At 72.0% G+C, this 57,671-nt stretch carries 49 protein-coding genes (2 of these 49 cut by a window edge); 28 read left to right on the forward strand and 21 right to left on the reverse strand.

Annotation, left to right across the window (positions count from 1 at the left end; all coding sequences use genetic code 11):
- On the reverse strand, window positions 1–98 hold the start of the coding sequence (locus tag J2S42_RS15095) for a chitinase (protein ID WP_370879186.1). Its footprint begins 1,414 nt before the window's first position; the window shows 98 of its 1,512 coding nt (coding positions 1–98); its start codon is at window positions 96–98; its stop codon lies beyond the left edge, outside the window.
- 160 nt (window positions 99–258) lie between these two features.
- On the opposite strand from J2S42_RS15095, the gene J2S42_RS15100 reads away from it, so the two are divergent.
- Both J2S42_RS15100 and J2S42_RS15105 read left to right on the forward strand, forming a co-directional pair.
- Entirely contained in the window at window positions 259–2,259 is a 2,001-nt protein-coding gene (locus J2S42_RS15100; RefSeq protein WP_307239649.1) for a substrate-binding and GGDEF domain-containing protein, read from the forward strand.
- A gap of 70 nt (window positions 2,260–2,329) precedes the next feature.
- Window positions 2,330–4,465 carry a glycosyltransferase gene (locus J2S42_RS15105; RefSeq protein ID WP_307239651.1) on the forward strand — a complete coding sequence of 712 codons (2,136 nt, stop codon included), beginning with the start codon at window positions 2,330–2,332 and terminating at the stop codon, window positions 4,463–4,465.
- A 57-nt stretch (window positions 4,466–4,522) separates the two neighbouring features.
- Here J2S42_RS15105 and J2S42_RS15110 read toward each other — a convergent pair whose 3' ends face one another.
- The 4 genes from J2S42_RS15110 to J2S42_RS15125 all read right to left on the reverse strand — a co-directional run bounded on the left by J2S42_RS15110 (window position 4,523) and on the right by J2S42_RS15125 (window position 7,025).
- Window positions 4,523–4,975 carry a restriction endonuclease gene (locus tag J2S42_RS15110; protein WP_307239652.1) on the reverse strand — a complete coding sequence of 151 codons (453 nt, stop codon included), beginning with the start codon at window positions 4,973–4,975 and terminating at the stop codon, window positions 4,523–4,525.
- A 61-nt stretch (window positions 4,976–5,036) separates the two neighbouring features.
- Window positions 5,037–5,558 carry a restriction endonuclease gene (locus J2S42_RS15115; protein WP_307239654.1) on the reverse strand — a complete coding sequence of 174 codons (522 nt, stop codon included), beginning with the start codon at window positions 5,556–5,558 and terminating at the stop codon, window positions 5,037–5,039.
- Between the two features lie 81 nt (window positions 5,559–5,639).
- Entirely contained in the window at window positions 5,640–6,131 is a 492-nt protein-coding gene (locus J2S42_RS15120) for a restriction endonuclease (RefSeq protein ID WP_307239656.1), read from the reverse strand.
- Window positions 6,132–6,215: 84 nt separating this feature from the next.
- Window positions 6,216–7,025: a PDDEXK family nuclease gene (locus tag J2S42_RS15125; RefSeq protein WP_307239658.1), complete on the reverse strand. Its 810-nt coding sequence runs from the start codon at window positions 7,023–7,025 to the stop codon at window positions 6,216–6,218.
- A 127-nt stretch (window positions 7,026–7,152) separates the two neighbouring features.
- Between J2S42_RS15125 and lon the strand changes: the two genes are divergently transcribed.
- The 3 genes from lon to J2S42_RS15140 all read left to right on the forward strand — a co-directional run bounded on the left by lon (window position 7,153) and on the right by J2S42_RS15140 (window position 11,261).
- A complete protein-coding gene (lon, locus tag J2S42_RS15130; RefSeq protein WP_307239659.1) occupies window positions 7,153–9,444 on the forward strand; it encodes an endopeptidase La in 2,292 nt (763 codons plus the stop codon).
- A gap of 123 nt (window positions 9,445–9,567) precedes the next feature.
- On the forward strand, window positions 9,568–10,383 hold the full coding sequence (locus tag J2S42_RS15135) for a hypothetical protein (protein WP_307239661.1): 816 nt from the start codon (window positions 9,568–9,570) through the stop codon (window positions 10,381–10,383).
- 14 nt (window positions 10,384–10,397) lie between these two features.
- Window positions 10,398–11,261, forward strand: a complete 864-nt coding sequence (locus J2S42_RS15140) for an NAD(+)/NADH kinase (RefSeq protein ID WP_307239663.1) — start codon at window positions 10,398–10,400, stop codon at window positions 11,259–11,261.
- A gap of 456 nt (window positions 11,262–11,717) precedes the next feature.
- On the opposite strand, the gene J2S42_RS15145 is transcribed toward J2S42_RS15140, so the two are convergent.
- On the reverse strand, window positions 11,718–13,091 hold the full coding sequence (locus tag J2S42_RS15145; RefSeq protein ID WP_307239665.1) for a nitrate/nitrite transporter: 1,374 nt from the start codon (window positions 13,089–13,091) through the stop codon (window positions 11,718–11,720).
- A gap of 226 nt (window positions 13,092–13,317) precedes the next feature.
- Here J2S42_RS15145 and J2S42_RS15150 point away from each other — a divergent pair, with 226 nt between their 5' ends.
- Genes J2S42_RS15150 through J2S42_RS15170 form a run of 5 tightly spaced genes read left to right on the forward strand, consistent with a single transcriptional unit; the run spans window position 13,318 to window position 20,204 of the window.
- Complete coding sequence (locus tag J2S42_RS15150) at window positions 13,318–15,393, forward strand: molybdopterin oxidoreductase family protein (RefSeq protein WP_307239667.1); 2,076 nt, start codon at window positions 13,318–13,320, stop codon at window positions 15,391–15,393.
- Window positions 15,390–16,823, forward strand: coding sequence for an FAD-dependent oxidoreductase (locus J2S42_RS15155; protein WP_307239669.1), 1,434 nt, complete (start codon window positions 15,390–15,392; stop codon window positions 16,821–16,823). Before J2S42_RS15150 ends, J2S42_RS15155 begins: the two co-directional genes overlap by 4 nt.
- Complete coding sequence (gene nirB / locus J2S42_RS15160; RefSeq protein ID WP_307239671.1) at window positions 16,820–19,354, forward strand: nitrite reductase large subunit NirB; 2,535 nt, start codon at window positions 16,820–16,822, stop codon at window positions 19,352–19,354. Before J2S42_RS15155 ends, nirB begins: the two co-directional genes overlap by 4 nt.
- Window positions 19,351–19,692, forward strand: coding sequence for a nitrite reductase small subunit NirD (nirD, locus tag J2S42_RS15165; protein ID WP_307239673.1), 342 nt, complete (start codon window positions 19,351–19,353; stop codon window positions 19,690–19,692). The genes nirB and nirD overlap by 4 nt, the downstream gene beginning before the upstream one ends.
- Before the next feature lie 14 nt (window positions 19,693–19,706).
- On the forward strand, window positions 19,707–20,204 hold the full coding sequence (locus J2S42_RS15170; protein WP_307239675.1) for a DsbA family protein: 498 nt from the start codon (window positions 19,707–19,709) through the stop codon (window positions 20,202–20,204).
- Between the two features lie 10 nt (window positions 20,205–20,214).
- Here J2S42_RS15170 and J2S42_RS15175 read toward each other — a convergent pair whose 3' ends face one another.
- Entirely contained in the window at window positions 20,215–21,501 is a 1,287-nt protein-coding gene (locus J2S42_RS15175; RefSeq protein WP_307239677.1) for an APC family permease, read from the reverse strand.
- Between the two features lie 80 nt (window positions 21,502–21,581).
- On the opposite strand from J2S42_RS15175, the gene J2S42_RS15180 reads away from it, so the two are divergent.
- Window positions 21,582–22,043 (forward strand): Lrp/AsnC family transcriptional regulator, encoded by a 462-nt coding sequence (locus tag J2S42_RS15180; RefSeq protein WP_307239679.1) that lies wholly within the window; start codon window positions 21,582–21,584, stop codon window positions 22,041–22,043.
- A 660-nt stretch (window positions 22,044–22,703) separates the two neighbouring features.
- Here J2S42_RS15180 and nhaA read toward each other — a convergent pair.
- Window positions 22,704–24,230 carry a Na+/H+ antiporter NhaA gene (gene nhaA, locus J2S42_RS15185; protein ID WP_307239681.1) on the reverse strand — a complete coding sequence of 509 codons (1,527 nt, stop codon included), beginning with the start codon at window positions 24,228–24,230 and terminating at the stop codon, window positions 22,704–22,706.
- Window positions 24,231–24,625: 395 nt separating this feature from the next.
- Here nhaA and gnd point away from each other — a divergent pair, with 395 nt between their 5' ends.
- Together gnd and J2S42_RS15195 are read left to right on the forward strand one after the other, a co-directional pair.
- Entirely contained in the window at window positions 24,626–26,074 is a 1,449-nt protein-coding gene (gnd, locus tag J2S42_RS15190) for an NADP-dependent phosphogluconate dehydrogenase (protein WP_307239683.1), read from the forward strand.
- 59 nt (window positions 26,075–26,133) lie between these two features.
- Window positions 26,134–27,321 carry a zinc-dependent alcohol dehydrogenase gene (locus J2S42_RS15195; RefSeq protein ID WP_307239685.1) on the forward strand — a complete coding sequence of 396 codons (1,188 nt, stop codon included), beginning with the start codon at window positions 26,134–26,136 and terminating at the stop codon, window positions 27,319–27,321.
- Here J2S42_RS15195 and J2S42_RS15200 read toward each other — a convergent pair.
- A complete protein-coding gene (locus tag J2S42_RS15200) occupies window positions 27,299–27,766 on the reverse strand; it encodes an Lrp/AsnC family transcriptional regulator (RefSeq protein ID WP_307239687.1) in 468 nt (155 codons plus the stop codon). The genes J2S42_RS15195 and J2S42_RS15200 overlap by 23 nt on opposite strands.
- 138 nt (window positions 27,767–27,904) lie before the next feature.
- On the opposite strand from J2S42_RS15200, the gene hppD reads away from it, so the two are divergent.
- Window positions 27,905–29,107: a 4-hydroxyphenylpyruvate dioxygenase gene (gene hppD, locus J2S42_RS15205; protein WP_307239689.1), complete on the forward strand. Its 1,203-nt coding sequence runs from the start codon at window positions 27,905–27,907 to the stop codon at window positions 29,105–29,107.
- A 225-nt stretch (window positions 29,108–29,332) separates the two neighbouring features.
- Window positions 29,333–32,602, forward strand: a complete 3,270-nt coding sequence (locus J2S42_RS15210) for a hypothetical protein (RefSeq protein ID WP_307239691.1) — start codon at window positions 29,333–29,335, stop codon at window positions 32,600–32,602.
- Between the two features lie 43 nt (window positions 32,603–32,645).
- Here the strand turns inward: J2S42_RS15210 and J2S42_RS15215 are convergent, their stop codons facing one another.
- Window positions 32,646–33,215, reverse strand: a complete 570-nt coding sequence (locus tag J2S42_RS15215) for a hypothetical protein (RefSeq protein ID WP_307239693.1) — start codon at window positions 33,213–33,215, stop codon at window positions 32,646–32,648.
- A 92-nt stretch (window positions 33,216–33,307) separates the two neighbouring features.
- Between J2S42_RS15215 and J2S42_RS15220 the strand changes: the two genes are divergently transcribed.
- On the forward strand, window positions 33,308–34,534 hold the full coding sequence (locus tag J2S42_RS15220; protein WP_307239695.1) for a GNAT family N-acetyltransferase: 1,227 nt from the start codon (window positions 33,308–33,310) through the stop codon (window positions 34,532–34,534).
- A 983-nt stretch (window positions 34,535–35,517) separates the two neighbouring features.
- Complete coding sequence (locus J2S42_RS15225) at window positions 35,518–35,811, forward strand: hypothetical protein (protein ID WP_370879187.1); 294 nt, start codon at window positions 35,518–35,520, stop codon at window positions 35,809–35,811.
- A 7-nt stretch (window positions 35,812–35,818) separates the two neighbouring features.
- Here the strand turns inward: J2S42_RS15225 and J2S42_RS15230 are convergent, their stop codons facing one another.
- The 3 genes from J2S42_RS15230 to J2S42_RS15240 form a co-directional block, all read right to left on the reverse strand.
- Window positions 35,819–36,286 carry a ribose-5-phosphate isomerase gene (locus J2S42_RS15230; protein WP_307239697.1) on the reverse strand — a complete coding sequence of 156 codons (468 nt, stop codon included), beginning with the start codon at window positions 36,284–36,286 and terminating at the stop codon, window positions 35,819–35,821.
- 78 nt (window positions 36,287–36,364) lie between these two features.
- Window positions 36,365–37,561, reverse strand: coding sequence for a DUF1015 family protein (locus tag J2S42_RS15235; protein ID WP_307239699.1), 1,197 nt, complete (start codon window positions 37,559–37,561; stop codon window positions 36,365–36,367).
- A gap of 85 nt (window positions 37,562–37,646) precedes the next feature.
- A complete protein-coding gene (locus tag J2S42_RS15240; protein WP_307239701.1) occupies window positions 37,647–37,811 on the reverse strand; it encodes a hypothetical protein in 165 nt (54 codons plus the stop codon).
- Window positions 37,812–38,138: 327 nt separating this feature from the next.
- Between J2S42_RS15240 and pepN the strand changes: the two genes are divergently transcribed.
- Window positions 38,139–40,664: an aminopeptidase N gene (gene pepN / locus J2S42_RS15245; RefSeq protein ID WP_307239703.1), complete on the forward strand. Its 2,526-nt coding sequence runs from the start codon at window positions 38,139–38,141 to the stop codon at window positions 40,662–40,664.
- Window positions 40,665–41,175: 511 nt separating this feature from the next.
- On the opposite strand, the gene J2S42_RS15250 is transcribed toward pepN, so the two are convergent.
- Together J2S42_RS15250 and ctaJ are read right to left on the reverse strand one after the other, a co-directional pair.
- Window positions 41,176–41,565 (reverse strand): DUF5130 family protein, encoded by a 390-nt coding sequence (locus J2S42_RS15250; RefSeq protein WP_307248771.1) that lies wholly within the window; start codon window positions 41,563–41,565, stop codon window positions 41,176–41,178.
- A 40-nt stretch (window positions 41,566–41,605) separates the two neighbouring features.
- Window positions 41,606–41,878 carry an aa3-type cytochrome oxidase subunit CtaJ gene (ctaJ, locus tag J2S42_RS15255; RefSeq protein WP_307239704.1) on the reverse strand — a complete coding sequence of 91 codons (273 nt, stop codon included), beginning with the start codon at window positions 41,876–41,878 and terminating at the stop codon, window positions 41,606–41,608.
- A 197-nt stretch (window positions 41,879–42,075) separates the two neighbouring features.
- Here ctaJ and J2S42_RS15260 point away from each other — a divergent pair, with 197 nt between their 5' ends.
- Both J2S42_RS15260 and J2S42_RS15265 read left to right on the forward strand, forming a co-directional pair.
- Window positions 42,076–42,567: a hypothetical protein gene (locus J2S42_RS15260; protein WP_307239706.1), complete on the forward strand. Its 492-nt coding sequence runs from the start codon at window positions 42,076–42,078 to the stop codon at window positions 42,565–42,567.
- Window positions 42,568–42,936: 369 nt separating this feature from the next.
- The gene (locus J2S42_RS15265; protein ID WP_307239708.1) at window positions 42,937–43,530 is read left to right on the forward strand and encodes a class F sortase; all 594 of its coding nucleotides are present in this window, start codon (window positions 42,937–42,939) and stop codon (window positions 43,528–43,530) included.
- On the opposite strand, the gene J2S42_RS15270 is transcribed toward J2S42_RS15265, so the two are convergent.
- Complete coding sequence (locus tag J2S42_RS15270; RefSeq protein ID WP_307239710.1) at window positions 43,527–44,072, reverse strand: HNH endonuclease; 546 nt, start codon at window positions 44,070–44,072, stop codon at window positions 43,527–43,529. The genes J2S42_RS15265 and J2S42_RS15270 overlap by 4 nt on opposite strands.
- 300 nt (window positions 44,073–44,372) lie before the next feature.
- On the opposite strand from J2S42_RS15270, the gene J2S42_RS15275 reads away from it, so the two are divergent.
- The 4 genes from J2S42_RS15275 (at window position 44,373) to J2S42_RS15290 (ending at window position 48,656) form a co-directional block, all read left to right on the forward strand.
- Window positions 44,373–45,419: a mechanosensitive ion channel family protein gene (locus J2S42_RS15275; protein ID WP_488193137.1), complete on the forward strand. Its 1,047-nt coding sequence runs from the start codon at window positions 44,373–44,375 to the stop codon at window positions 45,417–45,419.
- 188 nt (window positions 45,420–45,607) lie between these two features.
- Window positions 45,608–46,885 (forward strand): MFS transporter, encoded by a 1,278-nt coding sequence (locus J2S42_RS15280; RefSeq protein WP_307239712.1) that lies wholly within the window; start codon window positions 45,608–45,610, stop codon window positions 46,883–46,885.
- Window positions 46,882–47,295, forward strand: coding sequence for a globin (locus J2S42_RS15285; protein ID WP_370879395.1), 414 nt, complete (start codon window positions 46,882–46,884; stop codon window positions 47,293–47,295). Before J2S42_RS15280 ends, J2S42_RS15285 begins: the two co-directional genes overlap by 4 nt.
- Window positions 47,296–47,399: 104 nt before the next feature.
- Window positions 47,400–48,656, forward strand: coding sequence for a PKD domain containing protein (locus J2S42_RS15290; protein WP_307239716.1), 1,257 nt, complete (start codon window positions 47,400–47,402; stop codon window positions 48,654–48,656).
- A 41-nt stretch (window positions 48,657–48,697) separates the two neighbouring features.
- Here the strand turns inward: J2S42_RS15290 and J2S42_RS15295 are convergent, their stop codons facing one another.
- From J2S42_RS15295 to ettA, 4 genes are all read right to left on the reverse strand, one after another.
- Window positions 48,698–49,276, reverse strand: a complete 579-nt coding sequence (locus J2S42_RS15295) for a type III secretion system chaperone family protein (protein ID WP_307239718.1) — start codon at window positions 49,274–49,276, stop codon at window positions 48,698–48,700.
- Between the two features lie 131 nt (window positions 49,277–49,407).
- Window positions 49,408–50,079 (reverse strand): DUF8185 domain-containing protein, encoded by a 672-nt coding sequence (locus J2S42_RS15300; RefSeq protein WP_307248775.1) that lies wholly within the window; start codon window positions 50,077–50,079, stop codon window positions 49,408–49,410.
- Between the two features lie 8 nt (window positions 50,080–50,087).
- Window positions 50,088–50,531, reverse strand: a complete 444-nt coding sequence (locus tag J2S42_RS15305; protein WP_307239720.1) for an acyl-CoA thioesterase — start codon at window positions 50,529–50,531, stop codon at window positions 50,088–50,090.
- A gap of 60 nt (window positions 50,532–50,591) precedes the next feature.
- The gene (gene ettA / locus J2S42_RS15310; protein WP_307239722.1) at window positions 50,592–52,268 is read right to left on the reverse strand and encodes an energy-dependent translational throttle protein EttA; all 1,677 of its coding nucleotides are present in this window, start codon (window positions 52,266–52,268) and stop codon (window positions 50,592–50,594) included.
- Window positions 52,269–52,434: 166 nt separating this feature from the next.
- On the opposite strand from ettA, the gene J2S42_RS15315 reads away from it, so the two are divergent.
- From J2S42_RS15315 to otsB, 4 genes are all read left to right on the forward strand, one after another.
- Window positions 52,435–52,719, forward strand: coding sequence for a hypothetical protein (locus J2S42_RS15315; protein WP_307239723.1), 285 nt, complete (start codon window positions 52,435–52,437; stop codon window positions 52,717–52,719).
- Window positions 52,716–53,105, forward strand: coding sequence for a hypothetical protein (locus J2S42_RS15320; protein WP_307239725.1), 390 nt, complete (start codon window positions 52,716–52,718; stop codon window positions 53,103–53,105). Before J2S42_RS15315 ends, J2S42_RS15320 begins: the two co-directional genes overlap by 4 nt.
- A gap of 160 nt (window positions 53,106–53,265) precedes the next feature.
- Window positions 53,266–54,660, forward strand: coding sequence for an alpha,alpha-trehalose-phosphate synthase (UDP-forming) (locus J2S42_RS15325; RefSeq protein WP_307239727.1), 1,395 nt, complete (start codon window positions 53,266–53,268; stop codon window positions 54,658–54,660).
- Window positions 54,657–57,269 carry a trehalose-phosphatase gene (gene otsB, locus J2S42_RS15330; protein WP_307239729.1) on the forward strand — a complete coding sequence of 871 codons (2,613 nt, stop codon included), beginning with the start codon at window positions 54,657–54,659 and terminating at the stop codon, window positions 57,267–57,269. Before J2S42_RS15325 ends, otsB begins: the two co-directional genes overlap by 4 nt.
- Window positions 57,270–57,434: 165 nt before the next feature.
- Here otsB and cobA read toward each other — a convergent pair whose 3' ends face one another.
- Window positions 57,435–57,671: the 3' end of a uroporphyrinogen-III C-methyltransferase gene (cobA, locus tag J2S42_RS15335; protein WP_307239731.1), read on the reverse strand. It continues 1,023 nt past the right edge of the window; the window shows 237 of its 1,260 coding nt (coding positions 1,024–1,260); its start codon lies beyond the right edge, outside the window; its stop codon occupies window positions 57,435–57,437.

Below are 57,671 nucleotides of genomic sequence, written 5' to 3' on the forward strand. Positions count from 1 at the left end.
ACCGTCGCGGCCGAGGCGGGGAGCGCGAACAGCACGGCCGACGCGACGGCCGCACACAGCGAGAAGAGGGTCAGGGCGATAGATCGAGACCGTTTCACGGCAGCCTCCTCCATCGGCGGCGGTGCAGGTCACCGCGGCCGTTGGAGAATTATTAAGATTCTTAACTGATGATGTCCATGCCCGCGGCCCACATTTAGGACAGCGATAACGTTTCGGAACGCCCGGCCCCGTACCCGCCGGTTCTGAGAGTCTGATCTCGTGAACGGGCTGACGATCGGGGTACTGGCGCCGTTCGTCGGCGGCGACTACTACGGTGGCCTGATCGCCGGCGTGACCGAGGCCGCCGCCGCACGCGGTGGCCGGGTGCTGGCCGTGCAGACGCTCGCGCCCGGTGCGCGACGGGCCGACTCGGAGGGCATCCCGGACTGGGACGCGCCGGTCGGCTGGGCGCACGCGGACGCGTTCGTCGTGGTGATCGGCGCGATCGACGACGGGCACCTGACCCGGCTGCACGCCACCGGCAAGCCGGTCGTGCTGATCAGCCACCGGTCCGCGACGCTGCCGCTGCACGCGGTGCTGCCGGACAACCGCGCAGGTGTACGCGACGCGGTCGCGCACCTGCGCGCGCACGGGCACACCCGGATCGCGTTCGCCGGCGCGCTGGACGTGCCGGACATCCGCGAGCGGTACGCCGGCTACCGGGAGGCGCTCGGCGACCTGCCGGAGCTGCTCTTCCCCGCCTCCGACAACCACGAGGGCGGAGGCCGCGACGCGGCGGCGGCGATGCTGGCGGCCGGGCTGCCGTCCACGGCCGTGGTCTGCGGCACCGACCGGAACGCGCTCGGCGTGCTGGAGGCGCTGACCGCGACCGGGCACCGGGTGCCGGAGGCGCAGGCGGTGGTCGGCTTCGACGATATCCCGGCCGCGCTCTACACCGAGCCCACGCTGGCCAGCGTGGCGCAGCCGCTGCGGCGGATCGGCGCGGCCGCGGTCGCGGCGCTGGACCGCGGCGACGGAGCCACGTTCGTACCGACGGTGTTCGTGCCGCGGGAGAGCTGCGGCTGTGACCGGCCGGCGCCGCGGCCGCTGGACACCGCGCTCGCGGCCCGGCTCGCCGACCCGGCCGTGCCGGAGGCCGCGCTCGCCGGTGAGCTGCGCGGATTCACACTCGCGGAGCTGGATCAGGCGCTGCACGGCCTGGTGACGGAGCGCCGGGCCCGCCGGATCCTGCTGCGGGTGGCGCAGGAGCGGGCGCGCGCGCAGTTCGGCGACATCCGCTACCTGCAGGACACGCTGAACGCGCAGTACCAGCTCGGCACCGAGCTGCTGCGCACCGACGAGCAGGACCCGCGCGCGCTCGGCTGGCTGCGCCGGCTCCCGGTCACGGCCGGCTGCCTCGGGCTCTGGCACGGCAGCCCGCGTCGCGGCCCGCGCCCGGAGCAGCACCGCGAGAAGCGCCAGGGCACGCTGGAGATCTCCGGCGCGCTGCACTGCGAGACCGCCAGCGACCGGGTGGACGTGGCGGACTTCCCGCCGGCCGCGCTGTTCGACGCGGCCCGGCCGGACGCCGGTGAGATCGTCTTCGTGGTCTCGGTGCGCAGCAGCGCGCACGACTGGGGACTGCTGGCCACGGTCGCACGCATCCAGGACAAGACACCGCCGGGCCGCGAGCCGATGAACCAGTCCGGCGCGCTGCTCGCGGTCGCGCTGGACCAGGAGTTCATGCTGCGCTCGCTGCGCGACCAGGAGGAGCGGTTGCGCCGGACCGCGCTCTACGACCACCTCACCGGGCTGCCCAACCGCGGGCTGTTCCTGGACCGGCTGCGGCAGGCGGTGGACCGGGCACAGCGCGAGCCGGCGTACGCGTTCGCGGTGCTCTTCCTGGACCTGGACGGCTTCAAGGCGGTGAACGACACGCTCGGGCACGCGGCCGGCGACCAGCTGCTGGTGCAGACGGCCGGCCGGATCACGGCGCTGCTGCGGGACACGGACACGGCCGCGCGGTTCGGCGGCGACGAGTTCCTGGTGCTGCTGGACGACATCGCCGGGCCGAACAGCGCGGCCGCGGTCGCGGAACGGGCCCGGACCGCGCTGGCCCGGCCGTTCGAGCTGGCCGAGGGGACGGCGCGGGTGTCGGCGAGCATCGGCAGCGCGCTTTCCACGGACGGTCACCCGACCGCGGAGGCGCTGCTGCGCGTGGCGGACGCGGCGATGTACCACGCGAAATCCGTCCGGCGGGCCGGCTCCCGTACCCGCTGATGATTCTCGGGGTGCAGCTCGGTTGCCGAATGGTCTCAAGCCCGGGCGAGAACGGCCGACCGTTGAGGGCATGAGCTTCGAAGCCCTCGACGTGGTGATCACCGGCGGCGGCAGCCCCGCGGAGCTGAAGGCCACGCTGGAGGCGCTGAAGCCCGCGCTCGGCGTACGCGACGAGGTGGTGTGCGCGGTGCCGGCCGGCCGGGCCGACCTGGACCGGGTGGTCGCCGCGCTGCCGTGGGTGCGCGCGGTGCCCGGCGGGCGGGCCGAGGCGGTCTCCGCAACCGAACGTGACCTGCTGCTTTTCGTCGACGGCGACATGCTCCTCCCCCGGCACTGGCTGGACGCGGTCCGCGAGGTGCTGGCCGACGAGGCCGTGGTCGCGGCCGGCCCGCGCTGCATCGGTTCGATCGGCCCGCAGCGTGCCGAGCTTCCCCTGCCCGCCGGCGTACGCGAGCTGCGTGACCTGGCCCGGGAATGGCGCGAGCGGCACCGTGGCCAGCGCTACGACGTGGACCGGCTCGGCCCCGTCTGCGTGGCGCTGCGCCGGTCCGCGCTGGTCGCGGCCGGTGGCCCGACCCCGGATCTGCCCTGGGAGCGGCTGCGCGACCTGGGCCGGATCGTGCTGGTCGACGACGCGCTGGTGGCACACGCCGGCGCGTCCGGCTGCGGGCTGCGGGTGGTCACCGAGTCGCCGCTGCTGGTCTCCGCCAGCATGATCGTCCGGGACGAGGCGGCCTCGATCGGTGCCAGCGTCGACGCGGTCACGCCGTTCGTGGACGAGGTGGTCGTCTACGACACCGGCTCGCTGGACGACACCGTCGCGGTGGCCCGCGCGCACGGCGCCCGGGTGATCGACGGCTTCTGGGACGAGCACTTCGGCGACGCCCGCAACCGGGCGATCGCGCACTGCACCGGGCGCTGGGTGCTCTGGGTCGACGCGGACGAGACCGCGGCCGGCGACCCGGACGCGCTGCGGCGCCGGCTGTCCGCGCCCGGCGGCCCGGCCGCGTACCGGGTGCGGCAGGTCAACGAGTACGCGAACGGCACCCAGGTGGTGGTCTTCCCGCGCCTGTTCCAGCGGGACGCGGTGCGGCTGGCCGGCCGGCTGCACGAGCAGGCCGTGGACCGGATCACCGGTGGACCGGCCGCCGGTCCGGAGATCGGCGAGGTGGAGCTACGGCACGCGGGCTACCAGTTCGCCACGTTCGTCACGAAGGACAAGGCCGAGCGCAACCGCCGACTGGCGCTGCGCGCGGTCGAGGACCGGGTGCTGGCCGCGGATGCGCTGGCGAACCTGGCCCGCGCCGAGTTCTCCTCCGGCAACCTCGAGGAGTCGATCGAGGCGGCCCGGCGTGGCCTGGCGACCGACACCCGCCGCCCGGTCCGGATCAAGCTGCTGACCACGCTGATCCGCGCGTGCACCGCGCTGTCGCGGGTGGACGAGGCGGCCCGTGCGCTGGACGAGCTGCGCACGCTCGCGTCCCGGCAGGTCACCGTGGACCACATGGAGGTGCTGGTCCGGTACGCCGCGGGCGACGACGAACGGGTGGTCGAACTGTGCGCGGCCGTACCGGAACTGGCCGAGGACGACGGCGCGGTGCTGGTCACCCGCAGCCAGCTCACCTCGTACGAGATCCACAGCCTGATGCGGCTGGGCCGCACCGCGGACGCGGCCGAGCGGCTGCGCGTGGAGCTGCGCGCCGGCCGGATCCCGATGCCGATCGTCGGCATGGCCGACACCCTGCGCCAGGCCGGTTCGGACGTCGCGGAGATCGCCGCGCACGTGCCGCGGTCCGCGTTGCGCGCGCTGATCCACGAGGTCGGTCAGGCCCCGGTGTCGCTGGCCGAGCCGCTGGCCGACGGCCTGTGGCAGCGCTTCCCCGGCGAACGCACCGTGCTGGCGCTGGCGGCCTGGCTCGGGCCGCGGATGCCGGTGCTGCGCGCGCTGGAGTGGTCGTCCCGGCTGCGCCGGGCCGGGCACGAGTCGCAGTGCCCGCTGCTCGGCGTGGCACGCGGCGCGGACCGCAGCGCGCGGGACCGGTCGCTGGCCGCGGCCGTGGCGTACGAGACGTTCCGCGACCCGGCCGCGATGCCGCTGCTCTCCGCCGCGCTGGACCAGGTGCCGGCGGACGAGGAGGCCGCGATGCTGGACGAGCTGCGCCTGATCGCGCCGGGCATCGCGGCCGCGGTGGAACCCGCGGTCTAGAGCCTGCATCGCCGTGGGATGCCGGGCTACGGCGAGGCCCCCACTTCGACACAGGCTCTAGCCGGCCGCCGGGTAGCGGAGGAAGTGGGCGTAGTCCGCGCTGGTGCCGCCGCGCCGCTGCCGGGGTATCCGGGGCCGCGCGGCCGGCTCGCCGATCGAGATCGCCAGGACCGCGGGATCGTGCGTGTGTGCCGCCCGGCTGGCGGCCGGCCCGGTGAAGCCGGCGCAGGAGTAGAGGACGCCGCGGTCCGCGCCGACGTCCTCCAGCTTGGCCACGAAGTAGTCCACGCAGGAGATGCCGACCGGCCGGTGCTGCTGGCGACACTCGACCGCGACCGTGACCGGCAGGCCGGCCACCGCGCCGTAGATCATCACCTGCACGTGCCGCCGCGCGCCGCTCAGCCGCCCGTCGTGCCGCCGGTTGTAGATCACCCGGGCGTGGTCGAACGCGGCCAGCAGCCGGGTCAGCGACCGCTCGTACCGCTTCAGCTGGAGGTCGGTGGGAGACATCCGTCGACGTTACGAACGTGCTTCATACCGGTGTCGCCCCGGTTGTCCGTCCTTCGCCCGATCAGGGGGTCCACAGGTCCGCGGTGCCGCCCAGGCGCAGGAAGAGCGCGAAGTCCGCCTGGTCGACGTCGGCGGAGTCGTGCGGCGGCAGGCCGTCGCGCACCATCCGGCCGTCGCCGAGCGTGATCGCCATCACCGGCGGGCTCTGCGCGTGCGCGGCGCGGGCCCGGGCGCGGTCGGTGAAGCCGGTGCAGGAGTAGATCACGCCACGGTCCGCGCCGATGTCGAGCAGCTTGCCGACGAACCGGTCGACCGCGCCGACGTCCACCGGCCGGCGCCGCCGCTGCACGCACTCGATCGCGGCGGTCACCCGTACACCCAGCACGGGGCCCCGCACCAGGACGTCGACGCGGCGTAACGACCGGCTGAGCCGGCCCTCCACGCGACGGTTGTATCCGACCTCGACGGGTGGCTCGAAGCCACCGAGCAGCCGGCTGATCGAGGCGTCGAAGAGCGTCAGGCGACGGAGCGAGTCGGGCTCTTCGTCGGGGTCCGGCGGCAGTTCCGCATCCGCTGGGTACACAACTTTGAGCGTACGGGTGGAGCGGGTGGGCTCATCGCCCAAATTGTGCGTCTTTGTCGATAATTTCGGAGAATGTTGTCATCAGTCGGCGCAGCGCCACAGGAACAGCGCGAAGTCCGCCTCGGTGATCTCGTCCACGCCGTGCGGCGGCAGCGGGTCCACCTCGCGCCGTGGCCGCGGGATCCGCGGCCCGCCGCCCAGCGACACCGCCATCACCGCGGGCCAGCGCGCCGCCGCGGCCCGCGCACGGGCACACCGGGTGAAGCCGGATCGCGAGTAGAGCACGCCCCGGTCCGCGTCCACGTCCAGCAGCTTGCCGACGAACCGCTCGACCACACCCACGTCCGCAGCCCTACGGGCCTGCCGGCACTCCACGGCCACCGTCACGCCCGCGCCGAACACCCGTCCACGCACCAGCAGATCGACCTGTCGCGGCGATCCGCTGAGCACGCCCGGCACCCGTCCGTTCACCGCCACCTCGGCGTGGCCGTCGAAGCTGGAGAGAAGCCGCGTGATGGACAATTCGTACCGCTGGAGCGGTGAAACGCACGAAAAGAGGTCGAAGACGGTCACCCTGCGAAACTATGAGCGGGCTTTGGGTGAGCGTCGCCCAGATTGTGCGACAACGCCCACACGGCGGACCCGTAACCCGGCGGTCTACAGCGGCACGAAGAACGGTGAGTTCAGCGCCGGGTGCCGGGCCTGAAGGCGGTCGTACGCCCGCACCAGGTCGTCGCGGCTGAGCCAGACCGGCGGCGTGGTCTCCAGCCGCTTGAGGCGTTCGCCGACGGCGAGTGCGGCCAGGTCCTCGGCGAGGCGATCGAGCGCGATGCCGCAGTCGAAGCCGTGCGGCACGATCCGGACGCGTTCCAGCAGGTGACGGCCCTCGGGCAACTCGACCCAGGCCCAGCCCTCGGCGACGCCGCCCGGCGCGGTGACGTGCAGGCCGCGGATGATCGGGTCGGCCAGGTCGCGGCCGACGTAAGCGTCCACCGCGGCCGCGCGGGCCAGCGCGCTCAGATCGTTGACGAAGCCGTCCCGGCCGTCGGGGAGCCGGCCGACGATGTCCCGGAAACCGGAGCCGGAGGCGTCCCGGAACGCGCGCGCGTCCAGCAGGTACTCGACGACCCGTCGCGCCTGCGTGGCGCCGAGGATCGGCGAGACCACGCGCAGCCATTCCAGGCCGATCGTGCCGCACACGGTGGCCAGCATGCGGTCCAGCCGCTCGTCCGTACCGGCCGGGTCGGCGAACTCGGCCGCGAACACCGGCAGCCGGGTGCCCGGGTCGAGCGCGACGAAGTCGCACCGGGTGCGCAACGCGGTGTTCCACTGGTTCGGGCTGACGCCCTCGGGCCGGCGCGCGACCAGTTGGCTGAGCCTTCGGTCAGGCTGGACGACCCAGCGGCCGCGCGCGAAGAGCTGCTCCTCCGCGGTGGCGACCGGGCGCAGCGGTGACGGGGTGCTCATGACCCACCACTGTAGGGACCCGGACCGGAAACACGGGGTCCGCCGGACGTCGTGTCGCGGGTCACTCACGGGAAGACGGACACGGTGGGCGAGGTTGAGTCGGACAGGCTCAAGATTGGGGTGTCCGATGGCCACACTTCCCGTACTGCCGTTGACCGACGACGTACTGCTCCCCCGCATGGTTACCCCGGTGGAGCTCGACTCCGCCACCCAGGCCGCCGTGGACGCGGCCCGGACCAGCGGTGACAAGCGGGTGCTGGCCGTTCCCCGGATCGACGGCGTCTACGGCCCGGTCGGCACCGTGGCCGTGATCGAACAGGTCGGCCGGCTGCCGAGCGGCGAGCCGGTGGCCGTGATCCGCGGGCTGCACCGCGCGCGCATCGGCTCCGGCGTGTCCGGCCCGGGCGCGGCGCTCTGGGTGGAGTCCACCGAGATCGAGGATTCGCCCGCGACCGGGAAGACCCGGGAGCTGGCCCGGGAATACAAGGCGCTGGTCCGCGCGCAGCTACAGAAGCGCGGCGCGTGGCAGGTGATCGACGCGGTCGAGCGGATGACCGACCTGCACGAGATCGCCGACTCCTCCGGCTACTCGCCGTGGATGTCGGTGGAGCAGAAGCGCAAGCTGCTCGACGAGACCGACCTGACCGCCAGGCTGGAGCTGCTGGTCACCTGGATCAAGGAGCACCAGGCCGAGGAGGAGGTCAGCGAGAAGATCAATTCCGAGGTACGCGAGGGACTGGAGAAGACTCAGCGCGACTTCCTGCTCCGCCAGCAGCTCGCCGCCATCCGCAAGGAGCTGGGCGAGGACGAGCCGGAGGGCGCGGGCGACTACCGGAACCGGGTGGAAGAGGCCACCCTGCCGGAGAAGGTCCGCGAGGCCGCGATGCGCGAGGTGGGCCGCCTGGAGCGGGCCAGCGACGCGTCGCCGGAGTCCGGCTGGATCCGCACCTGGCTGGACACGGTGCTGGAGATGCCGTGGGACGTCACGACGGAGGACAACACCGACCTGACCGAGGCGCGCGCCGTCCTGGACGCGGACCACGCGGGCCTGGACGACGTCAAGGACCGCATCCTCGAATACCTGGCGGTACGGAACCGGCGCGCGGCCCGCGGCCTGCACGTGGTCGGCGGCCGTGGCTCCGGCGCGGTGCTCGCGCTGGCCGGCCCGCCCGGCGTCGGCAAGACCTCGCTGGGCGAGTCCGTCGCCCGCGCGCTCGGCCGGAAGTTCGTCCGCGTCTCGCTCGGCGGCATCCGGGACGAGGCGGAGATCCGCGGCCATCGGCGCACCTACGTGGGCGCGCTGCCCGGCCGGATCGTCCGCGCGATCCGCGAGGCCGGTTCGATGAACCCGGTGGTGCTGCTCGACGAGATCGACAAGATCTCCGCCGGGTACGCCGGTGACCCGGCCGCCGCGCTGCTGGAGGTGCTGGACCCGGCGCAGAACCACACGTTCCGGGATCACTACCTGGAGGTCGACCTGGACCTCTCGGACGTGCTGTTCCTCGCCACCGCGAACGTGGTGGAGTCCATCCCCGGCCCGCTGCTGGACCGGATGGAGCTGGTCACGCTGGACGGCTACACCGAGAGCGAGAAGGTGTCGATCGCCCGCGACCACCTGTGGCCGCGGCAGCTCGACCGCGCGGGCCTGACCACCGACGACGTCACCATCACGGACGATGCACTGTCGAAGATCGCGGTCGAGTACACCCGGGAGGCCGGCGTCCGGCAGCTGGAGCGCGCGCTGGCCAAGGTGCTGCGCAAGGTGGCGGTCCGGAACGACCGGGTCGCGGTGTCCGGTACCAACCTCACGGAGTTCCTCGGCCGGCCGCGGTTCTTCTTCGAGTCGGCGGAGCGCACGGCGGTGCCGGGCGTGGCCACCGGTCTCGCGGTCACCGGTGCCGGTGGCGACGTGCTGTTCATCGAGGCCACCGCGATGCCGGGCGAGGGCGGGCTGACGCTCACCGGCCAGCTCGGCGACGTGATGAAGGAGTCCGCGCAGATCGCACTCTCCTACCTGCGCTCGCACGACCTGGCCGCGCCGCTCGACGGCAGGCGCCTGCACCTGCACGTACCGGCCGGTGCGGTGCCGAAGGACGGGCCGAGCGCGGGCATCACCATGGTCACCGCGCTCGCGTCGCTGGCGTCCGGCCGTCCGGTACGTCCCGAGGTGGGCATGACCGGTGAGGTCACGCTGGCCGGGCGGGTGCTGCCGATCGGCGGCGTCAAGCAGAAGCTGCTGGCCGCGCACCGGGCCGGGCTCACCGAGGTGATCATCCCGGCGCGCAACGAGCCGGATCTGGACGACCTGCCGGCGGAGATCCGCCAGCAGCTGACCATTCACGCGCTCGCCGACGTGGCCGACGTGCTGGAGATCGCGCTGCGACCGGCGGCCGCGGAGGCCGTGCCGGCCGCGGCTTAGCGGAACGGGCGGCCCGGGTGCTTTCTCACGCACCCGGGCCGCACCGTGTCCGCACCCGTTCCGCAACCGGTCACCCGCCTAATTCTCAGCGACAGACCCGCTGAGAACCCCTGGGAAAACCGCATGCAGAACCTTCGCCGCCGGATGCTCACCCCCGTCCTGGCCGCCACCGTCGCCATCGCCCCCGCGCTCGGCATCGCCGCACCGGCCGCGGCCGCGCCCGCCGGCGTGGTCTTCGCGCAGGAGACCGTCGACGAGCCGTCCTGGGACTGGAACCCGGCGAGCGTCAGCGTGACGTCGGTCAAGTTCAGCAAGACCGCGTTCACGCTGAGGTCCACCGAGAAGTGCGCGAACCGCGCGCACATCACCGCCACGCTCAGTGGTCCGCTGCCGACGGAGAACGTGTTCGCGTCCGCGGTCGGCGTGGACATCCGGCGCAACGGCGCGATCTACGACGCCGTGATCCTGACCAACAGCGGCGGCACCACCTGGGAGGGCGACCTGCCGGTCTGCGGCACGGACCCGGCCGGCACGTACCGCACGGAGCTGTACGGCGCCTACGTCACCGGCACCGGCCTGGACGACCCGGACCTCACGTTCTACCGCACCAACGTGGTGAACGGCGCGTACACGGTCAAGCGCCCGGCGTCCGTGACGCTGAACGCCACGCCGGAGCCGGCCCGGAAGGGTGCGACGCTCACCGCGAAGGGCGTCTTCAGCACGGACGGCAAGGCCGCGGCGAACACGAAGGTGCAGATCTGGTTCAAGGCGGACGGCTCGTCAGCCTGGACCCGGAAGGCGACCGTGACCACGAACGCCAAGGGCGCCTACCGCGCCACGATCAAAGCCACCGCATCGGGTACGTGGAAGGCCGTCGTGCCCGCGACCGGCTCGCGCAACGAGGTCGTGGCCTACGACGCCGTGACGGTCCGGAAGTAAATACCATCGTGGCCATGGGCATGGTTCACACCGTCGGGTTGGTGCTGCACCCGCAACGCGACTCGAAAATCGCGATAGACACGATCGTCGAGTGGGCACGCGCCCGCGGTGTGACCGTGCTGGGGCTGCCGGACGAGATAGCGCGCATCGACTGCAGCGCGGTCCCGGCCGGCGAGGTGGAGCTGCTCGACCGGTCCGACCTGCTGGTCAGTCTCGGCGGCGACGGCACCATGCTGCGCAGCATGCGGCTGTCCGCCGGGCGCAGCACGCCGGTGCTCGGCGTGAACCTGGGCCGGCTCGGCTTCCTCGCCGAGATCGACGTTGACGAGCTGCCCGAGACGCTGTCCCGGATCGACGGGCACGACTTCACGGTCGAGTCCCGGATGGCGATCCGCACGCTGCTGCCGGACGGCTCCGAGGTGACCGCGTTCAACGACATCGCGCTGGCCCGGGTGCCCGGCGAGGGCATGGCCGGCGTGGCGATCTCGGTACAGGGCGCGCCGTTCGTGCGGTACGCCGCGGACGCGGTCATCGTGGCCACGTCGACCGGTTCCACCGCGTACAGCTTCGCGGCCGGCGGCCCGATCGTCTCCCCCACCGTCGAGGGTTTCCTGGTCGTGCCGTCGTCCGCGCACTCCAGCTTCAACCGCGCGCTGGTGCTCTCCGCGGACGAGGAGGTCGTGCTCGACCTGCTGCCGAGCAGCGGCGAGCTGGCGCTCGAGGTGGACGGCATCATCTCCGGCCGTCTCAAGCCCGGCGACCAGATCTGCGTCAGCGCCCGCCGGGCCGCCGCCAACGTGGTCCGCCTCGGCCGCACCACGTTCTACGAACGCGCCCGCCGCAAACTCCGCGTCAACGGCTCCGCCGAGGTCGACTGAGAAGCCAACCCTCCAACAGCGGATCTTCCCTCTTCCGCCGTGGTCTCGAGCCGCGCCTGCCGCACGCCGTTCGCGGCCCGACGCCGTTCGCGGCCCGACGGCGTTCGCGGCCGACGGCGTTCGCGGCCGACGGCGTTCGCGGCCCGACGCGTTGACCTTCACGCAGGCGCTGCGGAGCGGCCGCAAAAGCGGAAAGGCTCATTGACCGATGCGTTGTGGCAGTCAACTGGCGACTTTGACCGCCGACCCGAAGTCAGCCAGCGGACGAGTCAGACCGGCCAGCACGGGGACCCACCACCAATACTTACCGCCAGCGGAGTCTTGCCGCCCGGCGAGGTTTGCCCGCGGGAGCACTCGGAACGTGACCACGCCGGAAGCGGGAAGACCAAGAATGCGCATGTGGTCCGGCCCGGGGCCGCCTTCGCAGGGAGAGAGGCACCCGGGCCGGGTGTGTGGTCAGACGCCGGCGAGGCGGCTCGGGGACGGGCGGAGGTAGACGAACCAGGTGACGGCGAGGCAGAGCGCGTAGTAGGCGATGAACGCGAGGTAGGCCGCCTCGGCCGAGCCGGTGGTCAGGAAGGACTGGCGGAACGCGATGTTGACCAGCACGCCGCCGAACGCGCCGATCGCGCCAGCGATGCCGATCAGCGCGCCGGAGAGGCGGCGCGCGCGGGCCTCGGCGATCTCCGGGGGCGCGTCGCTCAGCGTGCTCTTCGCCTTGAAGATCGCCGGGATCATCTTGTACGTGGAGCCGTTCCCGACGCCGGAGAAGACGAACAGCAGCACGAAGCCGACCAGGTAGAGCGGCAGCGAGCGGGCGGTCGACGCGTACAGCACGACGGCCGCACCGGCGCCCATCGCGGCGAAGTTGAGCATGGTCACGAACGCGCCGCCGAACCGGTCCGCGAGCGCGCCGCCGATCGGCCGGATCAGCGAGCCGAGCAGCGGGCCGAGGAACGTCAGGTACGCGGCCTCGACCGGCGTGCTGAACGAGTCCTTGAACTGCACCTGGAGCACCTGGCCGAACGCGAACCCGAAGCCGATGAACGACCCGAACGTGCCGATGTAGAGCACCGACATGATCCAGGTGTGCGGGTCGCGGCTGACCTCGCGCAGCGCGCCCTTCTCGTTCGATGCCACGGTCAGGTTGTCCATGTAGAGCGCGGACGCGACCGCGGCGACCACGATCAGCGGGATGTAGATGCCGGCGATCAGGCCGGGCCGTCCGGCACCGGCCGTGGCCAGCACTGCGAGGCCGACCAGCTGCACCACGGCCACGCCGAGGTTGCCGCCGCCCGCGTTCAGGCCGAGCGCCCAGCCCTTGAGCCGCTGCGGGTAGAACGCGTTGATGTTCGCCATCGAGGACGCGAAGTTGCCGCCGCCGACACCGGCCACGCACGCGATGATCAACAGCGTGGTGTACGAGACGCCCGGCTGGATCAGGAACGCGGCCAGCCCGGCCGGGATCAGCAGCAGCAGCGCGCTGATGATCGTCCAGTTCCGGCCGCCGAACGTGGCGACCGCGAACGTGTAGGGCAGCCGCACCACCGAGCCGAGCGCGGCCGGTGCGGCGGTGAGCAGGAACTTCTGCGCCGGGTCGATGCCGTAGGCGGGACCGAGGAAGAGGACCAGCACGGACCAGAGCGTCCAGATGGAGAAGCCGATGTGCTCGGAGAAGATCGAGAAGATCAGGTTCCGGCGGGCGATCTTCGCGCCGCCGTTCGCCCAGAAGTCCGGGTCCTCCGGCCGCCAGTCGTCGATCCAGCGTCCGTGCCGCCGCGCCGCTGCGGCGATCGTGTCAGTGGGTGCAATCGTCGTCGCGGTGCTCATGATCGACTCCGGTTTCAGCCGTGAAGGATCAGCAACACACCGAAACGTAGGTAGCCGGGATTTCTCCGGAGTTCGAGTCGTGAGTCAGGCCTGCAACGTCGGTCTAACCGGGCCTGACCTGCGGAAGTGAGTTCACCATCGGGTCGGGGCCGCGGTGAGAGCCAGTTGACACGACCGACACGGGAGAGACCCGGACGGGAAATCCCGGGTGGCGACGCTTCCGTACATGACCGATGGCGACCGCGTTGAAACGCACTGTCCGTACTGCGCACTGCAGTGCGGCATGACGCTGCGCCGCGCCGATGATCTCATCTCGGTCGAGCCTCGCGAGTTCCCCACCAACCGGGGCGGCCTCTGCCAGAAGGGCTGGACCGCCGCCGACCTCCTGGACCACCCCGAGCGTCTGCGCACGCCGCTCGTCCGGCGAGACGGCGAACTCCAGCCGGCCACCTGGGACGAAGCGCTCACGCTGGTCGCTTCCACGATCAAGAGCATCCAGCGGCGGTACGACGAGAACGCCGTGGCCGTGTTCGGCGGAGGCGGGCTGACCAACGAGAAGTCGTATGCGCTCGGCAAGTTCGCCCGCGTCGCGCTGCGCACCCGCAACATCGACTACAACGGCCGGTTCTGCATGTCGTCCGCGGCCGCGGCCGGCATCCGCGCGTTCGGCATCGACCGCGGCCTGCCGTTCCCGCTCGAGGACGTGGGCAGCGCGGACACGCTGCTGCTGGTCGGCGCGAACGTGGCCGAGACGATGCCGCCGTTCGGCCGCTGGCTGGCCGACCAGAAGGCGCGCGGCGGCACGCTGATCGTGGTCGACCCGCGTGCCACGCCGACCGCGAAGCAGGCCACGCTGCACCTGCAGCCGACCCCCGGCACCGACCTGGCGATCGCGAACGCGCTGCTGCACATCGCGCTCACCGAGGGCCTGCTGGACAAGGACTACCTGGCGGAGCGCACCACCGGCTTCGACGACGTGCGCCGGACCGTGGCGAACTACTGGCCGGCCCGGGTCGAGCGGCTGACCGGCGTACCCGTGGCTGATCTGGAACGGACCGCGCGGGCACTGGCCGGTGGCGAGCGCGTGATCATCCTGACCGCGCGCGGCGCCGAGCAGCACGCGAAGGGCGTGGACACGGTCACCGCGTTCATCAACCTGGCGCTCGCGCTCGGGCTGCCCGGCCGGCCCGGTTCCGGCTACGGCTGCCTGACCGGGCAGGGCAACGGGCAGGGCGGTCGCGAGCACGGGCAGAAGGCGGACCAGCTCCCCGGCTACCGCAAGATCGACGACCCGGCGGCCCGCGCGCACGTCGGCGGCGTCTGGGGCGTGGACCCGGCGTCGCTGCCCGGTCCGGGCGTCTCCGCCTACGAGCTGCTGGACGCGCTGGGCACCGAGGCCGGGCCGAAGGCGATGCTGCTGTTCGGGTCGAACCCGGTGGTCTCCGCGCCGCGCGCCGGCCGGGTCACCGAGCGGATCAGGAGCCTGGAGTTCCTGGTCGTCGCGGACTTCCTGCTGTCCGAGACGGCCGCGCTGGCGGACGTGGTGCTGCCCACCGCGATGTGGGCCGAGGAGGACGGCACCATGACGAACCTGGAGGGCCGGGTGCTGCGCCGGCACGCGATCCGCCGCCCGCCCGGTCAGGCCCGCACCGACCTGGAGATCCTGCACGACCTGGCGACGCGGCTGGGCACCGAGCGGGGCTTCCCGGCGGACCCGGCCGAGGTCTTCGGCGAGCTGCGCCGGGCCAGCGCGGGCGGCGTCGCGGACTACGCCGGTGTCACCTGGGAGCGGATCGACGCGCACGACGGCGTCTTCTGGCCGTGCCCGGACACCGACGGGCCGGACACACCGCGGATGTTCGCGGAGCGCTTCGGCACGCCGGACGGCCGGGCCCGGATGGTCGCGGTCGAGCACCGGGCCGCGGCCGAGGAGCCGTGCGCGGACTACCCGCTCTACCTGACCACCGGGCGGGTGCTGGCGCAGTACCAGTCCGGCACGCAGACCCGGCGGGTCGGCGCGCTGCGCAGGGCCGCGCCGCACGCGTTCGTCGAGCTGCACCCGGACCTGGCCGCACGTCTCGGCGTCGCGGACGGGGAATCGCTGACCGTCACCTCGCGACGCGGCGAGGTCACGGCACCGGCCCGGCTCAGCGACGCGATCCGGGCGGACACGGTGTTCATGCCGTTCCACTGGGCCGGTGCGGGCCGGGCGAACTCGCTCACCAACGACGCGCTCGACCCGACCTCCCGCATGCCGGAGTTCAAGGTCTGCGCGGTCCGCGTGGAAAGGGCCTTCGGATGAGAGTCACGATCGTCGGGTACGGCATGGCCGGTTCCCGCCTCGCCGCGGAGCTGCGGGCGCGCGAGGCGGACGTGAAGGTCACCGTGCTGGGCGCGGAACAGCACCGCGCCTACAACCGGATCATGCTGTCGAACCTGCTGGCCGGCAAGGTCGGCGAGGCGGACGTGGAGATCACCGAGGCGGCCGGGCACGGCGTGGACGTACGCCCCGGCGCCACCGTGACCGGGATCGACCGCGAGGCGCGGACCGTCACCACCGCGTGCGGCGAGGTGCATCCGTACGACCACCTGGTGCTGGCCACCGGCGGCGAGGCGATCATTCCGGACGTGCCCGGACTGGCCGGGGACGGTGTCCTGCCCGGCCGGATCGCGGTGTTCCGGACGCTGGACGACTGCCGGCGGATCCTGGCCGTGGCGGAGACCGCGCGGACCGCGATCGTGCTCGGCGGTGGGCTGCTCGGGCTGGAGGCGGCACGCGGGCTCACCGCGCGAGGGCTGTCCGTGCGCGTGGTGCACGCGGTGGACCGGCTGATGAACCGGCAGATCGACACCGGGGCGAGCGGCGTGCTCACCCGTACCCTCGAAGGTCTTGGCATCTCCTGCGTCATGGGCGCGGAGACGACCGCGGTGCACAGCGACGCGGACGGCGTGCGGCTGGCCCTGAGCGACGGCCGGGAGCTGGCGGCCGACCTGCTGGTGCTCGCGTGCGGCGTACGCGCCGAGACCGGGCTGGCGCGCGCGGCCGGGCTCGCGGTGCGCCGCGGCGTGCTGGTCGACGACGCGATGCGCACGAGTGACCCGGCGATCAGCGCGATCGGGGACTGCGCGGAGCACGACGGCGTCACCGGCGGGCTGGTCGCACCGGCCTGGGAGCAGGCGCGCGTGGTGGCGGCACGGCTGACCGGCGAGGACCCGGACGCGATCTACCGGCCACCGGCCGTGGTGACCCGGCTCAAGGCGACCGGCATCGACCTGGCCGCGATGGGCGCGCTGGACGGGCCGGAGGAGCTCACGTTCGCGGATCCGGCGCGCGGCACGTACGCGCGGCTGGTGATCGACGGGGACCGGCTGGCCGGGGCGATCATGCTGGGCGACAACCCGGCGATCGGCACCGTCATCCAGCTGTTCGACCGCGGTACGCCGGTGCCGAGCGACCGCCGGGCGCTGCTGCTCGGCCGCGCGCTCGGTGCCGCACCGGTCACGGTGGCCGAGTCACCGGCGCTGATGCCGGACGCGGCCACGGTCTGTCAGTGCAACAACGTCAGCAAGGGCGCGCTGGTGCGCTGCTGGCGGTCCGGTGCCCGCTCGGTCGGCGACGTGGTCGCCGCGACGCGCGCCACCACCGGCTGCGGGACCTGCAGGGACGCGGTCTGCGGCATCGTCGATTGGCTGTCCGCCGTGGACAGCCCTGCCTCGGAGGTTCTGGCATGAAGCGGCTAGTGATCATCGGCAACGGGATGGTCGGGCAGCGGCTCGTCGAGGCGGTGCGGGCCCGGGACACCGCGGCCGAGTGGTCGGTCACGGTGCTGGCCGAGGAGAGCCGGCCCGCGTACGACCGGGTGAAGCTCTCCGCGTTCTTCGACGGCTCCTCCGCCGAGGACCTGAACCTGCACACCCCGGACTCCGGGGTGGACCTGCGGCTGGGTGAACCGGCGCTGGCGGTGGACACGGCGGCGCGGGTGGTGACCACGGCCGCCGGGACCTACGCCTACGACGCGCTGGTCTTCGCGACCGGTTCGTACCCGTTCGTGCCACCGGTGCCGGGCAAGGACCTGCCGGGCGTGTTCGTCTACCGGACGCTGGACGACCTGGAGGCGATCCGCTCCTACGCGGCCGGCCGCAGCGTCGGCGCGGTGATCGGCGGTGGCCTGCTCGGGCTGGAGGCCGCGAACGCGATGCGGCTGCTCGGGCTGTCCACCCACGTGATCGAGTTCGCGCCGCGGCTGATGCCGGTGCAGGTCGACGAGGCCGGTGGCGCGATGCTCCGCCGCTACGTCGAGGACCTGGGCGTGACCGTCCACACCGGGACCGGGACGACGGCGCTCAACGCCGGCGACGACGGCGCGGTGGCGAGCCTGAGCCTGTCCGACGGCGCGGTGGTCAAGGCGGACATGGTGATCGTGGCGGCCGGCATCCGGCCCCGCGACGACCTGGCGCGCGCGGCCGGCCTGCCCGTCGGCGCCCGGGGCGGCATCCTGGTCGACGCGACCTGCACGACCGAGGTCGCGGACGTCTACGCGGTCGGCGAGTGCGCGGCCGTCGACGGGGTCTGCTACGGCCTGGTCGCCCCCGGGTACGCGCAGGCCGAGGTGGTCGCGGACCGGCTGCTCGGCGGCGCGGCCACGTTCCCGGGCGCGGACATGTCGACCAAGCTGAAGCTGCTCGGCGTGGACGTGGCCTCGTTCGGTGACGCGCACGGCGCGACCGAGGGCTGCCTGGACGTGACGTTCACCGACCCGGCCACCCGGGTCTATGCCAAGCTGGTGCTCTCCGACGACGCGAAGACACTGCTCGGCGGCGTGCTGGTCGGCGACGCGACGTCCTACCCGACGCTGCGCGCCGGTGTGGGGTTGGAGCTGTCCGCTCCCCCGCTGACGCTGCTCGCACCGGCCGGTGCGGACGTCGACCCGGGTGCCGGGCTGGCCGCGCTGCCGGGCGCGGCGCAGGTCTGCTCGTGCAACGCGGTCACCAAGGACCAGATCGTCTCCGCGATCCACGAGCAGGGCTGCGCGGACGTACCGGCGATCAAGGCGTGCACGCGGGCCGGGACGAGCTGCGGGTCCTGCGTACCGATGCTCAAACAGCTCCTGACGCTCGAGGGCGTGGAGCAGTCGAAGGCGCTGTGCGAGCACTTCGACCACTCGCGGCAGGAACTGTTCGACATCGTCCGGGTGCGCAACATCCGGTCGTTCTCCGCGCTGCTCGCCGAGTTCGGCCGGGGCCGGGGCTGCGACATCTGCAAGCCGGCCGTGGCGTCGATCCTGGCCTCGCTGAACACCGGTTACGTACTCGAGGGCGAGCAGGCCTCGCTGCAGGACACCAACGACCACTTCCTCGCCAACATCCAGCGCAACGGTACGTATTCGGTGGTGCCGCGCATCCCGGGCGGTGAGATCACGCCGGAGAAGCTGATCGTGATCGGCGAGGTGGCGCGCGACTTCAACCTGTACACCAAGATCACCGGCGGGCAGCGGATCGACATGTTCGGCGCGCGGGTGGAGCAGCTGCCGCTGATCTGGAAGCGGCTGGTCGACGCCGGGTTCGAGAGCGGGCACGCGTACGGCAAGTCGCTGCGCACCATCAAGTCGTGCGTCGGCTCGACCTGGTGCCGGTACGGCGTGCAGGACTCGGTCGGCCTCGCGGTCGCGCTGGAGCTGCGCTATCGCGGGCTGCGCTCACCGCACAAGCTGAAGTCCGCGGTGTCCGGGTGCGCCCGGGAGTGCGCGGAGGCGCGCAGCAAGGACTTCGGCATCATCGCCACGGACAACGGCTGGAACCTCTACGTCGGCGGCAACGGCGGCTTCCGGCCCCGGCACGCGGACCTGTTCGCCACCGACCTGACCACGGAGGAACTGGTCCGCACGATCGACCGGTTCCTGATCTTCTACATCCGCAGCGCGGACCGGCTGCAGCGAACCGCGGCCTGGATCGAATCGCTGGACGGCGGGCTCGACCACCTGCGCGACGTGATCGTGCACGACTCGCTCGGTCTCTGCGCGGAGCTGGACGAGGCCATGGCACGGCATGTCACGAATTATGCGGACGAGTGGGCGGCGACGCTCGACGACCCGGACCGGCTCGCCCGGTTCGTCTCGTTCGTCAACGCGCCGGACGCGCCCGACCCGTCGATCAGTTTCACGGTCGAGCGCGGGCAGCCGGTCCCCGTCGCCGACGACTCCGCCCATCGCCAGCCGGTGCTGCTCGGCATGCCGGCCGTCACCTCCGAGGGGAGCCTCGCATGATCCTCGACGTACAGACCTTCGTCACGATCTGCCCGGTCGACCGCCTGGAACCGGACCGCGGCATCGCCGCCCTGGTCGACGGCGTGCAGATCGCGCTGTTCCGCACGTCGGACGGCGAGATCTACGCGGTCGGCAACCAGGACCCGATCTCCGGCGCGTACGTGATGTCCCGCGGCATCGTCGGCAGCCGCGGCGACACCCCGACCGTGGCGTCGCCGCTGCACAAGCAGGTCTACGACCTGCGCACCGGCGACTGCCTGGACGTGCCGGGCGTGCACCTGCCGGCCTACCCCGTGCGGGTGACGGACGCCTCGGTTGTCGAGGTGGCGGTGCACTGACCAAGATGGGGCGCATGGACCATGTGTACGGGAACGTGGACGCGCCGGTGACGGTGCTGGAGTACGGCGACTACCAGTGCCCCTACTGCGCGGGCGCGGCTCCGGTCCTGCGCCGGCTCGTGGAGGAGTCCGACGGTCAGATCCGCCTGATCTTCCGGAACTTCCCGCTCTTCGAGATCCACGAGTACGCGCTGACCGCCGCGCTCGCCGCCGAGTCGACCACCGCCGCCGGCGTCTTCTGGGACATGCACCACGTGCTGTTCAAGAAGCAGGACCGGCTGGAGGACGCGTTCCTGCGCCACTACGCCGAGGCGGTCGGCGCCGACCCGGAACTGGCCACCGGCGAGGCCGCCCAGCAGTTCGCCCCGAAGGTCCAGGACGACTACACCACCGGCGTCGCCTCCGGCATCGCCGGCACCCCCAGCCTCCTGATCAACGACACCCCCTACGAGGGCCGCATCGAACTCCCCGACCTCCGCCGCGCCACCACCCTCACCCTCCGCCGCGTCTAAACTCGCCGGCTCAGGGTCTCGCAGCCGTGAGCGCCTCGGTCGGCGGGGGCGTGGCGGGTTTCCGGCCGCGGGAGCCGGCCAGCGTGAGGGCCGCGAGCACGGCCGGGGCCAGCAGGAAGGCGCCGCAGCAGGCCACCGCGAGAGCGGACAGCGCGGTGGCGAGGACGGCCGCGCGGTGTTCGTGGCCGGGCGGTAGCAGGCGCGTGGCAGCGGCGGCGCCGACGAACGTGACCGCGGCGAGGCAGGCGGCGGTGACGCGGAGCAGGAAATCAAGATCGAAATGCAGCAGCACCACCGGTACGGCGCAGGCCGCGCTCATCGTGGCGAGCAGAGCCAGGCTGCGCAACGGGACCGCGCCGGGCTCGCCGCCACGGGCGAACCAGCGCGGCAGCACGCCGTCGCGGGCCAGTGCGGCGCCGAGGCGGGCGGCACCGGCCAGGTAGGTGTTGATGCCGCCGAAGCTGAGCAGCAGCGCCGCCACGGCCAGGATCGGGCGGGCGGCCGGGCCGATGCCGGTCTCCAGCAGCGCGCCGAGCGCGCCGGCCTCGGCGGCGCGCGGGCCGAGCACGCCGACGGTCACCACGGCCAGCGCGAGGTAGAGCACGCCGACGACGGCGAGCGCGCCTTGGGTGGATCGCATCAGGACGCGGCGGCCGTCGCGGTCGGTGGCGCCTGCGGCGAAGTCGGCGGACAGGTGGCTGGCGGCCTCCCAGCCGACGAACGCGAAGAGCAGCACGCCGATCGCGGCGGCCACGCCGCCGACACCGTGCGGCGCGAACGGCATGAAGTGCACGGCCCGCGCCTGGTCACCGGCCGTGACGATCGCGGTGCCGAGCAGGCCGACCAGCAGCGTCAGCAGCCACATCTGCACGCGGCCGGAGGTGCGCAGGCCGGCTGCGTTGACCGCGAACGCGGCGGCCATCAGCAGTACGGCGGCGAGCAGCGCGACGCCATGGCCGAGCCCGAGCGCGGCCGCAGCCGCCTCCGCGCCGACCAGCGCGCCGGCGAACGTGCCGAGCGGGATGACGCCGTAGAACCAGACACCCACCACCGCGGCGGTACGGTCGCCGAACGCGCGCCGGGCGAACGCGGCCACGCCGCCACCGTCCGGGTAGCGCACGCCGAGCACCGCGAACGTGATCGCGACCGGCGCGCTGAGCAGCAGCAGCGCGGCCCAGGCGAGGATCGAGGCCGGGCCGGCGACCGCCGCGCCGAGCTGCGGCAGGACGAGAACGCCGGGGCCGAGTACGCCGCCGAGCAGAATGGCCGTTCCGTACCGAATGTTGAGCCGTTTCATACGGCCGAAGTTAGGCACTCCGAGCGTCGTAGAGCTGGCTCACCGAACGTTCGGCCGAGATCGCCTGCCATAGTCACGGGATGGACGAACTAGATTCGGCGCTGATCCGCCTCCTCCAGTCGGATGCGCGGTTGTCCAATCGGGAACTCGCGCGCCGGCTCGGTATCGCGCCGTCGACGTGCCTGGAGCGGGTCCGGTCGCTGACCCGGCGCGGCGTGATCCGCGGCTATCACGCGGACATCGACCCGATCGCGCTCGGCCGTGGCGTGCAGGCGATGGTGTCGGTGCAGGTCCGGCCGCTGAACCGCGACGTGATCAACGCTTTCAAGGCCGCGGCCAGCGAGATGACCGAGGTGCTGAGCGTGTTCGTGCTGGCCGGTGGCGACGATTTCCTGTTGCACGTGGCGGTTCCGGACCTCGACCACCTGCACGCGTTCCTGCTCGACCGCCTCAGCAAGCGCCGCGAGATCACCGGCTTCCGCACGTCGATGATCTTCCAGCAGATGCAGAACCAGACCCCCGAGCCGCTGACCGCTCCCTGACCGGTCCGCCCCGCTGCGGTTCCTCGGTGACCACGGCCGGACCGCATCCGCCGCGCGTCCGAAGCCTGTGTGATCAATCAGTGGAGCGAAAAGGAGGTCATCTAGCGAAGTTGATATCCCTTTCGCTCCACTGATTGATCACACAGGGCTGAGCGGCGTCGTTCGCTCGCGGTGTCGCCCCCGCATGGGTGAGATATCGCGATATTTCGGGCGCGGAGCGCCCGATTGCCGCAACGCACCCGGGCCGCCGCAAGCGAGCCGACTTGCCGCAACGGAGCGGGTTACCACAACGAAGGCGGATTCCCCGTGGAAAGCGGGCTGCCGTGGAAGGCGCACTGCCACGCGAGCCGCACCGCCACGCGAGCCGCACCGCCACGCGAGCCGCACCGCGCAAGCCGCACCGCCACGCAAGCCGCACCGCCACGCGAGCCGCACCGCCACGCGAGCCGCACCGCCACGCGAGCCGCACCGCGCAAGCCGCACCGCCACGCGAGCCGCACCGCGCAAGCCGCACCGCCACGCGAGCCGCACCGCCACGCGAGCCGCATTACCGCGGAAGGCACCGGTCCACGCCGCTGGGGTTTTTCGGTGACCACGGCGGGACCGGTGCCCGCGGGAGCACTGGGGAAGTGCCCACGCCGGAAGCGGGAAGATAAAGGGTTATTCGGTCTTCTCCCCCGGCTCGCATCGCGCCGCCGCGTCGGCGGGATCGAGCGTCGCCACGGTCGCGGTCAGGTCCGGCGAGGTCGTCGACGGCAGGCTGTCGCGGACGTCCGACGGAATACCGAAGCCGGACGGCGGGCCCGGCCGGTTCGGCGGTACCGGCGCGACCCAGGGCAGCGGCGGCAGCGCGGGCGGGCCGTCGCTGGACGGTGAGCAGAGCGGCGAGCGCTCGCCCATCCACCGGATCACCCAGGCGCCGGCCACGGCCGCGATGAACGACCCGGCCAGGATGCCGATCTTCGCCTGGTCGCGGAGCTGTTCGTTCTCGAACGCGAGTTCCGCGATGAACAGCGAGATGGTGAAGCCCATGCCGGCCAGGACCGCGCCGCCGAGCAGGTGGCTGTAGCGGACCCGGCCGGGCAGCACGCCGAGACCGGTGCGCAGCGCGATCCACGAGGCGCCGAAGATGCCGATCGTGTTGCCGGCCACCAGCGCGATCACGATGCCGATGGTGAGCGGTGACGACACCGCGTCCCGGACCACCTCGCCGGTCAGGTGGACGCCCGCGTTGGCCAGGCCGAACGCGGGCACGACCAGGTACGCCGACCAGGGGTGCAGCCGCCGTTCCATCCGTTCGCTGGCGCTGACCGTCGCGGAGGCCTGGAGGATCGCCTGCTGCACGCGTTCCGCGCTCTGCGACTCCATCAGCGCGCGGCCGTACAGCGGGATGCGCCGGATCTGTTCCTGAGGCGCGGGTTTCGCCGAGATGGAGAGGCCGATCAGCACGCCGGCCAGCGTGGGGTGCACGCCGGACTCGTAGACCGCTATCCACATCGCGATGGTGAGCACCACGTACGGCGCGAGCCGCCACACGCCGAGCCAGCGCAGCAACAGAACCACGCCGAGCAGCACGGCCGCGACCAGCAGCGGGCCGAGCTTCACGGTGTCGGTGTAGAAGACGGCCAGCACGCCGATCGCGCCGATGTCGTCGACCACGGCCAGCGTGAGCAGGAAGACGCGCAGCTGGTCCGGGCAGCGTGGGCCGAAGAGCGCGAGTACGCCGAGCACGAACGCGGTGTCGGTGGACATCACGACGCCCCACCCGTGCGCGGCCTCGCCGGACGGGTTGACAGCCAGGAAGATCGCGATCGGCAGGAGCATGCCGCCGATGGCGCCGAGCGTGGGGACCAGCATGGTGCGCCGGTCGCGCAGCTCGCCGGAGACCGCCTCGCGACTGATCTCCAGGCCGAGGACGAGGAAGAAGACGGCCATCAGCGCGTCGTTGATCACATGGTGCAGGTCCATCTCCAGCGCCCAGCCGCCGACGTGCAGCGACACGTGCGTGTGCCAGAGCGCGAAGTACGACTCCCACCACGGGGAGTTCGCCCAGACGATGGCGAGCACGGTGCCGATGAGCAGCGCGGCGCCGCTGCCGGCCTCGTTGCTCAGGAACGACCGGAGAGCGGGGTTGAGCTGGGGGGTGGGGATGCGCAGTGCGGGCCCGGGACGTGGTGGTGCGGTCACGCCGGACACCCTAGCCAGAAAACCGCGCGACCGGCCGGATGGAGATCCGGCCGGTCCGCGAGGTCACTTCTTCTTCTTGTTCTTCTTGTCCTTCTTCTTCTTGTCCTTCTTCGACTTCTTCGCCATGTGGCTCTCCCTTCCGGCGTCGTGATCGGCGGCAGCATCGGCACCCCGGAGCGGGGCCTTAGCCTTTCCGCACGCGTAACTCCAGTGTTACCTGGAGGGAAGCTTAGCTTCATGATCGCTCCGAGGACAGGCGAACTGAACCGGGAGCCGGGGCGGGACCGTACCGCCGGGTAGCCGTCTCACATGCGATGTGGGACACGGACGACGGCCCCCATTCGTGGCAGAGTCGGACCGGAAGACCGGGCACACACGAGAAGAAGCGAGATCCGATGAGCGAAGAGAAGACCGGCAAGGCGCAGATCGGGGTCACCGGCCTTGCCGTGATGGGGCGCAACCTGGCGCGCAACCTCGCCCGCAACGGCTTCACGGTCGCGGTGCACAACCGCTCGCCCGAGCGCACCCGCACGCTGGTCGCGGACCACGGCGACGAGGGGACGTTCATCCCCGGCGAGACGCTGGAGGAGTTCGTCGCGTCGCTGGAGCGCCCGCGCGCCGTGATCATCATGGTCAAGGCCGGCGGCCCGACCGACGCGGTGATCGACGAGCTGGTCCCGCTGCTCGAAGAGGGCGACATCGTCATCGACTGCGGCAACGCGCACTTCGCCGACACCCGTCGCCGCGAGGAGGCGCTGCGCGCCAAGGGCCTGCACTTCGTGGGTACGGGCGTGTCCGGCGGTGAGGAGGGCGCGCTTCTCGGCCCGAGCATCATGCCCGGCGGCTCCAAGGAGTCGTACGCGAAGCTCGGCCCGATGTTCGAGGCGATCTCCGCCAAGGTGGACGGTACGGCCTGCTGCGTGCACGTCGGCCCGGACGGCGCCGGCCACTTCGTGAAGATGGTCCACAATGGCATCGAGTACGCGGACATGCAGCTCATCGCGGAGGCGTACGACCTGCTCCGCGAGGGCCTGAACGCGACGCCGGCGGAGATCGGCGAGATCTTCGAGACGTGGAACCAGGGCGACCTGGAGTCGTTCCTGATCGAGATCACCGCGCAGGTGCTCAAGCACACCGACGCGGAGACCGGCAAGGGCTTCGTCGACATCGTGCTGGACCAGGCGGAGCAGAAGGGCACCGGCCGCTGGACCGTGCAGTCAGCGCTCGACCTGGGCGTGCCGATCACCGGCATCGCGGAGGCCACGTTCGCCCGGTCGATCTCCGGCCACGCGGACCAGCGCGCGGCCGCGGCGCGTGCGTTCGGCTCCTCGGTCGGCTCGCTCGAGGTGACCGACCGCGAGCAGTTCATCGAGGACGTGCGCGCCGCGCTCTACGCGTCGAAGGTGGTCGCGTACGCGCAGGGCTTCGACCAGGTGATCGCCGGCTCGGAGGAGTACAACTGGGGCATCGACCCGGGCGCGATGGCGACGATCTGGCGCGGCGGCTGCATCATCCGGGCGCGCTTCCTGAACCGCATCCGGGAGGCCTACGACGCCGACCCGAAGCTGCCGTCGCTGCTGGTCGCGCCGTACTTCGCGGAGGCGGTGCAGAGCGGCGTGGAGTCGTGGCGGCGGGTCGTCGCGGCGTCTGCGCGCGCGGGTATCCCGGCACCGGCGTTCTCATCGTCGCTGGCCTACTACGACGCGCTGCGCCGGGACCGGCTGCCGGCCGCGCTGATCCAGGGCCTGCGCGACAACTTCGGCGCGCACACGTACCGGCGGACCGACAAGGACGGCTCGTTCCACACGCAGTGGGCGGGCGACAAGTCGGAGTCCCCGGCCTGACCTATGCGTGATCTCGCATAAGTGACACCGCCTTCATGTCCACGGGTAAGCCTGTGGACATGAAGGCGGTCACCTGGCACGGCCGGCGGGACGTTCGCGTGGAGACGGTCCCGGACCCGGAGATCTACTACCCGACGGACGCGATCATCCGGGTCACCTCGACCGGGATCTGCGGCTCCGACCTGCACCTCTACGAGGTGATGGGGCCGTTCATGGGCGACGGCGACATCCTCGGGCACGAGCCGATGGGCATCGTGGAGGAGGTCGGCCGGGAGGTCTCCTCGCTGCGCGTGGGTGACCGCGTGGTCATCCCGTTCCAGATCTCCTGCGGCGACTGCTTCATGTGCCGGCAGGGCTTGCAGACGCAGTGCGAGATCACCCAGGTGCGTACGCACGGCATGGGCGCGGCGCTGTTCGGCTACACGAAGCTGTACGGCGAGATCCCGGGTGGGCAGGCCGAGTTCCTGCGTGTGCCGCACGCGCACTACGGGCCGATCGTGGTCCCGCCCGACGGCCCGGACGACCGGTTCGTCTACCTCTCGGACGTGCTGCCGACCGCGTGGCAGGCGGTGCGGTACGCGGCCGTCCCACCCGGCGGCACGCTGGCCATCCTGGGCCTGGGCCCGATCGGCGACATGTGCGTCCGGGTGGCGCGGCACCTCGGCGTGGGCCGGGTGATCGCGGTCGACCTGGTCCCGGAACGACTGGCCCGGGCCTCGGCGCACGGCGCGGAGGTGCTCAACCTGGAGGACCACGACGACAAGCTCGGCGACGTGATCCGCGACATGACGGACGGCCGCGGCCCGGACTCGGTGATCGACGCGGTCGGCATGGAGGCGCACGGCGCGCCGCTCGGCAAGTTCGCGCAGCAGGCGGCCGGGCTCCTGCCGGACCGGCTGGCCGCGAAGGTGATGGCGGCCGCCGGCGTCGACCGGCTGGTCGCGCTGCACACCGCGATCGACGTGGTCCGGCGCGGCGGCACGATCTCGCTGATCGGCGTCTACGGCGGGATGGCCGACCCGATGCCGATGCTCACCATGTTCGACAAGCAGATCCAGCTGCGGATGGGCCAGGCCAACGTGAAGCGCTGGGTGCCGGAGATCCTGCCGCTGCTGACCGCCGCGGAGGACGTCCTGGGCGTGGACGAGTTCGCCACCCACCGGGTGCCGCTGGACGAGGCGCCGGCCGCCTACGAGAACTTCCAGCGCAAGACCGACGGCACCATCAAGGTGCTGTTGAAGCCCTGATCAAGGGCATCACCCGGTACGGGATCTGCGTCTTCAGCGCGATCACGCTCGCCGACCGCTCGATCGCCGGGCCGGTCACGATCCGGTCGATGACCCGCTGCAGGTCCGCGTTGCTGCGCGCGACCACGCGCAGGAACAGGTCCGCCGAGCCGGTGACGGTGTGCGCCTCCAGCACCTCGGGAATGCCGTCCAGGTGCGCCGCGACCGCGTCGTGCCCGGCGTCCTGCCGGATCTCCAGCGTCACGAACGCGGTCACCTCGAAGCCCAGCGCGGACGGGGACACGGACGGCGCGAACGACGTGATCACGCCGCGCCGCTCCAGCCGGTCGAGCCGGGCCTGCACCGTGCCGCGGGCCACGCCGAGCCGCCTGGACGCCTCCAGTACGCCGATCCGCGGATCCTCGTCGAAGATCCGCAGGATGCGCGCGTCCAGCTCGTCGATCACACAATTTGTATAGCACTTCTCGCTGCCCGTACGGCAGTGTGGCCAGGTTGTTCAGCTTTCGTTGTGACTGTTGCGTTGTCCGTCCGGGGGCGCTGCGATGGGGGCACACCCCTTTGCTTCTTCGGTTGGAGGCCGCTCGTGACCAGCGCACCGCTCACCGATCAGGAACGCCAGGCCCAGCTCGACGCCGACACCCTCCGGCAGCTCGTCGGGCTCGTGGAGTACGACGCCAGCCGCGACCCGTTCCCGGTCACCGGGTGGGACGCGGTGGTCTTCGTCGTCGGCAACGCCACCCAGACCGCGCACTTCTACCAGTCCGCGTTCGGCATGGAACTCGTCGCCTACTCCGGCCCGGAGACCGGCAACCGCGACCACAAGGCGTACGTACTGAAGTCCGGCTCCTGCCGCTTCGTGATCAAGGGCGGCGTGGCGCCGGACAGCCCGCTGCTGGACCACCACCGCGCACACGGCGACGGCGTCTCCGACATCGCGCTCGAGGTTCCGGACGTGGACCGATGCGTCGCCCAGGCCCGCGCGGCCGGCGCCACCGTACTGGAGGAGCCGCACGACCTCACCGACTCGTTCGGCACGGTCCGGCTGGCCTCGATCGCCGCCTACGGCGACACCCGGCACACGCTGGTCGACCGCTCTGCTTACATCGGCCCCTACCTGCCCGGATACGTGGCCCGCAGCTCTGCTTACCGCAAGCGCGACGGCGCGCCGAAGCGGCTGTTCCAGGCGCTCGACCACGTGGTCGGCAACGTCGAACTGGGCCGGATGGACGAGTGGGTGAACTTCTACCGCCGGGTGATGGGCTTCGTGAACATGGCGGAGTTCATCGGCGACGACATCGCCACCGACTACTCCGCGCTGATGAGCAAGGTGGTGGCCAACGGCAACCACCGGGTGAAGTTCCCGCTCAACGAGCCGGCGGTGGCGAGGAAGAAGTCGCAGATCGACGAGTTCCTGGAGTTCTACGGCGGCCCGGGCGCGCAGCACCTGGCGCTGGCCACGAACGACATCCTGCGTACCGTGGACGCGATGCGCGCCGAGGGCGTGGAGTTCCTGGCCACACCGGATTCCTACTACCAGGACCCGGCTCTTCGTGCGCGGATCGGCGAGGTGCGGGTGCCGGTCGAGGAGCTGCAGAAGCGCGGCATCCTGGTCGACCGGGACGAGGACGGCTACCTGCTGCAGATCTTCACCGCGCCGATCGGCGACCGCCCGACCGTGTTCTTCGAGCTGATCGAGCGGCACGGATCGCTCGGCTTCGGCAAGGGCAACTTCAAGGCGCTGTTCGAGGCGATCGAGCGTGAGCAGGAGCGGCGCGGAAACCTGTAGTATCTTCGCTTTCGGCCCGCCCGGGATGTCACTCAGCGTGACATTTCGGGCGGGCTTTTCTTAGAAGCTGCTTAAGTTCCGCCGGTCATCCCCAAATCCGTCCGCCGGGTCGATCCACGGCGGCGTCCGTTGCGTACTGCCGGTTGAGGTCGTGCACGACCTCGATGCGGGCCGCCCGGCACACCCTTCATCGCCGGGCCGGTCCGGTGACGGACGGAGGGCGGCATGGAACGGGCCACGGCCACCGATTTCGAGGCGGGCCAGGCTCTGGCCTTCGAGGCGGGCCAGGCTTTCCCGGCGGGGCAGACCTTCACCGCGGGGGAGGCATTCCCGGCCGGGCCGGCTCGCACCGCGGGGCAGGCCCCGGCGGCGGGCGTGATGCCCGACGACGCGGTGCCGGCGCAGTCGGCGCCGATGTGGGAGGTGCCGGACCGGCCCGGCGAGCAGCGGGCCGCGATCTTCGGCGGGCCGCCCCCCACGCCGCCACCTCCGGCACCCTCCGTGACGCCACCGCCGATCGCGACGGCTGAGTTCGACCCGGAGGCGGACCTGGAGGACCGGTTCCGCGACGCACCGCGCACGAACCGGGAGGCGTGGCGCGGGATCGAGACGCCGGGCAGCGTGTCCACCCTGAGCAAGCCCGAGGGTTCCGGCATCCCGCCGCAGGAGAGCGAACCGGCCTTCATCGACCTCGGGGAACGCCCGGGCTCCGGCGAGCCGCGCGGCTTACGCGCGATGCTGTCCGGCCTGGTCGGCCGTGCCCGGTCCGCCAAGGCGCCGAAATCATCCAAGCCGCCGAAGCACGACCGGGAGCGCCCGACGGCGCCCGGCACCCCCTGGACCGACCACACCCTCGACGGTACGAACCGATCCTGGCCCGCCGCGGCCGCACCGCACGACACGGCACCCGTCACCCCGGCCACGGCGCCGGACAGCGCGACGGACCCGCGGGCCGCCCATTCCGACGATTCCCGCGACGCCCTCCCGGCGGACTCGCGCGCCGGCAACGGCGCCGATCAGCGCGATGGCGGCACGGCGGGCCGGTCCAACGGCGCGAAGCAGCCGTGGCCGTCGCCGATCCCGCAGGACGGCCTGTCACTGTTGCCACCGGACGACATGACGCCGCACTCCGCCGCGGGCAGCGGTGCGGCGACCGGTCTTCCGGACGGCGGTACCGCGGCCGACAATCCGGAGAGCAGCGGCGGCACGCGGAGCTGGGGCAGCCCGGCCTCCTGGCCGTCCACGCCCACACCGCACGCCGGGGCGCCGGGCGTACCGGCGCCCGCCCCGGTCACCTGGCCCGACGCCGGCGTCTCGGACCCGGCCGCGCCGGATGCGGGACTCGTCCCGCCGGCTGTGGCGACCGCGCCATCGGCCGCGCCGGCCGGCACGACGCCGCAGGCCGCCGCGCCGGCCGGTGCGACGCCGCAGGCTGAGAACGAGCCGGACGCCGGTACGACGCCCACGGCATTCACCGGTGCCGCCGGGCCGGCCGCACCGGCGGCCGGCACCGGTCCGGCCCGGCCGGTATGGAACACCGCCGGATCGGTGGAGGCGGCGTTCGTGCCGGTGGACGCCACCGGTCCCAAGGCCGCCTCCGAGTGGTTCACGCACGTCGAGCCGAAGCTGTCGGACCCGGCGGCGCCGGTGGTCCCGGCCTGGGCGGAAGCGCCGGGCAGCACCGGCGGACTCGCGCTCGCGGACCCGGCAGAGGCCTCCACGCGGTCCGGTCCGGCGGCCGCCGCCACGCCGCCCCGGGAGACCCCGAGTCAGAACGGCTGGGCCGAGCGCCCGCCGGTGGTCGACCTCTGGGCCGACGCCGACGGTACGTCCTGGACCACGACTCCGACCGCTCAGCATCCGGCCACGTCACCGGCGTCGACCACGTCACCGCAGACGAGCGGGACGCCGGGATCCGGCGAGTTCCCGCAGTTCGGCGCGTCGCCGCAAGGCGGTACCTCGCCGCAGCAGACCGCGTTGCCGCAATCCGGCGAATCGACACAGACCGGTGTATCCTCGCGTCCGGACGCCGCACCACAGCTCGGCGGTGGGCCGACGCCGTTCGAGTTCGCGCCGCCGCAGGCCACGGAGGTGCGCACCGACCCGGCCACGGAGGTGCGCACCGACCCGGCCACGCCGGAGACCGGAGCCGGGCCGGCCACGCAACCCACCACGACGCCGGCCGCCGCCCCCGGCTGGGACGAGCCGGCGCCGCGAGACGATCCCTACGCCATGTACCGCCGCCCGGCGACGGGCGCGGACGAGCCGGTTTGGGACACCACGCCGTCCTGGGCCTCGTCCTCGCCGTCCCCGGTCGATCCGGACCGTGGTACCCGCGAACAGCCGCCGCTGCGCAGCCCGGATGCGGCCGGTCCCGGCTGGTCCGGTCGTGCCGAGCGGCTCGTGGACGAAGCCGGCCGGCCGTCCGGCGCGCACGACGACCGCGCGGACGGCACCCTGACCACCGGTCGCGACCAGGTCCCGGGTCGCGACCGGTCCCAGCCCGCCGAGCAGGAGGCCTGGTCCGACGTGCCGGCGCCGCCGGCCCACCTGGCCACGCCGCCATCGCCCGGCCCGGACCGCGCGGCCCCGCCCGGCCGCCGGTTCACCGACCGCCGCACCGCATCCGGCGACCGCCGCACCGCCGACCGCAATCCGGCGGAGCGCGGTGGGCGGCGGCCCGGCCGGCGGGACGCGACGCCGCGGCACGGCGCGGAGAGCGACGTGCGGGTGCTCAGCACCTACACCGGGGACGAGCAGGAGAAGCCGCGCCGCCGGGGCCTCGGCATCATGGTGGCCGTCGCGGTGGCGGCGGTGGCCGTCGCGGGTGGCGGGCTGGCGGCGCTGCGTGGCGTACCCGGGCTGAATCTGGCCGCGGCCGGGAACGGCCCGCACGCGATCTCGGCGCCGCTGGACGGCCGGGAGGCGCTCACGTTCGACCTGGTCTCCGGCGTCACCTCGGTCAGCGTGACCAGCGACGACCTGGACGGCGACCTCTACCGCATCTCGACGCCGCAGGACTCCGGCATGCGGCCGGAAGCGATCGACCAGGGCGACCGGCTGATGCTGCAGATGGCCGAGACCGGTCAGCGCGGCCCGAGCCTGGTGGAGGTGCGGCTGAGTGCGGAGGTGCGCTGGGACGTCCGGCTGACCGGCGGCGCCACCGAACACGTGATCGACTTCAGTGACGGACGGCTGTCCGGCTTCGACGTGCTGGGCGGCGCGACGCGGCTGGAGCTGGACCTGCCGGTGCCGGAGAAGTCCGTACGGCTGAAGGTCAGCTCCGGCATCAGCCAGTTCGTGCTGCGGACGCCCGCGGACGTACCGTCGCGGCTCCGGTTCGGCGCGGGCGCGGACAGCGTCACACTTCTGGGTGACGCGCGCGGGCCGGTGGCGCCGAACTCGCGGTTCACGCCCAAGGCCTGGGAGGACGCGGACGACCGGTACGACATCGCGATCACCGGCGGCGTCGGCACGTTCACGCTGGAGCGGTGACCGGGCGGACCGGGGGCGTGTGACGCCTCCGGTCCGCGGTCGATCAGTAGAAGTTGGCCTTGATCCAGCCCCAGACGTCCATGACCCACCCGGTCTGGGTCAGGTAACCGATGCCGACCGCGATCAGGAACGCGCCGACGATCAGGTACGACCCGCGGGCGCTGTGCCGCACCCGGTGCAGCTGCCGCTCCAGGACCAGCCGGCCGACCAGCCGGGCCAGCGCGAACAGGCCGACCGCGACGACCAGCGTGACCACGTAGGTCAGGAACGAGCCGAGGAACGAACCGCCGTCCGAGAGCGCCCAGATGCCCCAACAGGCGAACGAGAAGCCGAGGCCGAGCACGCCCCACTCGCGGCCGCGGCGCAGCTGGACGCCGAGCGGCACCGCGGGCGGCGGGGGCGGTGAGTCGGGCCACCCGGTGCCGGTCGGCTCGTGCGGCGCGATCTCGTGGTCGTCGTGGTGCCGCGACGCCCGGGGCGCCACGGACGCGCGGCCCCGCTGGAAGTTGAGCCGCGTCGGGTCGTCGTCGTAACCCGGGTCAGACGCCTGCGGATGCATGTCCGGCGGCACCGGAACCGTCCGCTCCGCCCATGACTGCGTCTGATCTGTCATAGCTCCTCCCCCTGTCGGGCCCTGCACCATCGAGCGTAGCGAGCCCGCAAAAAGGCTGGCCCACACCGACGCATGTCCGTTACACACGAGACATGCCGCCCATCCTTCCCGATATCGCCGTACGCCCCGGCACCGAGGCCGATCTCGACGCGATCGTGCCGCTGCTGTTCGCGGCGTTCCATGACGCGCCGGACGCGGAACGGGAGGCCGCGGAGCGGTCCAAGACCGAGCCGGCCCGGTCGGTGGTGGCCGTGGACGGCGGGACGCTGGCCGGGCATCTGGGCTCGTTCGCCCGGGACCTCACCGTGCCGGGCGGCATCGTGCCGGCCGCGCACGTGACGCAGGTGGCGGTGGCGCCGACCCACCGGCGGCGCGGCGTGCTGACCCGGATGATGCACCGGCATCTCGCGGACGCGCCGGAGCCGATCGCGGTGCTGTGGGCCAGCGAGGGACGGATCTATCCACGGTACGGCTACGGCCTGGCCGCGCCGCATCTGACGGTACGGGCGGCCACGCGCGAGGTCCGGTTGCCGGACGGCGTGCCCGGCCGGTTGCGCGCCGGTACCCCGCTGTCGCTGCGCACGGAGATCACCGAGGTCTTCGAGGCCGTCCGCCCCGGCCGGCCCGGCTGGTCGAGCCGGCCGGGCGCGTGGTGGGACCACCGGCTCGACGATGCCGCGTGGATCCGTGGCCGGGACACCGCGCTGCGGGCCGTGGTGCGCGAGGGCGAGCACGGCGTCGACGGGTACGCGCTGTGGCGGGTGACCGACGGCGAGAACCCGGACAACCCGCGGATCTCCGCGACCCTGGTGGTGAAGGAACTGGTGGCCGCGACCGCCGCGGTCCGCCTGGACCTGTGGCGGTTCCTGTTCGGTGTCGACCTGATCGCGCACGTCGCCTACCACCGGGCGCCGGTCGACGAGCCGCTGCTCTACCTGGCCGACGACCCGGGCTGGCTGGGTACGCGCTGGGAGCACGGGCTCTGGCTGCGGGTCCTGGACGTACCGGCCGCGCTGTCCGCCCGGCGCTACCCGCTGCCGGTCGACGTGGTGCTGGAACTGACGGACGCGCTGCTGCCGCGCAACGGGGGCCGCTGGCGCCTGCGCGGCGGCCCGGACGGCGCGACCTGCGAGCGCACCGAGGCCCCGGCCGCGCTCGCGCTGGACGTCCGCGACCTCGGCGCCGCCTACCTCGGCGGTACGCCGCTGGCCGCGCTGGCCGGCGCCGGCCTGATCGAGGAACGGGTCCCGGGCACGCTCGCCCCGGCGAACGCGGCGTTCGGGTGGCACCGCGCGCCCAGCATGCTCGAGACGTTCTGACCGCGCCGCGTCAGCTCTGCTCACCGGTAGCCGCGCGACGCATCGCCACCCGCGGCGCGGCACCGCCAGCCGGCCGGCGCGACGACCGGTAAGCAGAGCTCTGGCCGGGACCCAGCCAGCTGTGTAAATCCGCAAAGCCGCAGGCCAAAACATGGCTACGTGCGGTAGGTAAGCAGAGCAGAGGCCGGGAGGAGCTGTCCGGCGGTCCGGCGCGATACCGTCGGCTGATGGGACAGCCCGAGCGTCGCCGCCGCCGACTTCGCCGTCACCGCTCCGAGGAGCCCACCACGCCGGACCCGGCCGCCGAGGTTGCGCCGGCCCCCGAGGCTGCGCCGGCTGCGGTGATTACGCCGGCCGCTGGAACCGCGCCCGCAGCCGGGGTCGCGCCCGCGGCCGTGAGTGAGCCGGGCCCGGAGATACCGGTGGAAGCGCCGAAGCCGGCACCGCCTCCGTCGGCCCGCCACACGCCGGTGCCACGACCCGGTCCACCGGCCACAGGCCCTCGGCCGACCGCTCCGTCCCCGTCGAATCTCGCCCGGCCCACGCCCGCGGAACCGGGCAGCATCGCGGAACCGGCGAAACCCGTCGAGTCGGCCCGGGACGCAGCGGCAGCCGAACCCGAAAAGCCAGCCGAACCCGCGGAGGCCGGTGCAGCCGGAGAACCAACCGAAGCGACCGCATCCACCAAACCGGCACCGGCCGACCCGCACCGCCCCTCCCCCGCCGACCTCGCGAAGCCGGCTTCACCGCATGGCGCGAAGCCGGGCCAGCCGAAGCCGAGGCCGGCGCCTCCCGCGAAGCCGGGCCCGGCGGACCCCGCCAAACCGGGCGGGACCGACCCGGCCAAGCCGGCCGACGCGCCGAGGCCGACGCCCGCGGACCTGCCGCGGAGCACGCCGGTGCCCACGCCGGGTCCGTCCCCGGTCCCCCCGCCGAAGCCGGTCGCGCCCAGACCGCAGCCGCCGGTTGCCGAGACGTCACCGGTGCACGATCCGGAGGAGGTCGCGCCGCCGCGGAAGCCGGACGGCGTGCGCGCCGCCGGGCCGGGCGACGGGCCGCCGCGTACCCGGGAGAAGGTCAGCGCCGAGGACCGCGAGGCCGAACGTGGTCTGCGCGGCCTGGTCGGCTCCGGCTCGTCGCAGGTGAGCGTGCGGGCCGCGATGCGGGCGCGGGACGCGTCCCGGCCGACTGACGAGGATCTGGCGGAGGCCCAGGAGCGACTGGTGATCGTGCGCCGCAACTGGGTCCCCCGCGAGGAACTGCCGGCCCGCCGCTAGATGAAGGTCAGGGCAGCTCGGGCAGGTCGCCGGACGTCTCGTACGCCGCGACCTGCGCGATCCGCCGGGAGTGCCGCTCGCTGTTGGAGAACGGCGTGGTCAGGAAGGCCTCGACGATCGCGGTCGCCTCGTCCAGCGTGTGCTGCCGGGCGCCGATGCCCATCAGGTTCGCGTCGTTGTGCTCGCGGGTCAGGCGGGCGGTCTCGAGGTTCCAGGCCAGGCCGACGCGGGTGCCCTTGACCTTGTTCGCGGCGATCTGCTCGCCGTTGCCGGACCCGCCGATCACGATGCCGAGGCTGCCCGGGTCGGCCACCACGCGAGCCGCCGTGTGCAGGCAGTAGGCCGGGTAGTCGTCCTCCGGATCGAAGACGTGCGGGCCCACGTCGACCACCTCGTACCCCTGCTTGGACAGGTAGTTGACGAGGTGCACCTTCAGCTCGTAGCCGGCGTGGTCGGCTCCCAGATAAACGCGCATAACGCGCAGTCTGTCAGCCCGCCGGTACGGCCGTGGCGGCGGCCGCCAAGTTTGAGCCCGCCGCCACGGCCGGCACGCTCAGATCTCCGCGACCACCAGTCCGCCGCGTGCCTTCGGGGTGAACCAGGTGCTCTTCCGGGGCATCTTCTGGCGTGCCAGGTTGACCGCGACGAACTCGTCCACGGTCACCGGTGCGATCAGCACGGCCAGGTCGGCGCGGCCCGCGTCGACCTCGGCGCGCAGCCACTCGGCCGGGTAGTCGCCGCCGACGTAGACGATCCGCTTGTCGCCGGCGTCCAGCCCGAGCACCTCGTTGACCAGCACCCGTTCGACGAGCGCGTGGTCCATGGAGCCGACCAGGTCACCGTCGCCGTTCGAGGGCAGCTTCACCGACCAGGTCTCGCCGCCCGCGTACAGCTGGATGGTGCCACCGGCCGGCGGGACCGCCGGGCCGCCGGCGACCGGCTCGGGCTGCAGACCGGCCGCGCGCAACCGGTCACCCAGCTCGGTGACCGCGATCGGCAGCTTGATCAGCCGGTTGTACGGCGCGATCACCAGCGACTGCGGCGTGGTGATCACGGCGAGGAAGCGCCGGTAGCCGCCGGTCTGCGCGGCCAGGCTGCGGTGGTTGCCGTCCGCGACGACCAACTCGCCGCCGCCGGCCAGCGCGCACAGTTCGTCGCGCACCGAGCCGGCCGGCACGGTCCAGATCGCGTGCACGCGACCGGCCGGGTCGATGTCGGTCGCGGCCGGCTCGCCCGCGTGCGCGACCGCGTACTCCAGCTCCTCGTGCAGCCGGTCGCCGGTGCCGGTCTGCAGCAGCAGCACCGGGGAGAGCAGGTTCTTCAGCGTGTTCGCCAGCTCGACCCGCTCGCGGACCTTCTCGATGAACACGTCCTCGTTGCGGATCACCAGGCCGGGCTCGTCCGGGCTGGTGGAGATCTGGTCGGTGTCGACCATGCAGTACATGCCGTAGGCGGCGTTGCCGCCGTCCGGATCCGCGATCCGGTAGAGGACGATCACCTGCTCGGCGGGGGCGTAGCTGCCGGACGCCTTCGCCTCGGCCAGCCGCGCGGCGGCGGCCGGCAGCGAGTCGGCGAAGGAACGGCCCAGCGTCTCTGGCGCGAGGTGCGGCATCTCGACGGCGAGAGCGCTTCGCGGGTTGTCGGCGATGATTGCGGTGATCTCGGCGTCGTCCGCGAACTCGTCATAGTTCTGCGCGCCGGTGCCACCGGTCGTGATCCAGGCCCGGTCGATCGGGTGCACGATCGTCATGTGCAACCACGGTACCGACGCTGGGCACGCCCCGTTTGCGCACCCCAGAACGGTTCCAGGCGGTGGTACGGGTAACCTCCGTAGATCAGCTCGCGCCGACCGGAGCCGCGCCGACGACCACCACCGGCGCCAGCATCGCGGCGTCCTCCGCGGAGAGACCGGGGCACACCTCCGCCCAGTCGTCCGCCCGCTCGGCCCAGTACGCCCGCTCCAGGGACTCATCACCGATGGTGACGATCTGCTCTTCCATGATCACTCCATTTCCCGTTTGCGCGTGCCCTAACCAGCCGTAACGCGGATGTCGCGCAGATCGCAACGACACTGTCGGTGACTTGGCACGCCGACGTCCCCATCCTCGGTCATCCCCGGGTCCGGAACGGTTGCGAAAAGAAGAGTTAACCGGTTGCTGACAAGACGAAAATTCGGGCGGCCGCCGCAAGCCGGACGTAATCCCCGCCACGGGTGGACCGGCACACGCGTGATCGACGTCGACGTGAAACACTTGCTGCGGACTTTTCCGCCCACCGGCGCCCGGCCGTGCGGGCTGGGCACCGGATGGAGAGTGATCGTGGCCGGAGTGCGCAATCTCACCCAGGTCGAGGCGGCCGAGCGTGCCCGCGTGCTGGACGTGACCTCGTACGACATCAGTCTCGACCTGACGGGCGACGTCTCGTTCCGGTCGGTGACCACCGTCGAGTTCACCGCCCGCGAGCCCGGCGCCACCACGTTCATCGAGGTCGCCGCGGAGCGCCTGCACACCGCCACGCTGAACGGCACGCCGGTCGACACGTCCGGCTGGTCCGCCGAGCGCGGGCTCACACTGACCGGCCTCGCGGCGCAGAACACGCTGGTGGTCGAGGCCGAGTTCCCGTTCTCGCACAGCGGCCAGGGCCTGCACCGCAGCGTCGACCCGGTGGACGGCGAGGCGTACCTCTACAGTCAGTTCGAGACCGCGGACGCGCAGCGGGTGTACGCCGCGTTCGACCAGCCCGACCTGAAGAGCGTCTACACCTGGCACGCCACGGTGCCGGCGCACTGGCACGTGGTGTCGAACATGCCGGCCGACCGCGAGGACCCGGCCGGCGAGGGCACCAAGACGGTCCACTTCGCGCAGTCCGCGCGGATGAGCACGTACATCACCGCGCTCTGCGCCGGACCGTTCCACGAGGTGCGGTTCGAGCACGACGGCATCGGCATGGGCTACTTCTGCCGGGCCAGCATGGCGCAGCACTTCGACGTCGACGACCTGCACAGGATCACCGTGCAGGGCTTCGACTTCTTCCACGACAAGTTCGGCATCCGCTACCCGCTGCCCAAGTACGACCAGGTGTGGGTGCCCGAGTTCAACGCCGGCGCGATGGAGAACTTCGGCTGTGTGGTGCACGCCGAGGACCACTACATCTTCCGCTCGCAGGTCACCGACTTCGAGTACGAGCAGCGCGCCAACACGATCCTGCACGAGCTGGCCCACATGTGGTTCGGCGACCTGGTCACCATGCGCTGGTGGAACGACCTGTGGCTGAACGAGTCGTTCGCCGAGTGGGCCAGCCACTGGTGCAACGCCGAGGCCACCCGGTTCAGCGACGCGTGGACCACGTTCCTGTCCGTGCGGAAGAACTGGGGCTACCGCCAGGACCAGCTCTCCTCCACCCACCCGGTCTACTGCGAGATGCCGGACCTGGAGGCGGTCGAGGTCAACTTCGACGGCATCACGTACGCGAAGGGCGCCAGCGTCATCAAGCAGCTGGTGGCGTACGTCGGGCTGGACCCGTTCCTGGCCGGCCTGCGCTCCTACTTCGCGGCGCACGCCTGGGGCAACGCCACCTTCGACGACCTGCTCACCGAGCTGGAGTCGTCGTCCGGGCGCGAGCTGCGCAAGTTCGCCGCGCAGTGGCTGGAGACCGCGCAGGTCAACACGCTGCGCCCGGAGGTGCAGATCGCCGCGGACGGCACCTACGCCTCGGTCGCGGTGCTGCAGGAGGCCCCGGCCGACTACCCGACGCTGCGCACCCACCACATCGGCGTCGGCCTCTACGACGTCACCGACGGCAAGCTGGTCCGGCGGCAGATCATCGAGGTGGACATCGCCGGTGAGCGCACCGAGCTGACCGAGCTGGCCGGCTTGCCCGCCGCCGACGTGCTGCTGCTCAACGACGACGACCACAGCTACGCCAAGCTGCGGCTGGACGAGCGCTCGATGGCCACGGTCGTGCAGCACATCGACGGGCTGGACTCGTCGCTGGCCCGCGCGCTGGTCTGGGCCGCCGCGTGGGACATGGTCCGCGACGCCGAGCTGCCCACCCGGGACTACATCGCGCTGGCCACCTCCGGCCTACCGAACGAGCAGGACATCAACCTGGTCACCGCGACGCTCCGGCAGGCCGCCACGGCCATCGCCAGCTACGCCGACCCGGAGTGGGCGCCGACCGGCTGGGCACGGCTCGCCGCGACCGCCCGGGATGCGCTCGCGGTGGCCGAGCCGGGCAGCGGCTTCCAGCTCGCCTGGGCCCGGGCGTACGCGTCCGCGTCCCGCTCTGCCGAGGACCTGGCCGTGCTGCGCGGCTGGCTGACCGGCCAGGGCGTGCCCGCCGGCCTGACCATCGACACCGAGTTCCGCTGGTCGCTGCTGCAGACGCTGATCGCCAAGGGGGCGGCCGCCGCCGAGGAGATCGACGCGGAGCTGGCGAACGACCGGACCGCCGGCGGCGAGCGCGAGGCCGCGCTGGCCCGCGCGCTGCTGCCGACCGCCGAGAACAAGGCCCGCGTCTGGGACGAGCTGACCGCGGCGCAGGCGCTGCCGAACTGGCGCAACCGGGCACTGCTGCAGGGCTTCCAGCACCCGGCGCAGGCCGAGCTGACCGCGCCGTACGCGGACCGCTTCTTCGCCGAGGCCACCACGGTCTGGGCGAGCCGGGACAGCGAGCCGGCGCAGGACTTCGCGCTCTTCGCGTACCCGTCCTACCAGATCACCGAGGCCACGGTCGCGGCCACCGAGTCCTGGCTGGCCGGCACCGGTCAGCCGGCCGGCCTTCGCCGCCTGGTCGCGGAGGGCCGCGACGGCGTGGTCCGCGCACTGGCCGCCCGCGCCAAGGACCGCGGCTGACCGTCTCCCCCCGCCCCACCGGCCACTCGGCCGGTGGGGCGTTTTTTCTTGCCCAGAGCTACGTGCCAGCACGAAAAAGCACAGAGAGCGCACAACCCGCGTCTGTACGGAGTTTGCTCTGCTTACCGAGCCAGCGCGACAGTGCTTTCGTTCTAGATCAACCGCTTTGGGCTAGTACGAAAATGCCGTTGTGCCAGCAATCTCTATCGCGGCCTCCGGAGCCGAAACATCACTGACCGACGCGATCGAGGTCAACTAGCGGCGTTGACCGCCAGAACGTATCGGTCAGTGATCCTTCCGCCGTCGGCGACGCCCGTGCGTGAGCCCGCCCGACCGACCCGACCGACCTTGTCGTGATATATCGGTCACCACGCGCGGCTTCGCGCCGATGGACGCGGTCCTGTCGGCTGTTCCAGAAGCGTTTCGTCGGACCGTGCCGGAGCCGACGCGGCCGTGCCGGGCGCGCGAAAAAGGCCGGTCCCACCGGGACCGGCCTTCTCAGGGAGTGCGGTCAGGCGCGACCGGCGTGCGTCGCGAGCTGGTCCAGGCCGTGGATGACGCCACCGGCCAGGTCGCCGCCGGCGAAGGCCGCGGCCATGGAGAGGCAGGCCAGCTTCGCGTCCCGGTCCGGGATCCGGCGGCGGGCCTCGGCACCGGTGACGACCTCGAGGATGCGCTGGTTCGGCGAGAAGGCGATCAGCACGGAGCGGTCCGGGTCGGCGAGCTGCCCGTGCAGCTTCTCGGCCGCGGCGCGCTGCGGGTCGGCGAGATCGCCGACGTAGACGCTGAACGTCAGGCCGGTCTCACGGTCGGCGATGCGCAGTGCCTCGTCGATGTGCAGCAGCTGCCGGGTGGAGAACGGGCCGTCGAGCACGTCCGGCTGCTGCGTCTCCGCGGCCAGCGTCTCCCCGCCCGGGTGGTCGAGGTGGGTCAGGGCCTGCTCACCAGCGGTCACTTGCGCCTCCCGTCGGGCCGTGCGGGTTCGCGGCGGCGGCGTCGTCGCCCGCGGGGTTGGAGGAGGTGATCGCGAGCCGCCCGGCCAGCTGGCCCGGCGAGGAGAGGAACCAGACCGGCGCGAACTCGAACGGCCGGCCGGGCCGGTAGCGCTTCTCCTTGGTGCGGCGGTCTCCTCCGCGCAGCGTCAATGCTGCGAGGACACCGACGACGGCGAGCGGCGCGACAACGAAGACGAGTGCGACTTCTAACGGTTGCACGGTGAACGCCCCCAACGTGGCAAGACACTCGGTGTCTGGGCGGTCTGACAGGTACTGATGCTTCTCTCACGGTAGCGGAACGCGAGTCCCCGCAGATCATCGGGGCGTACTCCGGCGGAGTAGGCCCGACTCGCGAAATTTCCGCCGTGGCGTGCGAAAATCGACGTCAGCACTCCCCCACGTCCGATGGGAGGACCATGCGCAGCCTTCTCCGACTCGCGGTGCCGCTCGCGCTGGCCGCCGCGGTGCTGGGCACGCCGAGCGCGGCTCACGCGCGGGCGGACGTCTTCGTCGAGGTGAACCCGAGCACGGTCGCAGCCGGTGGCGAGGTCAGCATCCGCGCCAGCTGCGAGGAGAACATCGTCGACGCACTGGTCCGGTCGGACGCGTTCGGCGAGCTCCGGGTCTCCCCGCAGTACGGTTTCCTCACCGGCCGGACCGAGATCCCGGCGGGCACGGCCGCGGACGAATACCAGGTGGAGCTGGTCTGCACCGGTGGCGGCCGCGCACTCGGGACCCTGCGCGTGGTGGCCGGCACCCGCCCGTCGCGCGGTCCGGCGACCGGCTTCGGCGGCCTGGCCGGCCAAGGACCGGACACCGGCGGGCTGGCGCTGCTCGGCGGCGGGCTGGCCGCGATGGCCGCGGGCGCCACGCTGATCGTGGTCCGGCTGCGCCGCCGCCTGGGCTGACGCATCATGGGCGCGCACCGCTACTCGCCGCTCGCCCGGCACGCGGGCGTGCGATTCCCCCCGGCGGGACCACCGGGCCGGCACCGCACGCCGGAGCCGACCGGCGCGCAGGCGGCTGACGCGCAGGCGGCCGGCCCACAGCCAACCGGCGCGGAATCAGCCGGCCCGAAGCCAGCCCGCCCGCAGCCAAACCGCCCGCAGCCAAACCGCCCGGAATCGGTCGGCCAGCAGCCAGCCCACCCGGAGTCGGCCGGCCCGGAGTCCGCCGCGCTCACAAAGTCCGCGCCCACAGAGATCGCGCCCCCACCGGCCATCGCACGGCCGGCCGCTCCGCCGGCGTACCCCCGGAAGGGTTCAAATCTTGGGTTTGTGGCCGTTGCGCTGCTGGTGGTGGGCGTTTTCGCGGCCGGGGCCGGGCTCGGGCAGCTGACCGGCGTGCGCGCGCCGTCGTGGTTCGACCGCCCCGGCGAGCCGCCGCCGCGCGACTTCCCGGTGCTGGCCGCGAGCCGCCCGACCCGGGTGACCATCCCGGCGATCCGGGTCGAGGCGCCGATCCGGCAGGTCGGGCTGGCCGCGGACGGCTCGATAGACGTGCCGCCGCCGAGCGAGCACGACGTCACCGGCTGGTACGAGGACGGCCCGACGCCCGGTGAGTTCGGCTCCGCCGTGATCGTCGGCCACGTCGACAGCCGCACCGGCCCGTCCGTCTTCGCCGGCCTGCCCGAGCTGCGCGACGGCGACACGATCGAGGTCAGCCGCGAGGACCGGACCACCGCGGTGTTCCGGGTGCTGTCCGTCGAGCTGTTCGACAAGGCTCACCTGCCGGCCGACCGGGTCTACGCCGACTTCACCCGCCCGCACCTGCGCCTGATCACCTGCGGCGGCCGGTGGGCCGGCGGCTCCACCGGCTACCGCGACAACGTGGTCGTCTTCGCCACGCTGGTCGGCACCGCAAATCGCTAGGCCGCGGCCTCGGCCTCCGGCATCGGGATGTCGAGCCAGTCGGCCCAACGGGGGTCGGGGAGGCGGTGGCCGAGCACGCGCCAGGCCTGGCCCTTGGGTGCGGCGGGCACGCCGCCGTGCAGCCGCCAGCCGAGCTCGGCCGGCGTCTTGTCGCCCTTGGTGTGGTTGCACTTGGCACAGGCCGCGACCACGTTCTCCCAGGCGTGCATGCCGCCGCGGCTGCGCGGGAACACGTGGTCGATGGTCTGGGCCGGGCCCCGGCAGTAGGCGCAGCGCCACCCGTCCCGCGCGAAGATCGCGCGGCGGGACAGGCCGACGTGAGTGCGGTAGGGCACACGCACGTAGCGTGTGAGACGAATCACTGATGGTACCGGGATCTCGTCGCGGGCCGAGTGCAGAATGCCGTCCCCGTCCGTGACCAGGGCGGCCTTACCCGAAAGGACGAGAATCGCGGCTCGACGCACTGAGACGACGCACAGCGGCTCGTAGGTCACGTTGAGCACCAACGCTCCGGAGCCCACCGTGGGTCGTATGTCAGGCATCGCGATCACCCTTCTGGTCGGTCTTTCGCACTCCCTGTCGCGTTCCGCCCGCCTCGGGCCGCGCGTCACCGCCCGGCCCCACGCTGGCGGATCACCAACGTCCGTGCGCCAATAGTCCCTGATAGGTGACCAAATTGCACGCCCTAATCGGGGCCGCCGCGTGAAGTTCAGGTGTCCCGTGCGAAGATGCCCGGTTCGATACCACCGCCGGTGACCCCCGGGACGGGCGCGCACAGGCGGATGCGATACCAACGACGTGACACCCCGTACCCGCACCCGTGAGGCCCACGTTCCACCGTGATAGCACCCGTGACACCCAACCCGTCCCCCTCCGAACTCGTGCCGTCCGTGGACGCCAGCTGCGAGACCGACCGGCTGTGCAAGCAGCTGCTCGACCTCGGCGTCAACGGGTGGCTGGCCGAGGGCGGCTACTGGGTGATCATCAAACCGCTGCGGATCCTGGCGATCATCGCAATCGCGATGCTGATCCGTTTCCTGATCGCCCGCGCCATCACCAAGCTGGTCACCACCACGTCCAACACGGCGGTGCCGTCGATCCTGAAGCCGCTGCACGAGAAGGTGCCGACCGCGCTGTTGGACGCGGGCGCGGTGTTCCCGGAGCGGCGGCGGCAGCGGGCCGAGGCGATCGGCTCGGTGCTGCGCAGCTTCGTCACCGCGATCGTGCTCGGCGTCGCCACCCTGATGGTGCTGGGTGAGCTGGGCTTCAACGTGGCGCCGCTGCTGGCCAGCGCCGGCATCGTCGGCGTCGCGCTCGGCTTCGGCGCGCAGAGCCTGGTCAAGGACGTGCTGGCCGGTCTGTTCATGCTGATCGAGGACCAGTACGGCGTGGGCGACACGGTCGACCTGGGCGAGGCGATCGGCGTGGTCGAGTCCGTCGGGCTGCGCGTCACCACGGTCCGCGACGGCCGCGGCGTGCTCTGGTACATCCGCAACGGCGAGGTGATCCGGGTCGGCAACAAGTCGCAGGGCTGGGCGATGGTCGTGATCGACATGCCGATCGGCTTCGTGAACAGCGAGGAGGCCACGGCCGTGCTGCGCGAGGCGGCCGCCGCGGTCGCCGCGGACCCGGAGCTGGCCACCGGCCTGCTGGAGCCGCCGGACGTGATCGGCGTGGAGCAGGTGACCGTGGACGGCGCGGTGATCCGGACGGTAGCGAAGACCACCGCGGACGGGCAGCTGACCGTGTCGCGGGAGCTGCGGCGCAGGCTGACCGAGGCGCTGGAGACCTCCGGCATCGCGGACCGGATCGCGGCGGCCCGGCTCTTCCCCCGGCCGGCCGCACCGCCCGCCGGTGGCGCGGACGCGGGCCGCGGCGGGGCGACGTAACGCCTGCGCCAAAAATTTACCTCGACCGATCACCCTAGCCACCGGTCAGACTATCGGGCAGAATTCATTCAGCCGAATATTCGGTGGGAACGGCGCCGGCTCAGGGGGGTCAGAGCCGGCTCCGGGGGGATGACGTCGGTCGAGTGGGGAGCAGCGATCCGTGAGGGGCCTGGCTGAGGGGTCGTCCGGTGACCTCCGCTGACCAGGACCGCCCCGCGACATACCGTGAGGTCTTCGCGCACTCCGAGTTCCGCGTCGTCTACGGCGCGGTCGCGCTCTCCAATCTCGCCGATCCGATGGCCAAGGCCGCGATCACGCTGCTGGTCTTCCAGAAGACCGGCTCGGTGGCGCTCTCCGCGCTCGCGTTCGCGGTCAGCTATCTGCCCTGGCTGATCGGCGGCCCACTGCTGAGCTCGCTCGCCGACCGCTATCCGTACCGGACGGTCATCGGCGTCACGCTGGTCTTCCGGGCCGCGCTCTTCCTCGTCGTCGCGCTCTTCCACTGGCCGGGCGCGGTGCTGGTCGCGGCGCTGTTCCTGAGCACGCTCTCGGCCGCGCCGGAGCAGGCCGCCCGGTCCGCGCTGCTGCCCCGCGCGCTGCCGAAGGACCGGCTCGTGGTCGGCCTGTCGCTGATCGGCGGTCTCCACCAGATAACCCAGATCGTGGGGTACGTGGTGGGCGCCGCGCTCGCCGGGATCAGCACCCACCTGGTGCTGTTCATCACCGCCGCGCTCTTCGGCGGCGCCGCCGCGATCGTGCTGTTCGGCCTGCGCGGCTGGGCCGCCACCGGCACCGGCGCGCACGACGGCACGCTGCTCGGCGGCATGGGCCAGGGCTTCGGGCTGGTCTTCGGGCGCGCGGAGCTGCGGTCGATCGCGATCCTGCTGTTCTGCGCGATGTTCTTCGTGGCCGTGCCGGAAGGGCTCGCCGCGGCCTGGGCCAGCGAGCTGGTGGCGGACGACGAGCGCGGCATCACCCAGGGCCTGATCATGGCCGCGACGCCGCTCGGTTTCGTGGCCGGCAGCCTGATCGTGGGCCGGCTGATCCGGCCGTCGCGGCGGCGCGCGCTGATCCGGCCGGCCGCGATCGTGGCGCCGTTGACGCTGGTCCCGGCCTTCTTCGAGCCGTCCGTGGTCGTGGTGGTGCTGATGGTGGCGGCCTGCGGCTTCGCGGTCGGTGGCGTGCTGCCGCCCGCGCAGGGCCTGTTCGCCATGGTCGTGCCGGACGGGTTCCGCGCCCGGGCGTACGGTGTGATGCAGACCGGTGTGACGCTCATGCAGGGTGCGGGCGTGGCGCTGACCGGTCTGCTGGCCGACCGTTTCCCGCTGCCCGGCGTGGTCAGCTCCTGGAGCCTGGCCGGTGTGCTGGTGATGGTCGTGGTGAGCCTGCGCTGGCCGAGCGAGCGGCGCTTCGAGGAGGCGATCGCGGCCGCGGCCGAGCGGGAGCCGCAGCCCGGCCGGGTCTGAGACAGTGGCATTCTTGGACTGTGGCTACCGGTGAAGAGACAAGCTTCTACGAGGCGGTCGGCGGCGAGCCGACGTTCCGGAAGCTGGTGGACAGGTTCTACGAGGGCATCGCGACCGACCCGCTGCTGCGCCCGATGTACCCGGAGGACGACCTCGGCCCGGCCTCGGACCGCATGCGGCTGTTCCTGATGCAGTACTGGGGCGGCCCGACCACCTACTCGGACGAGCGCGGCCATCCCCGGCTGCGTATGCGGCACGCGCCGTTCGTGGTGGACGCGGCCGCGCGCGACGCCTGGCTGCGGAACATGCGCGTCGCCGTGGACTCGCTGGACCTGCCGCGGGAGCAGCACGACCAGCTCTGGCAGTACCTGGAGCGGGCCGCGTACTTCATGGTCAACAAGATGGACTAGGACAAGTCGGCCGATCGGCTGGTTTAACCGCGAACCGCACTTCCGGCCTCATACTGCCTCGTTGATCGGGTGAGTCCACGCCACCCTTCGAGAGGTATCCCTCCATGCGACGCCGTCTGCTCGCCGCGCTCGCGCTGGCCGCGTTCACCACGGCCGCCGGCATGATGCCGGCCAGCGCCGACATGGCCCAGCCGTCCGTGGTCTCGGCCGATCCGGTCGACTACACCCCGCACATCAAGGACGGTACGGTCTGGTCGGCCGTGGTGGTCGGCGACACCGTGGTGGTGGGCGGCAACTTCACCTCGGTCACCGACCGCACCGGCAAGCGCGCCTACCCGCGGCGGCACCTGTTCGCGTTCGGCCTGCGCGACGGCGCGGTGCGCGACTTCGCGCCACAGGTCGACGGCCCGGTGTACGCGGTCGCGGCCGGCGCGGACGGCAGCATCTACCTGGGTGGCGCGTTCAAGACCGTCAACGGCGTGGCGCAGCGCGGGCTCGGCAAGGTCGCGCTGGCCACCGGCCGTTCCGTGACCGGCTTCAAGGCCGCCATCAACTGGGGTGACGTACGCACGCTCGGCCTGGCCGGTGGCCGGCTCTACGCGGGCGGCACGTTCTCCGCGATCAACGGCGTGGCGCGGACCGCGCTGGCCCGGATGAGCCCGTCGACCGGCGCGGTCGACCGGGGCTTCGACGCGAAGCTCTCCGCGCCCGGCAAGGACCGGCCGCGGGTCGAGTCCTTCGACATCTCGCCGGACGGGCGCAAGCTGGTCGCGATCGGCGTGATCGGCAGGGCCGGCGTCAAGGACCGCACGCAGCTGGTGATGCTGGACGTGGCCGGCCCGAGCGCGGTCGTCAGCGACTGGTACACGGACGCGTTCAAGCCGAACTGCCGCGAAGGGTTCCAGACCTACATGCGGCAGGTGAAGTTCTCGCCGGACGGCGGCTACTTCGTGGTGGTCACCACCGGCCGGGAGAACCACCGCCAGAAGCTCTGCGACACCGCGAGCCGCTGGGAGACCGCCGGTACCGGCCGCCGCGTGCCCACCTGGCAGAACCACACCGGCGGGGACTCCCTCTACGCGGTCGCGGTGACCGGCAGCGCGGTCTACGTCGGCGGCCACCAGCGCTGGATGAGCAACCCGGGCGGGCACGAGTTCGCCGGGCCGGGCGCGATCAAGCGGGAGGGCATCGCGGCCCTCGACCCGCGCACCGGCCGTACGCTGCCGTGGAATCCGGGCCGGGACCGCGGCGTCGGTGTCCGCTCGTTCGTCTCCACGAGCGCCGGCCTGCTGGTCGGCTCGGACACCACCCGGCTCGGCGGCGAGTACCACGGGCGGATCGGCCTGTTCCCGCGCGCATGATGAAGGCGCCCCGCGGGCCGCGGGACGCCTCCGTCAGGTGCTCAGAGCAGCGCGCCCTCGTCGTGCAGCCAGTCGACGAACGAGGTGGCGACGGCCGCGCCGCAGTCGAGCATCTCGACCAGCAGGGCGTCGTGGGCGCCGGAGCCGAGCGGGACCTGGAGTTCGGCGTAGATCGGGAGCTGGCCACGCTCGGTCGGATCGCCCACGTACGCCTTGCAGAAGCGGCGGGTGTGGTTCCACTCGTTGACCACGCGGTACGCCCGGTCGGCCCAGTCCGGCGGGACGGTGGAGTGCGGGCGGGCGCGCATCACCAGGATCTCGTCCTCCGGCCCCTCCAGCGTGAACAGCACGGCGTGCCGCTCCCACATGGCGAGCAGGCTGCCGTCGCCGTCGGCGAGGTAACGGACGTCGAGCATGTCGAGCGCGTCACCGACCCGGCGCAGCGTCACGGGCGCGACCGCGGGCGCCAGCTCGACGGTGGGGACCGGGGCTAACCGCTCCGGCTCTCGCTGGGCCGGTGCGGTGACACCCACCCGCACCTTGCTTTCCGTCGTCGTTCCACCTCGGGACTCCGGCTCGCCGCCTCCGGCGTGACCGGGGCGCCATGACCACCACGGCATCGCTTGCGCACCTCACTCCCCAGCGGATCCGGCCGCCTACGTTGCGTTGGACCCGAGGCCCGACGCTACCCGGATCGTCGCCTGAGGTCATCCCCCCAACGCCCGCACAAAACCAAACGGACCATCCGGCATCAGCCGAACGTATGAGGAGTGGCCGGTCGGAGGCCGAGCTGATTTCCGGCGGGAAGCCAGGCAGCGCCGTACGGAGCGGCCAATCCGACCCATCGGCCGGCGACCCGAACGTGCACATCGGACGTATCGGACTCTTCGGATGACGGCCGTCCACCCAGGAAGCCCATGCGCGTAACACCCTGGACAAGACGTTGAGATATTTCGATACGCTCCGTGCTGTCCGTTGTGACCACGATTGTCACGTGATCGAGCAATGCGTCGCGCAGCGCCCGCTCGCCCACCGGCTGCCCGCCGACGCCGTGCGCGGTCGCGTCCCGCAGCGTGCCGGCCGCGGCCTCGGCGACCCGGCGCAGCTCCGCCGTGGGCAGCCGCTCCACCGAACGGGCGCCGTCCGGCGGCAGGCCCCAGCGCCAGTCGGAGTCGCGGCGGGGCGGCAGCGAGCGGCCGCCTCGGGCCAGCTGGGCGAGCAGGTCCGCGGCCACGACCGTGGCGTCGCCCGGCCCGTCGCCGTCCACCGAGCGGGAGACCAACACGTTCCACGGCAGGCGGGCCCACAGCTCGGTACGGCCGCGGAACGAGCGGAGACGCACCACCGCGCCCGGGTCCAGCCGGGTCAGCCGGACCAGGAACGCGCCCGCGTCCTGCGCCCCGGTCACGCCGTGGCTGGCCACCGGCGCGCTCACGCGGCCACCTCGTACCGGCTGAGGAAGTCGCGTTCCCACTCCGTCATCCGGCGCGGCCGCTGCCCAGCCAGGTCGAAGAGCACGCACACGGTACGCGCGCGGCTGGCCAGCCGGTCGCCGTCGAACAGCTCGTAGACCACGGTGAACTGGGCGCCGCGGACGTTCTCGATCCACAACTCGACGCGCACGTGCGGCGGCGGTGGCGGCGCCTCGCTCGCGTGCGTGCGGTAGACCACCGGACGCAGGTAGTCGATCTCGTGGCGGGCGATCACCGTGCCGTCGTCGACGAGCGACGGGCCACCCCGCTCCTTCGCCAGGACGTAGATGAACGCGACCCGCGCCTCCTCGTACAGCGTCAGGAAGCGCGTGTTGTTGACGTGGCCGTAGGCGTCCATGTCCGACCAGCGGAGCGCGCAGTGGTGGACGAAGCGCACGCCCAACCCCCGTTCTGATGGTGAGGGCGCCCGGCGGCCGCCGGACGCCCTCGGTACGGCCGGGTCTCAGTCGCGGGTCAGCTTGCGGTAGGTCACCGCGTGCGGACGGGCGGCGTCGGCGCCGAGCCGGTCGATCTTGTTCTTCTCGTACGCGTCGAAGTTGCCCTCGAACCAGAACCACTTCGCCGGGTTCTCGTCGTCGCCCTCCCAGGCCAGGATGTGCGTGGCCACGCGGTCCAGGAACATCCGGTCGTGGGAGATGACCACGGCGCAGCCGGGGAACTCCAGCAGTGCGTTCTCCAGGCTGGAGAGCGTCTCGACGTCGAGGTCGTTGGTCGGCTCGTCGAGCAGGATCACGTTGCCGCCGATCTTCAGCGTCAGCGCGAGGTTCAGCCGGTTCCGCTCACCACCGGAGAGGATCTTCGTCGGCTTCTGCTGGTCCGGGCCCTTGAAGCCGAACGCCGCCACGTACGCCCGGGACGGCATCTCGACCTTGCCGACCATCATGTGGTCCAGGCCGTCGGAGACGACCTCCCACAGCGTCTTGTCGCCGTCCAGGCCGGACCGGTTCTGGTCGACGTAGGACAGCTGGACCGTCTCACCGATCTTCACCGAGCCGGTGTCCGGCTGCTCGATGCCGACGATCGTCTTGAACAGCGTGGTCTTGCCGACACCGTTCGGCCCGATGATGCCGACGATGCCGTTGCGCGGCAGCGAGAACGACAGGTTGTCGATCAGCGTACGGCCGTCGAAGCCCTTGGTCAGACCGTTGACCTCGATCACCGTGCTGCCCAGGCGCGGGCCCGGCGGGATCTGGATCTCCTCGAAGTCGAGCTTGCGGGTCTTCTCCGCCTCGGCGGCCATCTCCTCGTACCGGTCGAGGCGGGAGCGGGACTTGGTCTGCCGCGCCTTCGCGTTCGACCGGACCCACTCCAGCTCCTCGGAGAGGCGCTTCTTCATCTTGGCGTCCTTGCGGCCCTCGACCGCCAGGCGTGCCGCCTTCTTCTCCAGGTAGGTGGAGTAGTTGCCCTCGTAGCCGATCGCCCGGCCGCGGTCCAGCTCCAGGATCCAGCCGGCCACGTTGTCCAGGAAGTACCGGTCGTGGGTGATCGCCAGGACGGTGCCGGCGTACTTCGCCAGGTGCTGCTCCAGCCACTGCACGCTCTCCGCGTCCAGGTGGTTGGTGGGCTCGTCGAGCAGCAGCAGGTCGGGCGCCTCGAGCAGCAGCTTGCAGAGCGCGACCCGGCGGCGCTCACCACCGGAGAGCTGGGTGACGTCCGCGTCCGGCGGCGGGCAGCGCAGCGCGTCCATCGCGAGCGCGAGCTGGGCGTCGATGTCCCACGCGTCCGCGTGGTCCAGCTCCTCCTGGAGCCGGCCCATCTCCTCCATCAGCTCGTCCGTGTAGTTGGTCGCCATCTCCTCGGCGATCGCGTTGAAGCGGGCGAGCTTCTCCTTGGTCTCCGCGACGGCCTCCTCGATGTTGCCGAGGACGGTCTTCTCGTCGTTCAGCGGCGGCTCCTGCGCCAGCATGCCGACGGTGAAGCCGGGCATCAGGCGGGCCTCGCCGTTGCTCGGCCGGTCCAGACCCGCCATGATCTTGAGAAGGCTGGACTTACCGGCGCCGTTCGGGCCGACCACACCGATCTTGGCACCGGGCAGGAAGCTCAGCGTCACGTTGTCGAGCACGACCTTGTCGCCGTGCGCCTTACGCGCCTTTTCCAGGACGTAGATGTACTGGGCCACGGTGTGCCCTACCTCCGAGTCAGTGATGAACGTTCCGGCGGCCTTGCCGCGGCTCTGCCGAGGGCAGCAGACAACACCGTCAATCCTGACAGGTCCGGTACGCAGCGCGCACACCACCCTGTCGAGGCATTGCTGTCGTCGGTATAACCGAACTAGCCTCTTCGGTATGACCAAGAAGATCGCCATCAGCGTGCCGGACGACGTGGCGGCACACCTGGCGCAGCAGTCGAACGTCTCGGCATACGTCACCGAAGCGGTGCGGGGACGCATGCACCGGGACATAGTTCGCAACTCGCTGCGCGAGCGTGGACATGAGATCACGGAGGCGAGCATCGCGGCGGCCCGCTCGGAGATCGACCGCATCCAGGCGAGCATTACACCCGAGCTGCGCGCTCAGGCCGAAGAGTTCCGAGCAGAGCTCGAGCGCACGAAGGCCAGGTATCGCCGATGACGGAGGCAGGCCTCGTACTGGAGACCTCGGCGGTCGTCGCCTATGCGGAAGGCAACTTCTCGGTCGGCATGAAGATCGCCGAGGTCGCGGATCGCCGGCTTGAGATAATTCTTCCTGCCGTATGCCTCGCCGAGGCATACCAGCAAACCGGGAAGAACAACTCCAACTACCTCGACCTTCTCGCCGAACTCGGCAATGTCACGGTGACACCGGTGGAGCACGACATGTGCAACGTGCTGGGCGGTTGGACCCGGATCATGGAGACCATGGGCACCGCCCAGGCCGCCATGGAGGCGGCGGCCCGGCCCGTCATTCCGATCATGACCAACCGGGGCGAGATGATCCACCAGATCCTGGCAAGGGAGTGGCCGATCATCGAGCTTTGACGCCGTACGCGTGGAAAGATCTTGATGTTGGTCGTGTCACCTCTGCGTTTGGGTGGCCACCCTGTGTGGCATTCCACGGTTTGACCGGCGACACCGGCTGTCAACACACGGACAGTAGGCTCACAGCCGGGACCCGTATTACACCGGAGGTGCACGGAACGTGGCCGAGCGTAGTTCCTTCGTCGTCGTCGCCAACCGCCTGCCCGTGGATGAGGTGACCACCCCGGAGGGGCGCCAATGGCGGCCGAGCCCCGGCGGACTGGTCACCGCGCTGCACCCGGTGCTCGTGCGGGAACGCGGCACCTGGATCGGCTGGGCCGGCGGCACCGGCGACGCCCCCGAGCCCTTCGAGCTGGAGGGCATCAACATCCACCCCGTGCCGCTGAGCGCGCAGGAGCTGGAGCGCTACTACGAGGGCCAGTCGAACGCGACGATCTGGCCGCTCTACCACGACGCGGTCGAGACGCCGGCGTACAAGCGCTCCTGGCGCGAGACCTACCGGGCCGTCAATCAGCGCTTCGCGGAGGCGGCGGCCGAGGTCGCGGCGGAGGGCGCGGTCGTCTGGGTGCAGGACTACCAGCTGCAGCTGGTCCCGGCCATGCTGCGCGAGCTGCGCCCGGACCTGAAGATCGGCTTCTTCCTGCACATCCCGTTCCCGCCGATCGAGCTGTTCATGCAGATGCCGTTCCGCACCGAGATCCTGCGCGGGCTGCTCGGCGCGGACCTGGTCGGTTTCCAGCAGCGGCTCGCCGCGCAGAACTTCGTCCGGCTGGCCCGGCACCTGCTCGGCCTGCGCTACGAGGGCCAGATGATCCAGGTCGACGGCCGGCAGGTGAAGGCCGGCGCGTTCCCGATCTCGATCGACACCGCGCAGATGGAGCAGCTGGCGGCGGACCCGGCGATCCAGGCCCGGGCCAAGGAGATCCGCGGCGAACTCGGAAACCCGAAGACGATCATCCTGGGCGTGGATCGGCTGGACTACACCAAGGGCATCGAGCTGCGGCTCAAGGCGTTCCGCGAACTGCTCGCTGACGGAAAACTGACAGTTCCGGACGCGGTCATGGTGCAGGTGGCCACGCCAAGCCGAGAGCGAGTCGAGCACTACCAGGCGCTACGAGTCAAGGTTGAGCGCGAGGTCGGACGCATCAACGGCGAGTTCGGCCGGGTGGGCGTGCCCGCCGTCCACTATCTCCACCAGTCGTACAGTCGCAGTGAACTGGCCGCGCTCTACAGCGCGGCCGACGTCATGATGGTTACCCCTCTGCGAGACGGAATGAATCTGGTGGCCAAGGAGTACGTCGCATCGCGCGCCGACACCGGCGGCGCGTTGGTGCTCAGCGAGTTCGCGGGTGCCGCGACCGAGCTGCGTCAAGCGTTTCTGTGCAACCCGCACGACCCCGAGGGCGTGAAGGAGGTGCTGCTGCGCGCCGTCAACATCGAGCCGGCCGAGGCCCGTCGCCGGATGCGCGTGATGCAGCGGCACCTGCGTACCCACGACGTCGAGCACTGGGCCCGCTCGTTCCTCAACGAGCTCGGCGTTCCGGAGGCGGCGTGACCTCTCCGCTCGACCTCGACCTCCGGGGTCCTCAGCTCGACCCGGACCTGCGCGCCGCCATCGGCCGCATCGCCCGTGTCCCGCAGCTCCTCGTCGCCTGCGACTACGACGGCACGCTCGCCCCGATCGTGGAGGACCACGCCCGGGCCGTCCCGCTGCCCGAGTCGGTCGCCGCGATCCGCGCGCTCGCCGCGCTGCCGCAGACCACCGTGGCGGTGGTGTCCGGCCGCGCGCTGCGCGACCTGGCCACGCTCTCCCGGTTGCCCAGCGAGGTGCACCTGGTCGGCAGCCACGGCTCCGAGTTCGACATCGGCTTCATCGAGCGGCTCGACCCCGAGCTGATCGAGGTGCGTACCCGGCTGCAGATGGAGATCCGCGCGATCACCGGCGGCCGGGCCGGCGTCCGGCTGGAGGCGAAGCCGGCCAGCATCGCGGTGCACTACCGCGGCGCCGAGCCGATCGTGGCCCGCCAGGTCGTCGACGCGATCGAGGCCGGGCCCGCCACCTGGCCCGGCGTCTACGTCAAGCGCGGCAAGGAGGTGCTGGAGCTCTCCGTGGTCACCACCCACAAGGGCACCGCCATCGACCAGCTGCGCAGCCAGCTCTCCGCCAGCGCGGTGCTCTACATCGGCGACGACGTCACCGACGAGGACGCGTTCGGCACGCTGCACGGACCGGACGTCGGCATCAAGATCGGCAGTGGCGACACCGAGGCCGGTTTCCGGGTCGGCGAGCCGATCGAGGCGGCCCGGCTGCTCGCGCTCGTGCTGCAGACCCGGCGCAACTGGCTGTTCGGCGAGCACGCGGTGCCGATCGAGCGGCACTCGATGCTCTCCAACCGGCGTACGGTCGCGCTGATCACGCCGGAGGCCAAGCTCACCTGGCTGTGCCACCCGCGCCCGGACGCCTCGGCGATCTTCGCGGACCTGCTCGGCGGCAACCCGGCCGGCTACTTCTCGGTCGCGCCGGAGCGCGGCGGCATCCCGCTCGGCCAGCGCTACCGGCCCGGCACGATGACCGTCGAGACCCGCTGGTCCGGCCTCACGGTCACGGACTGGCTGGACACCAGCGTGCACGAGGACGAGACCGGCGAGCTGACCGTCGCCACCGCGGACTCCACGCTGATCCGGCGCGTCACCGGACACGGCCGGGTGCGGCTCGAGTTCGCGCCCCGCCCCGAGTTCGGCCAGGTCGCGGTGCAGCTCCAGCCGTCCGGCGACGGCCTGCTGGTGCTCGGCTCCAACGAGCCGGTCGCGCTGTACTCCCCCGGAGTCACCTGGACCGTCGACTCCGACGGCGGCGACCGGGACACCGCCCGCGCCGTCGTCGACCTCACCCAGGCCGGTGGCGAGGTGACGCTGGAACTGCGGTTCGGCTCGCACGACCTGGGCCACACCGGCATCCCGGCGCTCACCCGCCAGGAGAACGCGGAACGCCCGTGGCGCGACTGGGCGAACACGCTCAACCTGCCCTCGGTCGCCCGCGACCTGGTGCTGCGCAGCGCGCTCACGATGCGCGGCCTCACCCACGAGGCGACCGGCTCGATCCTGGCCGCGGCCACCACGTCGCTGCCCGAGGAGGTCGGCGGCGTCCGCAACTGGGACTACCGGTACTGCTGGCTCCGCGACGCCGCGATGACCGCCCGCGCGCTGGTCGACCTGGGCTCGCTCAGCGAGGCCGAGGCGTTCCTGCGCTGGGTGGACGGCTGCGTCGAGCGCAGCGGCGGCCACCCGGAGCGGCTCCACCCGCTCTACACGGTCGAGGGCTACGAGCTCGGCGCCGAGGCGGTCATCGACACGCTGCCCGGGTACGCCGGCTCCCGTCCGGTCCGCGTCGGCAACCTGGCCAACCACCAGCTCCAGCTGGACATCTTCGGACCGGTCGCGGACCTGATCGCGGCCGTCGCGGACGCCCGCGGCTCGGTCCGGGAGGAGGAGTGGGGCCTGCTGGAGTCGATGGTCCAGGCCGTCGAACGCCGCTGGCACGAGCCCGACCACGGCATCTGGGAGGCCCGCCTGGCCCCCCGCCACCACGTGTTCTCCAAGGTCATGTGCTGGATGACCGTGGACCGCGCGGTCCGCATGGTCGACAACCACGGCGGCACCCCGCGCCCCGAGTGGGCCGACCTGCGCGACCGGATCGGTGCGGACGTGCTGGAGCACGGCTGGCACCCCGGCGTGGGCGCCTACTCGGTGGCGTACGGGGACGAGGACATGGACGCGTCGTCGCTGTGGATCGGCCTGTCCGGGCTGCTTCCCGACGACGACCCGCGCTTCCTGGCCACGGTGCTCAAGATCGAGGCCGACCTGCGCTCCGGGCCGGTGGTCTACCGCTACCGCTGGGACGACGGCCTTCCGGGCCGCGAGGGCGGCTTCCACATCTGCACGGCGTGGCTCATCGAGGCCTACCTCCGCACCGGCCGGCGGGCGGACGCGGAGGAGCTGTTCACGCAGATGCTGGACACGGCCGGTCCGACCGGGCTGCTGCCGGAGCAGTACGACCCGATGGCCGAACGCGGCCTCGGCAACCACCCGCAGGCCTACAGCCACCTCGGCCTGGTGCGGTGCGCGCTGCTGCTCAACAACGTACTGACGCCCGCCGCGGCGTGATCTGACCGACGCACCGGCTGTCGTGGCTTCTCGGGCCGCGGCAGCCGGTGCGTCGGTTCCGGAGTCGGTGAGAGCGAGCCTTGCGCCACGGCGCACAAGACCGATATTTCCTGACACGCGGGTCGTGACGAAGCTGCCGCAGTCCCGCGGAATCCGGGCGCCCGCTCAGGGCAACGGCACCGAGTTCAACGCCTCCACCACGTCGCCCACCACCACGATCGCCGGCGGCCGGATCCCCGCAGCGGCCGTCTTCTCCGTGACGTCGCCGAGCGTCGCCTTCACCACCCGCTGATCGCCGGTCGTCCCCTCCTGCACCACCGCCGCCGGCGTGTCCGCCGACCGCCCGTTAGCCAGCAACGTCGCCGCGATCTTCGGCAGGTTCTTCAGACCCATCAGGATCAC

Origin of the sequence: Catenuloplanes indicus (genome assembly GCF_030813715.1) — a bacterium.
In the GTDB taxonomy this organism is placed as follows: Bacteria; Actinomycetota; Actinomycetes; order Mycobacteriales; family Micromonosporaceae; genus Catenuloplanes; species Catenuloplanes indicus.

Excerpts from the sequence above, each read along its gene's own strand:
- J2S42_RS15195 (WP_307239685.1), top strand. The coding sequence starts at position 26,134 with ATGAAGGCGGTCACCTGGCACGGCCGGCGGGACGTTCGCGTGGAGACG.
- J2S42_RS15235 (WP_307239699.1), bottom strand. The coding sequence starts at position 37,561 with ATGACGATCGTGCACCCGATCGACCGGGCCTGGATCACGACCGGTGGC.
- J2S42_RS15260 (WP_307239706.1), top strand. The coding sequence starts at position 42,076 with ATGCGCAGCCTTCTCCGACTCGCGGTGCCGCTCGCGCTGGCCGCCGCG.
- J2S42_RS15315 (WP_307239723.1), top strand. The coding sequence starts at position 52,435 with ATGACCAAGAAGATCGCCATCAGCGTGCCGGACGACGTGGCGGCACAC.
- J2S42_RS15320 (WP_307239725.1), top strand. The coding sequence starts at position 52,716 with ATGACGGAGGCAGGCCTCGTACTGGAGACCTCGGCGGTCGTCGCCTAT.
- J2S42_RS15110 (WP_307239652.1), bottom strand. The coding sequence starts at position 4,975 with ATGTCTCCCACCGACCTCCAGCTGAAGCGGTACGAGCGGTCGCTGACC.
- lon (WP_307239659.1), top strand. The coding sequence starts at position 7,153 with ATGGCCACACTTCCCGTACTGCCGTTGACCGACGACGTACTGCTCCCC.
- J2S42_RS15150 (WP_307239667.1), top strand. The coding sequence starts at position 13,318 with ATGACCGATGGCGACCGCGTTGAAACGCACTGTCCGTACTGCGCACTG.
- J2S42_RS15220 (WP_307239695.1), top strand. The coding sequence starts at position 33,308 with ATGCCGCCCATCCTTCCCGATATCGCCGTACGCCCCGGCACCGAGGCC.
- J2S42_RS15175 (WP_307239677.1), bottom strand. The coding sequence starts at position 21,501 with ATGAAACGGCTCAACATTCGGTACGGAACGGCCATTCTGCTCGGCGGC.
- J2S42_RS15135 (WP_307239661.1), top strand. The coding sequence starts at position 9,568 with ATGCAGAACCTTCGCCGCCGGATGCTCACCCCCGTCCTGGCCGCCACC.
- J2S42_RS15180 (WP_307239679.1), top strand. The coding sequence starts at position 21,582 with ATGGACGAACTAGATTCGGCGCTGATCCGCCTCCTCCAGTCGGATGCG.
- J2S42_RS15140 (WP_307239663.1), top strand. The coding sequence starts at position 10,398 with ATGGGCATGGTTCACACCGTCGGGTTGGTGCTGCACCCGCAACGCGAC.
- J2S42_RS15295 (WP_307239718.1), bottom strand. The coding sequence starts at position 49,276 with ATGCCGTGGTGGTCATGGCGCCCCGGTCACGCCGGAGGCGGCGAGCCG.
- J2S42_RS15125 (WP_307239658.1), bottom strand. The coding sequence starts at position 7,025 with ATGAGCACCCCGTCACCGCTGCGCCCGGTCGCCACCGCGGAGGAGCAG.
- J2S42_RS15230 (WP_307239697.1), bottom strand. The coding sequence starts at position 36,286 with ATGCGCGTTTATCTGGGAGCCGACCACGCCGGCTACGAGCTGAAGGTG.
- J2S42_RS15215 (WP_307239693.1), bottom strand. The coding sequence starts at position 33,215 with ATGACAGATCAGACGCAGTCATGGGCGGAGCGGACGGTTCCGGTGCCG.
- J2S42_RS15290 (WP_307239716.1), top strand. The coding sequence starts at position 47,400 with ATGCGACGCCGTCTGCTCGCCGCGCTCGCGCTGGCCGCGTTCACCACG.
- J2S42_RS15170 (WP_307239675.1), top strand. The coding sequence starts at position 19,707 with ATGGACCATGTGTACGGGAACGTGGACGCGCCGGTGACGGTGCTGGAG.
- J2S42_RS15105 (WP_307239651.1), top strand. The coding sequence starts at position 2,330 with ATGAGCTTCGAAGCCCTCGACGTGGTGATCACCGGCGGCGGCAGCCCC.
- nirB (WP_307239671.1), top strand. The coding sequence starts at position 16,820 with ATGAAGCGGCTAGTGATCATCGGCAACGGGATGGTCGGGCAGCGGCTC.
- J2S42_RS15145 (WP_307239665.1), bottom strand. The coding sequence starts at position 13,091 with ATGAGCACCGCGACGACGATTGCACCCACTGACACGATCGCCGCAGCG.
- J2S42_RS15155 (WP_307239669.1), top strand. The coding sequence starts at position 15,390 with ATGAGAGTCACGATCGTCGGGTACGGCATGGCCGGTTCCCGCCTCGCC.
- J2S42_RS15270 (WP_307239710.1), bottom strand. The coding sequence starts at position 44,072 with ATGCCTGACATACGACCCACGGTGGGCTCCGGAGCGTTGGTGCTCAAC.
- J2S42_RS15240 (WP_307239701.1), bottom strand. The coding sequence starts at position 37,811 with ATGGAAGAGCAGATCGTCACCATCGGTGATGAGTCCCTGGAGCGGGCG.
- gnd (WP_307239683.1), top strand. The coding sequence starts at position 24,626 with ATGAGCGAAGAGAAGACCGGCAAGGCGCAGATCGGGGTCACCGGCCTT.
- nirD (WP_307239673.1), top strand. The coding sequence starts at position 19,351 with ATGATCCTCGACGTACAGACCTTCGTCACGATCTGCCCGGTCGACCGC.
- J2S42_RS15210 (WP_307239691.1), top strand. The coding sequence starts at position 29,333 with ATGGAACGGGCCACGGCCACCGATTTCGAGGCGGGCCAGGCTCTGGCC.